This is a genomic window from Achromobacter sp. K91 (assembly GCF_003576205.1).
GTDB classification, from domain to species: Bacteria; Pseudomonadota; Gammaproteobacteria; order Burkholderiales; family Burkholderiaceae_B; genus Achromobacter; species Achromobacter aegrifaciens.
Map to the genome: position 1 here is coordinate 1 of NZ_QWFB01000065.1, position 55607 is coordinate 55607.

Consider the following 55607-nt stretch of genomic DNA (forward strand, 5'->3'; position numbering starts at 1 on the left):
CTCGGAGATGTGTATAAGAGACAGTCTTCTTGTTGCGCGATCAGCTTGTCCAGTTCCGCCGCCACTGCCGTGGACTTGCCCGTCCTGGCCCAATCGGCCGGGGTCTGGCCCTTGGTATCGCGCGACCCCACGTCCGCCCCCGCCTTGAGCAGCAGGTCCACCATGGGCTTGCGGCCCGACAGTGCCGCCATCATCAGCGGCGTTTCGCCATTGGGCGCGGGCGCGTTGACCATGGCCTTGTGCGCCAGCAGCAGGCGCGCCATTTCCAGCTGGCCCTTCGAGGCCGCGTAATGCAGCGGCGTCCAGCCCAGGCGGTTGACCTGGGCGCCGCGCGCGATCAGCTTCTTGGCGCGTTCGGTCTGGCCGGCGATGGCCAGGTACATCAGCGGCGTCTCGCCCGCCGGGTTCTCGGCGTTGACGTCGGTGCGCTTGTCGGCGGCGATTACGTCGAACACCTTCCAGGCGCCGTCCACCACCGCGCGCATCAGCGCGGGCTGGCCATTCTTGTAGCGCACGTTGGGATCTTCGCCGCGCGCCAGCAGTTCCTTGATGTCGTCCGGGTAGTCATTGGCGACGTAGACCCACCAATCGCCGGGATTGGCGGCCTGCGCCGCAGCGGGAACCGCCATGCCCACGGCCAGCGCCAGCAGCGCTCCACGGCAACACGACAAGAAGGCGTTCTGGACGGAAGCGTTGCGGGCAGCCATGGATTTCCTATAAATCACTTTAAATAAATTAGATTAGATTATTTCTTTATCTTATTGAAAAGACGGAAGAAATTTTCGGTTGATGCACGCGCCACTTCGGCCACGGGTATGCCCCTGAGATCCGCGATCTTCTCGGCCACGTGGATCACCTTGGACGGATCGTTCAGCTTGCCGCGGTACGGCACCGGCGCCAGATACGGCGAATCGGTTTCGATCAGCAAACGGTCCAGCGGCACCTTGGCGGCCACTTCATGCACGATCTGCGCATTCTTGAAGGTCACGATGCCGGACAGGGAAATATAGAAGTTCTGGTCCAGCGCAGCCTGTGCCACTTCCCAATTTTCGGTAAAGCAATGCATCACGCCGCCGACCTCGGCCGCGCGCTCTTCCCGCAGCATGCGCACGGTGTCCTCGGCGGACGAGCGCGTGTGCACGATCAGGGGCAGGCCCGTGTCGCGGGCGGCGCGAATGTGGCGGCGAAAACGCTCGCGCTGCCAGTCCAGCGGTTCGGACAGGCGGTAGTAGTCCAGCCCGGTCTCGCCGATGGCCACCACCTTGGGATGCTCGGACAGGCGCGCCAGCTCTTCGGGCGTGGGGTCCGGAGTGTCTTCGTAATCGGGATGCACGCCGACCGAGGCCCACAGATTGGCCTGCGGTTCGACCAGCGACATCAAGCCCGGCCATTCCGGCATGTTGACGCTGACGACCAGCGCGTGGGTGACCTGGTTGGCGGCCATCCGGTCAAGAATGGCCGGCAGGTCGGCCGCCAGTTCCGGGAAGTTCAAATGGCAGTGGGAATCGACGTACATGATGAGTCTGGATACAAGTGCCGCGGCGCTGCGCCCTTTGCCGGACGAAGCGCCGCCGGATCAAGGGCTTACGCCAGGCAGGATAGCACCACGCGCTGCAGGGTCGCGTGGGCGAAGAGCTTGGCGTTCAAAGGATGGGTGGCCAGCGCGCGCTGGCGCGTCAGCCAGCGCGCGGCCTCGGCGACCTTGGCCGGATTCATGCGCGCGGCAACCTGCGCGACCGCGCTGCCCAGGGCCGGGAAGTAGCGCGACGGCGCCCCCGCGCTGGCCAGCATCAGGTCGGTGTACAGGCGCTGCAAGGCGTCGATCCACTCAGTGGCCGCCACCTTTTCCAGGGCCTCGGCCAGCGTGCCCACGTCGGGCGACTGGCCCTTGGACAGCGGCCCGACCAGCTGGGTCAGCCAGGGCGGACAAGCGGCCTCGTTAGACTGGGCAAGCCTCAACGCCGCCAGCGGCGCGCCGCCGGCGGCCGCCAGCCATTCGCGGGCCGGTTCCACGTTTTGCTCGCGCAGCCATTGCAGCGCGGTGTCCGGGTCGGGCGCCGGCAGCGGCAGGCGGCGACAGCGCGACACCAGCGTGGGCAAAAGGCGGTCCGGCGCGTCCGCGACCAGCAGGAACACCGTGTGCGGCGGCGGTTCTTCCAGCACCTTGAGCAAGGCGTTGGACGACACCACGTTCAGCGCATGGGCCGGGTACAGCAGCGCCACGCGCCAGCCGCCGCGGTGCGTTGCGGTGTTGAACCAGGACTCCAGGGAGCGGATCTGGTCTATGCGTATTTCCTTGGACGGCGCGCGCTTGGCTGCGCCCGTGGCAGGTTCGGCGTCCTCAGAGGGCTCGGCGGCGTCCGCCCCCTCTTCCACCGCCACGGCTTCGGGCCGGATGCGGCGCAAGTCGGGATGATTGCCGCTGGCGAACCAGGCACAGGCGGCGCAACGGCCGCAGGCCAGGCCGTTGTCCGGGGTTTCGCACAGCAGGCTGGCCGCCGCGGCGACCGCGAAGTCCAGCTTGCCGATGCCGGCCAACCCATGGATCAGCCAGGCGTGGGCGAAGCGGTCGCGGTTGCCCAGCCAGTTGCGCGCCGTCTCGGCCTGCCAGGGCAGGAACTGCGGCGCGTTGGAAGCCGTGGCGTCCTCATCTTTGGCGGCGCGGGTCGCGTTCATGCCGCCTGCCCCAGCAATTCACGCAGTCCCGCCTCCAGGCCGGTGCGGATCTGGGCAATGGATTGGGTGGAATCGACAATGCGGATGCGCTTCGGATCAGCCTCGGCGCGGGCGTGGTAGGCCTCGCGGGTGCGCTCGAAAAAGGCCGCGCCCTCGCGCTCGAAGCGGTCCGGCTCGCGCGCGTCGGCCAACCGGGCGCGCGCCACTTCCAGCGGCACGTCGAAGAGCCAGGTGCGGTCGGGCTGGCCCGCCTGCATCCAGGCTTCCAGCGCGGCCACGCGCGCCGCGCCCAGGCCGCGCCCGCCGCCCTGGTAGGCATAGGTGGCATCGGTGTAGCGGTCGCAGACCACCCAGGCGCCGCGCGCCAGCGCGGGTTCGATGACCTGGTGCAGATGTTCGCAGCGTGCGGCGAACATCAGGAGCGTCTCGGTGTCCAGCCCCATGGGGTCGGTCAGCAGCAAGGCGCGCAACTTCTCGCCCAAGGGCGTGCCGCCGGGTTCGCGGGTGGACACCACGTCCAGCCCCTGCGCGCGCAGGAAATCGGCGATCCAGACGGTGTGCGTGCTCTTGCCCGCGCCGTCCACGCCTTCCAGCGTGATAAAGCGTCCGCGCGTGGTCATTGGTCTTGTCCTTGTACTTGTGCCTGTCCCTGATCCGGCTCGGGCGCGGCGTCCGGCGCCGGGCTGGTGCTGGGCGCGGCTGCGGGCGTGCCGTTGGCCTGGTTGCCATTCGCTGCGCCGCGGCTCGAAGCCGGGCCGGGCGCGGCATTCTGGCTTTGGCCCAGGATATAGCGGGAAACGTTGCGGTTGTGCTCGTTCAGGTTGACCGAGAACTCGCTGGTGCCGTTGCCGCGGGAAACGAAAAAGAGGAACTTGTGCTGCTCCGGCTGCACCGCGGCCAACAGCGCCGCGCGGCCAGGCGCCGCGATCGGCGTGGGCGGCAGGCCCGGACGCGTATAGGTGTTCCAGGGCGTGTCGGTCTGCAGGTCGCGCTTGCGGATGCGCCCCTGGTACGCGTCGCCCATGCCGTAGATCACGGTGGGATCGGTCTGCAGCAGCATGCCGATCTTGAGCCGGTTGGTGAATACGCCGGCCACGCGGCGGCGGTCCGGGCCGTGGCCGGTTTCCTTTTCAACGATCGATGCGAGCACCAGGGCCTCGTAGGGCGTGGTCACCGGCAGGTCCGGCTGGCGCTTGGCCCAGGTGTCCTGCAGGATGCGCTGGCCTTCCTGGTAGGCGCGGCGCAGCAGGTCGTAATCGGTGCTGCCGGGCGTGAAGATGTAGGTGTCCGGGAAGAACAGCCCTTCCGGCTGCTTGATTTCCGAGCCCAGGCGTTCCATCAGTTCTTCATCGGTGGTTTCGCCCAGCGTCTGCTTGACGTCGGGATTCGCGCGCAGCGCCTGGCGGATCTGGCGGTAGGTCCAGCCCTCCAGGAAGGTGATCTGCCGCTGCGTCATGTCGCCGCGCGCCAGGCGTTCCAGCAACTTCCAGGGCGAGTCGCCGTTGATGGCCTGGTAGCCGCCCGCCTTCATCTGCTTGTCGAGCTCGGACAAGCGCGCCATCCAGATGAAGCCAGGCTCCCAGACCGGCACGCCGGCATCGTTGAGCACCCGCGCCACCGTGCGCGGGCTGCTGCCCGGATCCACCACGAAATCTATCCTGTCGGCCCTCAGCTGCATGGGCTTGTGCGCCCAATACCAGGCGCCGCCCACGGCTGCGGCGGCAGCCAGCGCGATCAACAGGAAAAACCACAGGACGAAAAAAAAGAGTCGCTTCTTCATAAGTGTCGGAAGTTTAATTGATCGCGCGGACCTGTTGCGGCTAAAGAGGGGCGGAACGTAGCGCGCGGCCCTGCGCGCCGCGGGGACATGGCCCAGCCCGGAGGGGAACACGGCTATCATCAGCACTTTGATGACGCGATAACACCGCCTCCATGCACGCTTTCCATTCTTCGATTCCCGTCCGCGCGGAAGGTTGCGCGCAAATTGCGCCGCTGGACGACTTCCTGGTCTTTGCCGCATCCGGCGCGGACGCCCTCGGCTTCCTGCACGGCCAGCTCACGCAGGACGTCACCGGCCTGCCCCGGGACGCCGCCCGCCTGGCCGGCTACTGCACCGCCAAGGGCCGCCTGCTGGCCACCCTGGTGATGTGGCGCGCCGCCCCCGGCGCGGACGACGCGCCCCAGCTCTATGGCCTGGTGCGCCAGGATCTGGCGCAGGCGCTGCTCAAGCGCCTGTCGATGTTCGTGCTGCGCGCCAAGGCCAAGCTCGCCGCCACGCCGCTGCATGTGGCGGGCGTGACGGCTTCGGCCACGGACGTGGCCGCGCTGGAAGCCGCCGCCGGCGCGCTGCCGCGCGAACCCTGGCAGCGCGCCGACCTGCCGTCCGGCACCTGGATCGCCGCGCCGTCCGCCGACGCGCGCCTGCGCTGGTGGTGGATCGCGTCCGACGAACAACTGGAACAGTCCGCCGCGCTGGCAGGCGCGCTAGGCCTGGCGCCGGCCGCGCAATGGCACGCCGCCGACCTGGCCGCAGGCATCCCGTGGATCACTGCGGCCACGCAGGACGTCTTCATCCCGCAAACGGTCAATCTGGACCTGATCCAGGGCGTCAGTTTCACCAAAGGTTGTTATCCGGGCCAGGAAGTGGTGGCGCGCAGCCACTACCGCGGCACGGTCAAGCGGCGCATGGCATACGGCACCATTGCCGACGCCGCAATCCAAGGCCAGGCGCTGGCCGGCATGGATGTCTATGACGCCAGCCAGCCCGGCGAACCCACCGGACGGATCGTGGACGCGGCCAGCGCGCAAGGCGCTGTCTCGGTGCTATTTGAAACCACGCTGGCGGCCTTGCCGGAAGGCGACCTGCGGCTGGGCGCCGCGGACGGTCCGCGCATTGCGGCCGCTGCGCTGCCCTACTCCATCACGCCGTAAACCAAAGGCCGCCGCGCCTGAGCCGGCGCGGTTGCGCCGGGCCGGACGCTCCCAAGCCGGCCCTTACACCGCCACGCCGAACAGCGCGCCCACCCCCGCCGTCACCGCCATCGCCAGGCCGCCCAGGATCGTCACCCGCAACGCGGCCGGCCCCTTGGGCGCGCCGCCTGCGCCCGCAGCCAGAGCGCCCAGGCCGGCCAGACAGGCGACCGATGCGCCGATGACCCACACAATCAATTGCGGCAAAGGCGCTGTCGCCGCCACGGCCAGCGGCAAGGCCGCGCCGCCCGCAAACGAGGCCGCAGACGCCACCGCGGCCTGCACCGGACGGGCGCGGTTATGGATGGAGATACCCAGCTCGTCGCGGGCATGCGCGTCCAGCGCATCGTGGCTGGTCAATTGCCGCGCCACCTGCTCGGCCAGGTCGCGGGTCAGGCCGCGCGCCACATAGATGTCGATCAGTTCGGCCAGTTCCTCGCCGGAATTGCGCTTGAGCGAGCGCTGCTCCATGCGCAGGTCGGCGGCCTCGGTATCGGCCTGCGACCGCACCGACACGTATTCGCCCGCCGCCATCGACAGCGCCCCCGCCACCAGTCCAGCCACGCCCGAGGTCAGGATGGCGTCATGCGTGACCTGGGCCGCTGCCACGCCGGTAATAAGGCTGGCGGTGGACACGATACCGTCGTTGGCGCCCAGGACGGCCGCGCGCAGCCAGTTGCTGCGGAAAATCCGATGATGTTCTTTTGAAGGCATTGCCAGAAACCCATGCGCCGCGCGATGAACGCGTGGCGGGTCCGGCTTGCGCAGGACCCGCCACGCGCGGGATTCAGCGCGGCGTCACGCGCACCGCGGTAAGCAAGCCTATCACGCAAAGCGTGGCTTGCTCGCCGTCGTACGCATGCACCTCGACCTGGCAGACGGACAGGCGCTTGCCCGGCTTGACCACGCGGCCGCTGGCCACGTAGCGGCTACCCTTGGCGGGCGCCAGGAAGTTCATCTTGAACTCCGAGGTCAGCACGTCCTCGCCAGGCCCAAACAGCGTGTAGGCGGCATAGCCGCCGGCGCTGTCGGCGATGGTCGTGGAAATGCCGGCGTGCAGAAAGCCGTTCTGCTGGCACAGGTCGGCTCGGTAAGGCAGCACGATGTCCACCCTGCCCGGCTCGACCACGTCCAGTTGCGCACCCAGCAATGTCATGATGCTTTGCCGGGCGAAGCTCTCCTGGACCCTGGCGGCCGGGTCCAGCGGCGCTTGCGATGACGCCATGTCAGTCCTGCTCGCGCTTGACCAGGTTGACGATGCTGGAGAAGTCCAGCTTGCCCGAACCGCCGGAGCTATGCAGCGAATACAGGTTGCGCGCCAGCTCCCCCAGCGGGATCGAGGCGCGCGCCGACAGGGCGGCCTCGGCCGCCAGGCCCAGGTCCTTGAGCATCAGGTCCACGCCGAAGCCGCCGGCGTAGCCCTTGGAGGCCGGCGCGTGCTCCATCACGCCGGGCCAGGGGTTGTAGAGTTCCGTGGCCCAGTTGCGCCCGGAGCTCTTGGCGATGATGTCCGACAGCACCTTGGGATCCAGCCCGTTGGCCACGCCCAGGGCCAGGGCTTCGGAGGTGCCCGCCATCAGGATGCCCAACAGCATGTTGTTGCAGATCTTGGCCACCTGGCCGGCGCCGGCCGGGCCTGCGTGGAAAATGTTCTTGCCCATTTTTTCCAGCACCGGACGGGCGCGCTCCAGCGCCGCGGCCTGGCCGCCGACGATGAAGGTCAGCGTGCCGGCTGCTGCGCCACCCGTGCCGCCGGACACCGGCGCGTCGATCATGGCGATGCCGCGCACCTCGGCCGCCTGCGCCACCTTGCGCGCCGAGTCCGGCGCGATGGTGCTGCATTCGATGACCAGCGCGCTGGACGGGATCTTGCCCAGCAGGTCCTCGCCCAGGTACAGCCCTTCGACGTGCTTGCTGGCGGGCAGCATCGAAACCACCACCTCGGCGCCCTTGACGGCTTCCGAAGCGGACGCGGCGGCGCGGGCGCCGGCGTCCGTCAGGGTCTTCACCGCTGCCGGCACCAGATCGAAAACCGTCACGCTATGTCCGGCCTTGACCAGATTCAATGCCATGGGCGCGCCCATATTGCCCAAACCGATAAACGCGATGCTGCTCATGATGTCTTGTCTCCTGTTGCTATTGCTATAGGTGTGAAACCATCGTGGTACTAGCGTTGCCGCGCCGGCGGGCGGCGGCCGGTCCGCCGCCGCGTCGCGCCTAGCGGCCTTCCTGGCCCAGGTCCGCCAACGGGTGGGGCTCGCCCTCGGGCCAGGGTTCGTCAAAGAATTTCTGCACCCAGGCGTCGGTCGCCATGTCGATGACGGCGGGATTCCAGCGCGGCTTCTTGTCCTTGTCGATCAGCAAGGCGCGGATGCCCTCGGCGAAATCGCCATGGGCGGTGCAGGCCAGCGCCGCGATGTACTCGGCACGGAAAACGTCGTCCAGCGAGCGCAGGCGCAGCCGCTGCTGCAGCGCGAACGACAGGCGCACCGATCCGGGCGAGCCGGCCAGCATCGTCTGCGCCGCGCGCGCCAGCCACGGATCCTCGTGGTCCTTCAGCGCGGCCAGTTCTTCGTAGATGTCGTCCAGGCGATTGCCGCTGCACAGGCTGTTGATCAGGAACGAGTGCTGCCGCAAGTTGCCCGGCGCCAGCGGCGTCTTGGGCTCCAGCGCCGTCAGGGCGCGGCGCAGCAGGCCGTCGTTGATCGCGCGCGGAGGAATGGCATCCTCCGCCACGCCGGCCGCCTGGCCGGCCCAGGGCTGCTCTTCCAGCGAAGCCAGCAGCTTGGGCCAATCCGCGTGATCCAGGCGGAAGTCCGCCAGGCCCGCGAAGAAAGCGTCCGACGTGCCCAGCTGCGCGCCGGTCAAGGCCAGGAACAGTCCGATCCTGCCTGACATGCGGTTCAGCAGCCAGCTGCCGCCCACGTCCGGGAACAGGCCGATCGTGACCTCCGGCATCGCCAGGCGCGAGGTCTCGCTGACCACGCGGTGGCTGGCGCCCATCATCAGGCCGATGCCGCCGCCCATGACGATGCCATGGCCCCAGCACAGCACCGGCTTGGGATAGGTGTGGATGCGGTAGTCCAGCCGGTACTCGTGCTCGAAGAAGCGGCGCGCGTAGGCGTTGTTCCAGCCCGGCTTGCCGGCGTTTTCCGTCATGCTGCGGTACAGGCCATGCAGGTCTCCGCCCGCGCAGAAGGCCTTGTCGCCCGCACCCTGCAGGACCACCAGGGCCACGCCGGGATCGCGGGCCCAGGCGTCCAGCCGTTCGGCCAGCAGGTCCACCATTTCCAGCGACAGGCCGTTCAGGGTCTGCGGCGAATTCAGCGTCGCGATCCCGAACCGTACTCCATTGGCAGCGGTTTTTTCTTCGAACAGCACCGGTGCATTCATCTTATGTCGGCTCCTTTTTCCAACAATTGGCGGGCGATGATCACGCGCATGATCTCGTTGGTCCCCTCCAGAATCTGATGAACGCGAGTATCGCGCACCAGACGCTCCAAGGGATAGTCCCGCAGGTATCCGTAGCCGCCGTGGATCTGTTGCGCGTCCAGGCAGATCTGGAAACCCATGTCGGTGGCGAAGCGCTTGGCCATGGCGCAGTAGGTCGCCGCGTCCGGCGCCCCCGCATCCAGCTTGCAGGCCGCCAGGCGCACCATCTGGCGCGCCGCCACCAGGTGCGTCGCCATGTCGGCCAGCTTGAATTGCAGCGCCTGGAACTCGGCCAGGCGGCGGTTGAACTGGCGCCGTTCGTCCATGTAGCGCCGGGCGGCATCGAGCGCGCCTTGCGCCGCGCCGACCGAGCAGGTGCCGATGTTGATGCGTCCGCCGTCCAGGCCCTTCATGGCGATCTTGAAGCCCTCGCCCTCCTGGCCCAGCATGTTGGCCGCCGGCACGCGCACGTTCTCGAAGGTGATGGGGCGCGTGGACTGGCTGTTCCAGCCCATCTTCTCTTCCTTGCGGCCGTAGCCTATGCCCTCGCTGTCGGCCGGAATGGCGAACGCGCTGATGCCGCCCGCGCCCTCGCCGCCGGTGCGCGCCATGACCACCAGCAGGTCTGTGTCGCCGCCGCCCGAAATGAAGGCCTTGGCGCCGTTGACGATGTAGTCATCGCCCTGGCGCTGCGCCCGGGTCGACAGCGATGCGGCGTCCGAACCGGCGCCCGGCTCGGTCAGGCAATAGGACGCCAACTTCTGGCCGCTGGCCAGCAACGGCCCCCAGGCTTCGCGCAGCGCGGGCTGGCCCCACTTGCCGACCATCCAGGTGGCCATGTTGTGGATCGTGAGAAAGGCCGTGGTCGACGGGTCGACCGCCGCCATTTCCTCGAACACCAGGGTGGCATCCAGGCGCGGCAGGCCCAGCCCGCCAATGTCCTCGCTGGCATAGATGGCGCAAAAACCCATTTCGCCCGCACGGGCGAAGGCCTCGCGCGGGAAGATGCCTTCGGCGTCCCAGCGCGCCGCGTTGGGCGCCAGTTCGCCCTCGGCGTAGTCGCGCGCCGCCTGCGCAAAAGCGCGTTGCTCGTCGGTCAGTTCCAAGTCCACAGCCTGTCTCCTGTTGTACTGAGTATTGTCTGTTGGCGTTGCTGCCGTCTCGTGAACGCCAGCTCGTCGATTTTGACATGACGTTGACGTAAACGTAAATGCGTGACGGTGCCTATGTTACGCCGGAAGCGGCAAAGGAATTTGTCCTATTTGCGACATTGTGCGGGGCGGCGCGCCACCCCTCGGAGCGCTTCCCTACAGCAGCCCGGCCGGGCGCACCCTGCCGTTCTTGGCCGTCTTGGCGCGGCGGTGTTCGGCGCGGCGGCGCCGCGATTCCTTGGGATCGAAACTCAGGCCGCGGTAGATTTCCACCCGGTCGCCATCGGCCAGCCTGGCCTGCGGCTCGGTGGCGCGTCCGAAAATACCCACGCCCCGGCTCCAGGGCTGCACCACCGGAAAAGCCTGGGCAAAGCCGCTGGCCGCGAGCGCGTCGGCCACCGTGGCGCCGTCGGGCAGGCGCAATTCACGCAGCCAGACATGGCCCGGCAGGGCATAACAAACGCTGACGCCGATCTGCGCCGCGGACGGCTCATTCGCCATACTTGGCCTGCGCGCGCTTGGTGAAGGAATCGATGAAGCTGGTGGCGATGCGGTTGAACACCGGGCCCACCACCATTTCCAGCGCGCGGTTGGAAAACGCGTACTCCATGGTGAACAGGACCTTGCAGGCGTCCTCGGCCAGCGGCTGGAACTCCCAGTGCCCGACCAGGCTGGAGAACGGGCCGTCGACCAGTTCCAGGTCGATCCGGTCGGGATAGGCATGGGTATTGCGGGTGGTGAAGCGCTGCTTCATGCCCGCGAAGCTGATCAGGATGGAGGCCTGCATGCCGTGCTCGTCGCGGGTCTGCACCTCGGCGCCGCCGCACCAGGGCATGAACTCGGGGTACTTCTCCACGTCGGCGACCAGATCGAACATCTGGGCGGCGCTGTAAGGCACCAGGACGGATCGTTGTACTTTGTGCATCGACTATCGCAAATGGCTAGAATGGCACGATTTTACCGGCACAACACGACCTGGGGCCAAAATACGCCTAGCGCGGGCCCGCGGCACCCAGGCACAAGGGCTTTATGAGCATTATCGACAATCGCAAGGCCACGCACGACTATTTCATCGAAGACCGCTACGAGGCCGGCCTGGTGCTGCAAGGCTGGGAAGTCAAGGCGATCCGCGATGGCCGCGTGCAGCTCAAGGAAAGCTACGTCATCGTGCGCGACGGCGAGCTCTACCTGCTGGGCATGCACGTCAGCCCCCTGCCCACGGCCTCCACCCATATCCACCCCGACGCCATGCGTACGCGCAAGCTGCTGCTCAAGGCCGAGGAAATCAGCAAGCTCATCGGCAAGGTCGAGCAACGCGGCTACACGCTGGTGCCGCTCAACCTGCACTACAAGAACGGGCGCATCAAGCTGGACTTCGCGCTGGGCCGCGGCAAGAAGCTGTTCGACAAGCGCGATACCGCGCGCGAGAAAGACTGGCAGCGCGAGAAAGAGCGCATGATGAAGCACGACACCCGCGCCCCGCGCAAGGGCAAGGACGACTGATCAGGCGGCCTCGGGCAGCGTCTGGCGCTCGGCCTCCTGCCCCGGTCCCGTGATGCGGTTGCGCCCGGCCGACTTGGACGCATACAGCTTGCGGTCGGCCCGCTCGAAAAACGCCTGCAGGCTCTCTCCGGGCATCCAGTCCGCGACTCCGGCGCTGAACGTATAGGAAATGGTGCTGCCGCCGTGCGCACAGGGCGTGCGCCGCACCGAATCCAGCAGCCGCTCCGCCACATCCATCACTGCATCGCTGCGCATGTCCGGAAACAGCACCGCGAACTCCTCGCCGCCGACGCGCCCGACGTGGTCGCCAGTGCGCAGCGTGGCGGTCGCCAGCAGGCCGAAATGGCGCAGCACCGCATCCCCGGCCGCGTGGCCATGGGTATCGTTGATGCGCTTGAAATAGTCGATATCCAGCAACAGCAGCGTCAGCGGCCGCCGCGTGCGCAGCGCCTGGGCGCAATAGCGCTCGGCCTGCAGCCACCACGCCTTGCGCGACATCAGGCCCGTCAGGAAGTCGGTGCTGGCCTCCTGTTCGCGGTCGGCCAGCATGCGGTCGTGGATGATCATGATCGTGCCCAGGGTCAGGCATGGCATCGTCAGCACGCCCAGCGTCATGAACGCGACGTTCCATGCCGTGGGCAGCAGCAGGGCCTGCGCGATGGCGATGTCGAACATGTAGACGACGGCCCGCGTTGCGCACACCAGCGCGGAGATCAGGGCCACCACGCGCACGAAATGGTAGCTGTAGCGCGACCGGTTCATCGGCATGCCGCGCTTGACCGTCATGGCAATGGCCACCATGAACCCGAACATCAGCCAGGACATGACCACCATGCGCGGCCCGACCTGGGGATCGATATAGGTGTAGTACGCCAGCGCCAGCAGCGCCGTACAGGAAGCCAGCGCCATGAGACGCTTGGGCACGGTCAGGCCGACCAGCCGGCGCAATCCCGTGTAGTAGGCGCAAAGCGCCAGGGCAACGGCGGTGTTCGCCGCCATCACCGACACCCACAGCGGCGCCTCGGTGACCTGGAAGGCGTAAAGCCCGAAAGCCGCCAGCGTCAGCAGGTTGGCGCGTATCGCCTCCTTGATGCCCGCCATGCCGCTGCGGGCCAGCGACCCCAGCACGCACAGCGCAAGCACTCCCGCCAATGCTGCTATCAAAAGCAAGTTAACGGGAGCGATCATCGTCAGGCGCCGCCAGGCGCGGTTATCAGCTGTTGCGGGTGGACTTCACGATGGTCATGGCGGAGGCGATCATGCCGCCCACGTCCGCCAGGTTCGCCGGCAGGATCAAGGTGTTGCCTTCCTTGGCGACATTGCCGAAGGCCTCGACGTAGCGCTCGGCCACCTTCAGGTTCACCGCTTCCATGCCGCCCGGCTGGCGCACGGAGTCCGCCACCTGGGTGATGGCCTTGGCGGTGGCCTCGGCGATCGCCAGCACCGCGGCGGCCTCGCCCTGGGCCTGGTTGATCTGGGCCTGCTTCTCGCCTTCGGAACGGGCGATGGCGGCTTCGCGCTCGCCGGTGGCGATATTGATCTGTTCCTGGCGGCGGCCTTCCGAGGCCGCGATCAGCGCGCGCTTTTCACGTTCGGCGGTGATCTGCGCCTGCATCGCGCGCAGGATCTCGTTGGGCGGCGTCAAGTCCTTGATCTCGTAGCGCAGCACCTTCACGCCCCAGTTCAGCGCCGCCTCGTCCAGCGAAGAGACGATGTTGCTGTTGATGGAGTCGCGCTCTTCGAAGGTGCGGTCCAGTTCCATCTTGCCGATGACCGAACGCAGGGTCGTCTGCGCCAGCTGGGTGATGGCCGAGATGTAGTTCGACGAGCCATACGACGCGCGCATCGGATCGGTCACCTGGAAGTACAGCACGCCGTCGACCTGCAGCTGCGTGTTGTCGCGCGTGATGCAGACCTGGCTGGGCACGTCCAGCGGAATTTCCTTGAGCGAGTGCTTGTACGACACGCGCTCGATGAACGGAATGACGAAGCCCGCGCCGGGCGACAGGACCCGGTCGAACTTGCCCAGGCGCTCGACCACCCAGGCGTGCTGCTGAGGCACGATGGCGATCGCCTTGATGACTATCAGTATCGCCAGCGCGACGATGACGAGCAGGACGATGGTGGATGTATCGATCATCATGATTCGGAGCCTCTCCTTCTGGTAAATACATATGCGGGAAACGTCCGGACCTTGCGGACGCCCGCAGCCGGTCCCGCCCGCGGCGGGATGGCCTTCGTCAGACCGAACCCGGCACGCCCCTGGGGGCCAGCACCAGGATCGAGCCGCGCATTTCGATGATGGTTTGTTCTCCGGCCACGGGCGGCTGGCCCTGGGCCAGCTCCGCCTGCCAGTGCGCGCCGCGGTACCAGACGCGCGCGGTGCCCTGGTCGGACCAGGCTTCTACCGACACCGTCTGGCCGATGTCCAGGTTGACGTCGGCATTGCGGGCGGAATCGACCTCGCGCTTTTTCAGCACGCGGGTCTTGCGCAGCACCAGCAAACCCAGCAGCAGCACGATGCCGCAGCCTACCAGTTGCCATTCCAGGCCTGCGCCGAACCATGCGGCCACGCCCCCGGCTGCCAGCCCCAGGGCCACCAGCAGCAGATAGAAAGTGCCGGTCGCCAATTCCCCGATCAGGGCCAGCGCAGCCAATCCCAGCCAAATCCACATAGTCTTCGTTCGCCCGAAAGGATGAGTCTCTGAGCGGAATTGTACGTATTTCCGGGACGGAACGGAAAAGCGCCTTTCATCACGGATCGGAGGGCTGGATTATGATGTGCGCTGGCGGTGGATCTCCCCCTGGAACCCGGCGCCCGCATCCTTTACGCACAAGCCCCCAATGACCGCTGCAATACCCACCGCTCTCCCCGTCCTGATCCTGCACACCGGCGATCCGGACGACACGCTCAAAAGCCAGTTCGGCGGCTATGCCGAACAACTCGCGCAGGCCGCCGGCCTGACCGCCGAGGCCATGGAAATCGTGCCCGTCCATGAAGGCAAGCGGCCGCAGGCTCCCGCCCATTATCGCGCCGCGCTGATCACGGGTTCGCCCGCCATGGTGACCGACAAGGAACCCTGGAGCGAGGACACCGCCGCCTGGCTGCGCGAAGCCGCCGCAGCCGGCCTGCCCATGTTCGGCGTCTGCTACGGCCATCAGTTGCTGGCCTACGCGCTGGGCGGCAAGGTCGGCTACAACCCCGCCGGGCGCGAAGTCGGCACCCAGACCGTGGAACTGCTGCCGCCCGCGGCCGGCGACAAGCTGCTGGCCGGACTGCCGTCCACCTTCCCCGCCCAGATGCTGCATGCGCAGACCGTGCTGCAGCCGCCGCCTGGCGCCGCCGTGCTGGCGCGCTCGGACCTGGACGAACACCAGATGATCCGCATCGGCCGCAACGTGTTCTCGACCCAGTTCCATCCCGAATTCGGCCCTGACTTCATCCGCGCCCATCTGGAACGCTTCGGCCGCCGCTATGCGGCTGAAAATCTCGACGTCCCGGGGCTGTCCGCCAATGTCCGCGCCACGCCCGTCGCGGGCGGCCTCCTGCGGCGCTTTCTGGACGCCTACGCACCCGCGTAGCGCCCCGCGCGGCCACCGCGCAATATACGGAGTGCGGCGGCGGAAGGCTTTTGAGACGATGGGTCCAAGCGCGCGAATCCACGCGCAACAGGAGCTTTTTCATGGACCAAGCCGCCGCCCTGAGCAAACAGCACGCCGCCGCCATCGAGCGCGCCTGCCGCGCCCTGGAAGCCGAGCAGCCGCCGGATCTGTCCACCCTGGCCGAACAGGCCGGCATGAGCCGCTTCCATTTCCACCGCGTCTTCAAGGCGGCCACCGGCATCACCCCCAAGGCCTACGCCGACGCCCTGCGCGCCAGCCGCGCCCGCCAGCATCTGAAGCAGAGCGCGAGCGTCACGGACGCCATGTACGACGCCGGCTTCAATTCCAGCGGCCGCTTCTACGAAGCCGCTCCCGCCATCCTGGGCATGACGCCCACCGCCTTTCGCAAGAGTGGCGAGGGCGTGGATATCCGCTTCGCGGTGGCGCAATGCTCCCTGGGCGCGCTGCTGGTGGCGGCAAGCGATACCGGCATCTGCGAAATCGCGCTGCACGAAGACCCGGAACAATTGGTGCGCAACCTGCAGGACCGCTTCAAGGCCGCCCGCCTGATCGGCGCGGACGCGCAATTCGAAGGCTGGGTGGCGGCCGTGGTGGGCTTCGTCGAAGACCCCTCTCGCGGCCTGGACCTGCCCCTGGATGTGCGCGGCACGGCCTTCCAGCGCCAGGTATGGCAAGCCCTGCGCGAGATCCCCGTGGGTGAAACCGCCACCTATACCGACATCGCCGAACGCATCGGCTCCCCACGCGCCGTGCGCGCCGTGGCCCGCGCCTGCGCCACCAACAACATCGCGCTGGCCATTCCCTGCCACCGGGTGGTGCGCACGGATGGCTCGCTGGCTGGCTACCGCTGGGGCATAGACCGCAAGCGCGAACTGATTGCGCGCGAAGCGCTGGCGGCGTAGCCCTTTCCCGCCTGCACGCATAAAAAAACCCCGCGCCCTTGCAGGCGCGGGGTTTTCACATCGGCAAACCGATCAGCTCTTGGCCAGGCGCTGCCAGGTATCGACAACGGTGTCCGGGTTGAGCGACATCGACAGGATGCCCTCTTCCTTCAGCCATTGCGCGAAGTCCGGGTGATCGCTGGGGCCTTGGCCGCAGATGCCCACGTACTTGTTGGCGGCCAGGCAAGCCTTGATCGCGCGGCGCAGCATGAACTTCACGGCCTCGTCGCGTTCGTCAAAGTCGGCGGCCAGCAGCTCCATGCCCGAATCGCGATCCAGGCCCAGCGTCAGCTGGGTCATGTCGTTCGAACCGATCGAGAAGCCGTCGAAGTACTGCAGGAATTCGTCGGCCAGGATGGCGTTGGACGGCACTTCGCACATCATGATGAGCTTCAGGCCGTTTTCGCCGCGCGCCAGGCCGTGCTTGGCCAGCAGGTCCACGACCTTGGCCGCCTGGCCCAGGGTGCGGACGAAGGGCACCATGATCTCGACGTTGGTCAGGCCCATTTCATCGCGCACCTTCTTGAGCGCTTCGCATTCCATGCGGAAGCACTCGGCGAAGTCCTCGGCGATGTAGCGCGACGCGCCGCGGAAGCCCAGCATGGGGTTTTCTTCCTCGGGCTCGTAGCGCGAACCGCCGACCAGCTTGCGGTACTCGTTGGACTTGAAGTCCGACATGCGCACGATGACAGGCTTGGGGTAGAAGGCGGCGGCGATGGTCGCCACGCCTTCGGCCATCTTCTCGACGAAGAAGGCGCGCGGGCTGGCATGGCCGCGGGCGGCCGATTCCACGGCCTTCTTCAGTTCGCCATCAACGTTCGGGTAGTCCAGCACCGCCTTGGGGTGGATGCCGATGTTGTTGTTGATGATGAATTCCAGGCGGGCCAGGCCCACGCCGCCGTTGGGGATCTGCGCGAAGTCGAAAGCCAGCTGCGGGTTGCCCACGTTCATCATGATCTTCAGATCGATGGGGGGCATGTCGCCGCGACGCACTTCTTCCACTTCGGTTTCGATCAGGCCGTCATAGATGCGGCCTTCGTCGCCCTCGGCGCAAGACACGGTCACGGCTTGGCCTTCCTTGAGCAGGTCGGTCGCGTTGCCGCAGCCCACGACTGCCGGAATGCCCAGCTCGCGCGCGATGATCGCCGCGTGGCAGGTGCGGCCGCCGCGGTTGGTGACGATGGCCGAGGCGCGCTTCATCACGGGCTCCCAGTTGGGATCCGTCATGTCGGTGACCAGAACGTCGCCGGGCTGGACCTTGTCCATGTCGGAGATGTCGCCGACCACGCGCACCGGACCCGCGCCGATCTTCTGGCCGATCGCGCGGCCGGTGATCAGGACCTGGCCGGTGGCCTTCAGGCGGTAGCGCTGCTGCACGTCGTTGGCGCCCTGCTGCGACTTCACCGTTTCCGGACGCGCCTGCAGGATGTAGATCTTGCCGTCGATGCCGTCGCGGCCCCACTCGATGTCCATCGGGCGGCCGTAGTGCTTTTCAATGATGACGGCGTAGCGAGCCAGCTCGTTGACCTCGTCGTCGGTCAGCGAATAGCGGTTGCGCTCGGACACCGGCACGTCGACCGTGCGCACGGCGCGGCCTTCGGGACGCTCGGGATCGAACTCCATCTTGATCAGCTTGGAGCCGATGCGACGGCCCACGATCGGGTAGTGGCCCTGGGCCAGCGTCGGCTTGAAGACGTAGAACTCGTCGGGGTTGACCGCGCCCTGCACCACGGTTTCGCCCAGGCCGTAGGACGAGGTGATGAAGACCACGTCCTGGAAGCCCGATTCCGTGTCGATGGTGAACATGACGCCGGCGCTGCCCTTGTCGGAACGCACCATGCGCTGGATGCCGGCCGACAGCGCGACGTCGGCGTGGGCGTAGCCCTTGTGCACGCGATAGGAAATGGCGCGGTCGTTGTACAGCGACGCGAACACGTGGCGGATCTTGTCCAGCACGTCGTCGATGCCGACGACGTTCAGGAAGGTTTCCTGCTGGCCGGCGAACGAAGCGTCGGGCAGGTCTTCGGCGGTGGCGGAGGAGCGCACGGCGAACGAGCCCTTGCCATCAGCGTCGAGCTTGGCAAAGGCGGTACGGATCTGCGATTCGAACTCGGGCGAGAACGGCGCGTCGATGATCCATTGACGGATCTGCGAGCCGGCGTTGGCCAGTTCGCGCACGTCTTCGGGGTTCAGCGTGGTCAGGCGTTCGGCGATGCGCTTGTCCAGGCCGGAGGCCTTGAGGAAGTCGCGGAAAGCATCAGCGGTCGTGGCAAAGCCGCCCGGCACGCGGACACCCGCGCCAGACAGCTGGCTGATCATTTCACCTAGTGATGCGTTCTTGCCTCCTACCGAGTCCACGTCCGTCATGCGGAGCTGCTCGAACAAAACAACGTACGACATTGAAGTCACCTTTTACAATGGAATGAAAGCGAGTTTGGTCAATGCGTCGGAAAGCTGGATCACAGCCCCGATTTACGCGCTGACCAAACTGGCCTTGGACCGCCCTTGGGGTGACTTATAGGGGCCTGATTGTACTCGGTGGAGTGCGTCCGGCCATCTGCCTGGTTGGAATTTTTTACACATGACATCTACCCCGATCGTACGCACGGTATACATCGTTTCCGACAGTACCGGCATCACCGCAGAAACCTTCAGCCAGTCAGTGCTTTCGCAGTTTGAAGAGGTCAATTTCAAGCCTGTCCGCCTGCCCTTTGTCGACACGCTGGAAAAGGCCGCGGAAGTGGCCATGCGCATCGATCGCAGCGCCCAGGAGGCCGGTGTTCCCCCGATCGTGTTCAGCACCCTGGTCAATCCGGACATCCTGGCACGCGTTCGGCAGGCGAACGGCGTTTTCCTGGACCTGTTTGGCACTTTCGTCAGCCACATCGAGCAGGCGCTGGGCCTGAAGTCCAGCCATTCCATCGGCCGCTCGCACATGCAGGCCAATTCGGAAAAATACCGCAACCGCATCGACGCCATCAACTTCAGCCTGGCGCATGACGACGGCCAGTTCGTCAACCAGCTGGACCAGGCGGACGTGATCCTGGTTGGCGTATCGCGCTGCGGCAAGACGCCCACCAGCCTGTACCTGGCCATGCAATACGCCATCAAGGCGGCCAACTTCCCGCTGACGCCGGACGATTTCGAGCGCGGCACCCTGCCTTCGACCATCGCCCCGCACCGCGGCAAGCTGTTCGGCCTGTCGATCCAGCCCGAGCGCCTGGCCGAAGTCCGCAACGAGCGCCGCCCCAACAGCCGCTACGCGCAGCTGGAGCAATGCCGCTACGAAGTGGCCGAGGCCGAACGCATGATGCGCCGCGAGGGCATTTCCTGGCTGTCCAGCACCACCAAATCGATCGAGGAGATCGCCACGACGGTGCTGCAGGAAGTCGGCCTGGACCGGGGCTGAAAACGACAAGGGCGCGCCCATGGCGCGCCCTTTCCTGCAACGTGCTCCGGATCAGGGACGCAGCTTGACGCGTTCGCGCGAGCCCGCGCCCCAGTACTTCAGCGGTCCCATTTCCTGTTGGGCGGTCGCCTCCGAGTCTTCCAGGCGCATGTCCTGGCGACCCATATTGGACGAATTGCCGCTCACGCCTTCGATGCTCAAGCGCACGTAACGGGTCTGGCCCGGGGCCAGCGTGAACGACAGTTGTTCGTCGTCGCGCAAGGTGTCGACCACGTACTGGCCGGCAGGCCGGTTCACGTAAAAGAAGCTGCCCGGCTTGGAACGGCCGACCTTGACGCCGTTCACGCGCAGGTATGGCTGGGCCGACACCACGCCAACCGGCGCCGGCGGCTGGTAGAAGTAGATCCGCCCCGTTTCCGGCACCATCATGGGGATGGTGCTGGCGACGTCCTTGTACCGGGGTCCGCCGCAACCTGCCAACAAGGCCGCGCCCAGCACGGCGGCAGCCACCATCTTGAACCTGCGCTTCATTCCGTCTTCTCCGATTTGCCGATCCCGCTGGCCACCCAACATGATTGGTCCAGGCGCGAAAGTATGTGAATGAATTTAAACACTACATATTGTAATTTTACTCATAGCGCAGCGGCTCGCGCTCGCGGCGTCCCGCACCCCAATAGCGCAGGTCAGACATCGCCTGCACGGCTACGTCAGCGGAGCCCTCCAACCTCAGGACCTGCCTGCCGCCCGCAATATCGACGCGCACGTATTGGGTCTGCCCGGCGGCCAGCGGAACCTTGAGCGCGTCCTTGCGCTCCTTGCGGTCTGTGGCGGTGATCACTTCCACCTCGCCGGGCGCGCGGTCCACGAAGAAGAAACGACCGGATTTGGAGCGACCGACCTTGCGGCCGTCGACCAGGATCGCGGGCTGCGCGACCTTGTCGCCGTTGGACGTCACGGGCTGGTAGAAGTAAATCCGGCCTTCCGCAGCCTCCAGCGCCGGGATGCGGTCCGCCACATCGCCATACCGGGGACCGGCGCACGCAGAAAGCAACACCGCCGCGCCCAGCGCGGCAAGACTCGATTTGATCCAGCTTTTCATGTCCCGTCCTTGATCGGATCCCGGCCGCCAGACGCGGCTCAGGACCGCTCCGGCTCGGGCAAACGGGGCAGTATAAACAGGGGACGGTGCCCGCAATCCGCGGAAAAGCGGCGAAACGAAGGGCAGATCGGCGTTCAGTCCGGCTTGCCGCGCAAAGCCTGGCGCCGCTGCTCGAAAAGGCAGATCGCGGCTGCGGCGCCCACATTGAGCGATTCCATCGCCACCATGTCGTGCGGAATACGCACCTTGAGGCTGGCGGCGGCAATCAGCTCCGCTGCCACGCCCTGGCCTTCGTGGCCGAACACCCAGGCGCAACGTTCCGGCAACAAGCCTTCGTACAGATCGCGCGCGCCGTCCAGCGCGGTCGCCACCATCGGCACCTTCAGCCGCGGCAGCAAGGCAGCCAGATCCACGTGTTCGTGGATGGCCAAGGCGAAATGGGCGCCCTGGCCGCTGCGCAGCACCTTGGGAGACCAGGCCGCGGCCGTGCCCGTGGCCAGGAAGACGCGCTTCACTCCCGCTGCGGCGCAGGTGCGCAGCAACGTGCCGACATTGCCGGGATCCTGGATGCGGTCGAACAGCACGCAGTTCTCGTCCACAGCATCGGGCAAGTCCAGAACCGGCGGCGTCACCTGAAAGGCCACGCCCTGCCCGCTTTCCACGGCTGCCAGGGACTGCATCAAGCGCGCGTCCAGGGCCAGGCAGTCGCGGTCCGGCACAGCGGCCGCAAGCGCCGCTATGTCGGGCTGGGACAAGCGCTCCACATCGAAGATGGCCTGATCGGGCGCGCCGTGATGCTGCAGCCAGGCCTGGCACAGGTGGACGCCATCCAGCAGCACCGGCGCGCCGCGCTTGCCCGCCGTGCCGGCCAGCTTGGCCAGCGCCTTGACTGCGGGATTGTCGCGAGAACTGATGTGCTTCATGAAGTCAGGCCGAAGGCCTTGATGGGGGCGAAGCTGCGCCGATGTTCGGCGCAGGGGCCGTGCTCGCGCAGCATCTCCAGATGCAGCGGGGTGCCATAACCCTTGTGCTGATCGAAGGCATATTGGGGATAGAGGGCATGCAGGCGCAGCAGGTCTGCATCGCGCGCGGTCTTGGCAAGAATGGAAGCCGCGGAAATCGCGGGCACCAGGGCGTCGCCCTTGATGACGGTCTGCACGGTGCAGCCGAGCTTGGGAGCCTGGTTGCCATCCACCAGCGCCAGCTGCGGCAAGGTGGACAAGCCCTGCACCGCGCGCTGCATCGCCAGCATCGTGGCGCGCAGGATGTTCATGCTGTCGATCTCGGCCACGCTGGCGCTGGCGATGCACCAGGCCACGGCAAATTCCTGGATCTCGAGCGCCAGCGCCTCGCGCGTGGCGGCCTTGAGCACCTTGGAATCCGCCAGGCCCGCGATGGGCCGGGCCGGATCCAGAATGACCGCCGCCGCGTACACGGCGCCCGCCAGCGGGCCGCGGCCCGCCTCGTCCACGCCTGCCGTGATCATGACGGGCTGTTCAGGAGCCGCGAACAAGTCAGGCTGCTCCACCGGCCACCTCCAGGATCGCCTGCGCAGCCAGCGCGGGCGTGTCGCGCAGCAGCTCCTGATGCAGGGCGGTAAAGCGGGCTTCGATGCGCGCCCTGCCCGCGTCGTCGGTCAGGGACGTCCAGGTCGCCTCCGCGAGTTTCTCGGGCGTGGCGTCGTCCTGCAGCAGCTCCGGCACGGCAAAATCGCGCAGCAGTACGTTCGGCAACCCCACCCAGGGCAGGTAGGGACGCTGCTGGCCGGACTTCCAGGCCATGATGCGGCGCATCCAGGGCGACAGCACGTAGGAAATCACCATGGGCCGCTTGTACAGCGCCGTTTCCAGGGTGGCGGTGCCGCTGGCCACCAGCACTGCCGTGGCCGCTTCCATGACGGACCAGGCCACGGGCGCCTGGCGCTCTCCGCCCTCGCCGTGCAGATCGTTCGCCGTGACGCAGCGCAGTCCAGGCACGGGGTGTTGGGCCAGGATGGCCTGGAACTCCGCGCGCCGCTGGTCGTTGACCATGGGGACGACGCATTGCAGGGCCGGATCCTTCTTCTGCAGGATCTGCGCGGCTTGCAGGAAGCGCGGCGCCAGCAGACGGATCTCGGACGAGCGGCTACCCGGCAGGATCGCCAGCACGCGCGCATTCTGGTCGATGCCCAGACGCTCGCGCGCCGCGGCGCGGTCGGGCTGCATGGGCACGGCGCCAGCCAGCGGATGGCCCACATAGGTGACCGGAATGCCTTCCTTGCGGTAGATCTCTTCCTCGAACGGGAACAGCACCAGCATGTGCGACACCGACTCGCGGATCTTATGGATCCGCTCATAGCGCCAGGCCCAGATCGACGGTCCGACGAAATGCACGGTGGGCGTGCCCGCCTGGCGCAACTGGTGTTCCAGCCGCAGATTGAAGTCCGGCGCATCGATACCGACGAACACGGCGGGCGGCTGCGCCAACCAGCGCCGCTTGACGTCGCGATAGGTGCCAAGCAGGCTGGGCAGGCGCTTGAGCGCGTCGACATAGCCGAACACGGTCAAGGCATGCATGGGGTGCCAGGTATCGAAGCCGCGGGCCTGCATTTGCGGCCCGCCGATACCCTCGCAGCGCACGCCGGCGTCGCGCGCTTGCAGACCGGCAATGATGCGACCGGCCAGCAGGTCGCCCGAAGGCTCGCCGGCCACCATGCCGATCCGAGCGTTCATGGACGGATGATGCCGCGGCTCGCGACGTCCAGGAAGTCGAGCATGGTCTGCAGGTGCGGGGCGACCTCGGGCTCCGCCTGCTGGCGGGCGCGCAGTTCGGCCCGCGCCGTGTCCAGGGACAGGCCCCGGCGGTAGAGGATCTTGTAGGCGTCGCGCAGCGCCGCAATGTCGGCCGCCGTAAAGCCGCGGCGCTTCAGTCCTTCGACGTTGACGCCCACCGGACGGCACGGATTGCCCGCAGCCAGCACGAACGGCGGCGTGTCCTGCATCAGGGAGCTGTTGCCGCCCGTCATGCTGTGCGCGCCGATGCGCGAAAACTGGTGCACGCCGGTCAGGCCGCCCACGATGGCCCAATCGCCTACGTGGACGTGGCCGCCCAGCTGCACCGAATTGGCCAGGATGGTGTTGCTGCCGATGTGGCAATCGTGTGCAACGTGCACGTACGCCATGACCCAGTTGTCGTCGGCAATCGTCGTAACGCCGCCGTCCTGCACGGTGCCCGTGTTGAGCGTGACGAATTCCCGGAACGTATTGCGGTCGCCGATTTCCAGGCGGGTAGGCTCGCCCTGGTACTTCTTGTCCTGCGGCATGCCGCCAATCGAGCAGTACCGGTAGAAACGGTTGTCGCGCCCGATGGTCGTCACCCCGTCCACCATGCAGTACGGGCCGATCTCGGTGCCCGCGCCTATGGTCACGTTGGGACCGATGGTCGCGAACGGACCGACCACGACGGTCGGGTCGAGCTTTGCCGCCGGATCAACGACGGCGGTGGGGTGAATGTTTCCTGCCATTTACTCTTCCAGGCTGCGAATCGCGCACATCAGCTTGGCCGAAGCGACTTCCTGGCCATCCACCGTCGCGCGCGCTTGATACTTACAGATGCTGCGGCTCAGGCGTTCGGCTTCGACCTCGATGCGCAACTGGTCGCCCGGCACCACGGGGCGGCGGAAACGCGCGCCGTCGATGCCAACCAGGTAATACGCGGTCTTGGAACCTTCGCACTTCAGGCCGCCATTCTCGTCGGTGAACGAGAACAGGGCGGAGGCCTGAGCCATGGCTTCCACGATGAGCACGCCCGGCATCACCGGGTGGTGCGGGAAATGGCCGTTGAAAAACGGTTCATTGATCGAGACGTTCTTGATGGCCACGATGGACTTGCCAGGCACCATTTCGACGACGCGGTCAATCAGCAGCATCGGATAACGATGCGGCAGCCTCTCCATGATCCCCTTGATGTCGAGTTCCATTTTTCTATGCTTTCCTGCGAAGTAAAGTAATTGTGCGGCGCGGACGCGCCAGGGGCGGCGATGCGCCGCCCTAGTCTTTTTCCAGCGTCCGCACGCGCCGGCGCAATTGCGCCAACTGTTGTATCACGGCGGCGTTGCGCTGCCATTCGCCATGTTCCGCGTACGGGAAGACCCCGGTGTAGCGGCCAGGCTTCGAGATGCTGGACGTCACCGCGGTGCCGCCGGAGACATGCACATCGTCGCCCAGCGTGAGGTGCCCGGACAGCATGGCCGCTCCGCCTATGGTGCAGCGCTCGCCGATGGTGGTCGAGCCAGCCACGCCCACGCAGGCCGCAATCGCGGTATGCGCGCCGATCCGGCAGTTGTGGGCCACCATGATCTGGTTGTCCAGCTTGACGCCATCGGCCAGGACGGTGTCTTCCAGCGCGCCCCGGTCGACGGTGGTGTTGGCGCCGATTTCGACGTCGTCACCGACCGTCACGCCGCCGAGCTGGGGAATCTTGCCCCAGGCGCCCTTGCCCAGCGTGGGATCCGGCGCGAAACCGAAACCATCCGCGCCCAGCACAGCGCCGCTATGAATGATGGCGCGTGCGCCCACCTTGACGCCGTCGTACAGCGTGACGTGGGCGTACAGCCGGCTGCCAGGGCCGACGGACGAGCCTGCGCCAATGACGCAGCCAGGTCCGAGCACGGTATCGCGGCCGATGCGGGCGCCGGATTCGACGACGCAATTCGGGCCGATGCGCACGCCTTCTTCGATGATGGCGTCAGCGGCGACCACCGCGGAAGGATGCGTGGACGCGGGCAGCTCGGGCCGTCTCGCGGCATCGAACCATTGCGCCACGCGGGCGTAAAGCAGATAGGGATGCTGACAGACGACCAGCGCGAACGGCGGCCGGGCGTTGCCCTCGGCCTCCAGAGCCTGCGCCACGTCCGGCGAGACGATGACGGCGCCAGCCTGCGTGGCGCCTAGCTGGCTCTGGTAGCGGGGGTTGGCCAGGAAAGCGATTTCCTGCCGACCCGCCGATGACAGGGTTCCGATGCCGCAGACCCGCATGGGGCCCGCGCCGGGAACCGCGCTGATGCGCCAGTCCATCCCCTGGGTGTTGGCGGCGCTCAACAGTGTTTCCAGCGTTGGCGCGCGGGCAAGATCCAGTAGAACCGGCATAACGTGACGGGTGCTGCTTACTTGCCCAGGCTCTGGATCACCTTGTCGGTGATGTCGATGCGCGGGTTGACGGTCACTGCGTCCTGGATGATCAGGTCGTAGTTTTCCTGCTCGGCGATGCGCTTGATAGCGTCGTTGGCCTTCGTCACGATGCCCGAGAATTCTTCGTTGCGGCGGCGGTTGAAGTCTTCCTGGAACTCGCGGCGCTTGCGCTGCAGGTCGGTATCCAGGTTGGACAGTTCACGCTGGCGCTTGACGCGATCGGACTCCGACAGGACAGGCGCGTCCTTGTCGAACTTCTCGGCTTGCGAACGCAGGCTGTTGTTCAGGCGCTGAAGCTCGTCGTCGCGCTTCTTGAATTCAGCTTCGATCTTGCTTTGCGCTGCCTTGGCCGGACCCGACTCGCGCAGGATCCGCTCGGTATTGACGAAACCGATCTTCGTGCCTTGGGCCTGCGCGGGAATCGCAGCAGCCGAACCGAGAATGAGCGCACCTACCAGGGCAATGGAGCCGCCCAGTTTGCCGCGGCGCGTGGTGCGCAGCGATTTCGAGGTTTTAAGTGCGGAATCAGACATCATGAAAATCTCACCTTCCAGTAAGGCAAAGCCAAAGTGTGTATTGTGCCACTAAACAGCAAGGGAGCCGGCCGTGCGCCCTTCTCCCTTGTTTTCAAGCGTAACGGCGCGCTTAGAAACCAGTCCCGATCTGGAACTGGAAGCTCTGCTTGTCGTCGCCCGACTTCGAATTGAGCGGACGGGCATAGGACAGCTGCAGCGGTCCCATCGGCGACTGCCACGACAGACCGATACCGGCCGAGAAGCGCCAGCCGCACGGATCCTCGACCTCGCTGCCAGGCTTGCCGCCGGTGCAGCTCTGGCCGCTGCCGGCCGAAACCTGGCCCGCGTCCGAGAAAATGAACCAGCGCAGGGTGCGGTCCTTCGACGCGCCCGGGAACGGCAGATAGAGCTGCGCGTTCGCGATGACGCGCCGCGTGCCGCCCAGGTAGTCGCCCGTCTTGGTATCGCGCGGGCCCAGCGACGAGCCCTCGTAGCCGCGTACCGTGCCGATACCGCCGGCATAGACGTTCTTGATGATCGGGTAATCCTTGCTGCCGTAGCCCTGCCCCCAGTCCACCATGCCGTTCAAGGCCAGGGTGTAGGAGCCGCCCAGCGGCACGAAATACTGCTGCTGGGCCGTCAGCATCGTGTACTGCAGATCGATGGTCGACAGGTCGGCCTTCAGGCGGGTGTACCCGCCCTTGGTCGGCGCCAGGCCGCTGTCGCGGGTGTCCTTGGTCCAGCCGGTGGTGAAGATCACCGAGTTGGTCGCGTCGCCATAGTCCTTGACGAACTTCTCGTAGGCCGCCGGCGAGTTGTTGAAAAGGTCGATCTGGTTACGTTCGACGTTCGCGCCCAGCATGATCCGGTCGTATTCCGAGATCGGCACGCCGAAGTTCATGCCCAGGCCCATGGCCTTGACGCGGTAGTCGCCGTCGTTGTTGTTCCAGGGCTCGGTCACGCGATAGTAGGCGGACGTGGTGCGGCTGATGCCGTCCTTGGTCCAGTACGGATCGGTATGCGACAGCACGATGGCGCGGTTGGTCTTGCTGGTGTTCAGTTGCAGGGTCAGGTTGGTACCGCTGCCAAAGACGTTGTCTTCGCTGATACCGGCAGACAGAATGGCCTTTTCGGACGAGCCGTAACCCACGCCCAGGTTGATCATGCCGGTTGGCTTTTCCTTGACGTCGACGTTGACGTCGACCTGGTCGGGTGAACCCGGAACCGGATCGGTCTTGACGTTGACGTCGCTGAAATAGCCCAGGCGGTCGACACGGTCGCGCGAGTCCTTGATGTCCTTGGCGTCGTACCAGGCGGCTTCCTGCTGGCGCATTTCGCGGCGCACGACTTCGTCGCGCGTGCGGGTATTGCCGCCGATCTGGATGCGGCGGACGTACACGCGGCGGCTGGGATCGACGTAGAACGTCAGGTCGGCCTCATGCTTGGCGCGGTCCAGCTGCGGGTTCGGGTTGACGTTGGCAAACGCGTAGCCCAGTTCACCCAGGTAGTCGGTGATGGCCTTGGCCGAACCGTTGGCCTTGGCGGCCGAGAACGTTTCGTCCGGCTTGATTTCCACCAGCGCGTTGATTTCCTTGTCCAGGCCCAGCAGGTTGCCGGCCAGCTTCACGCTGCGCACCTTGTAGGGCTCGCCTTCGTGCACGGTAATCGTGATGCGGATGTCCTTGCGGTCGGGCGAAATCGTGACCTGGGGCGGCTCGACCGAGAATTCGAGGTAGCCCTGGTCCAGGTAGAAGGAGCGCAGGCGCTCCAGGTCGCCCTCGAGCTTTTCGCGCGAGTACTTGTCGGTATCGGTATACCAGGTCAACCAGCCCGGCGTGGTCAGCTTGAATTCGTCGAGCAGGTCGCTCTCCGAGAAAGCCTTGTTGCCCACGAAGCGGATTTCCTGGATGCGCGCGACCGAGCCTTCGAACACGTCGAAGCTCACGCCCACGCGGTTGCGCGGCAGCGGGGTCACGGTGGAGGTCACTTCGATGCCGTACTTGCCCTTGGACAGGTACTGCTGCTTCAGTTCGTATTCGGCGCGCTCGAGCATGGAGCGGTCGAAGATGCGGCCTTCGGCGAAGCCCACTTGGGCCAGCGACGTGGTGATGGCCTTGGAGTCGAACTCGCGCATGCCGTTGAAGTTCACCGACGCGATCGTGGGGCGTTCCTGCACGACCACCACGACGACGTTGTTGTCCGTCTGGATCTGTACGTCGGTGAAGAAGCCGGTGCCGTACAAGCGGCGGATGGCTTCAGTGGCTTCTTCTTCGGTGAACTTTTCGCCCACTTTGACGGGGAGATAGCCGAAGACGGTGCCGGCGTCAGTTCTTTGAATACCCTCTACGCGGATATCCCGCACGACAAAAGGGTCGAAGGCGTGGGCGATGGCCGGAACCAGCAGTGCGGCGATCAAACCCGGCAGTACACCCTTTTTGTGATGAAACATCCGGCGAAAAGACATCCTTGAGTATCCTCGGTCGTGCAAATGGCGGGGGATTTTATGCTAAATCGCGTTCAAGTGAACAAACGCGTGAAATCATTGAACAGCGCAAGCCCCATCAGGCTTGCCAATAAACCTATGCCGGCGCGCTGTCCGATATCGATCCACCTTGCTGGCGGCGGGCTACCCCGCACAATTTCGACGAGATAGTACAGCAGATGGCCACCGTCCAGCATGGGAATAGGCAGCAAATTTAGTACACCCAGGCTGATGCTGATCAAGGCGATATAAGCGATATACGCAACAATTCCGATTCTGGCGGTCTGGCCGGCGTAGTCCGCGATGGTCACGGGACCGCTGACATTGCGCCAGGAAACGTCGCCCGTGATCATGCGCCCCATCATGCGCAGCGAGAACCAGGCGGTATCCCAGGTGCGCACGGCGCCCTTCCACAGGCTTTCGAATACGCCATAGCGCACGGTCACCATGGGAACGTCGCCACCCAGCTGGACGCCCAGGCGGCCGATCACCTGGCCGTTGACGGTCTCGGCGCGGGGCGTGGCGTTCAGGGAGATATTGGCGCCGTCGCGCGCCAGCGTAAGCGCCAGGGTCTTGCCGGCGCTTTCTTGAATCTGCCGCACCAGCGCGCCGGTATCCGGGGTGGGAACGCCGTTCACGGCCAGGATGAGGTCGCCCGTCCGCAGGCCGGCCGCCTGCCCTTCGCCGCCGTCATTGACGACACGCACTGCGGGCTTGGGCTGAGCCAGGCGCACGCCGGCCGCGGCCAGCGGGTCGCCGCCGGCCGGATCCATGGTGTTGGACGGCAGGACCAGTTCACGCTGCTGGACGGCGCCCGCAGGGGTCTTGACCTCGATCCTGGCGCTGCCGCCAGTAGCCATGACGTCCATCAGGCGCCAGCGCGCGTCGGACCAGGAAGCGACCTCTTCGCCGTCGATGGCCAGGATGCGGTCGCCAGAGAGCAGGCCGGCGCGCGCGGCAGGCGTGTCCGCCGCGGGCTGGGCGATGACAGCCACGGGCTCCTCGGTGCCGGCCATGTTCAGGCCGGCATAGAGGAAGACCGCGAGTATCAGGTTGAAAATGGGGCCAGCGGCAACGATGGCGATACGCTGGCCGACGGGCTTGCTATTGAAGGCCCCTGCCACTTCCGCCGGGCTCGCGCCGGCGGGGGGATCGTCCTGCATCTTGACGTAGCCGCCCAGCGGCAGCGCCGAGACCGCCCATTCCGTGCCGTGGCGGTCGGTGCGCCGCAGGATGACCTTGCCGAACCCCACCGAGAAGCGCAGCACTTTCACGCCACACAGGCGGGCCACCCAATAGTGCCCCAGTTCATGGAAGATGATCAGGGTGCCAAGCGCAACCGCAAAGGCCAGCAGGGTGAAAAGCATCGGAATCGAAGAAATCTAGGAAATCAGAGGCCGGCGGACGGGCGACCGAGCCCGCATCAGGCCAGGCCCAGGTTGCCAGCGAAGACGCGCGCGTCAGAATCCAGAGCGAGCACGTCGTCAAGACTGTTGAGCGTAACAGATGCTTGCCGTGCCTGCCACTCCAGGGAAGCCTCGATTACCCGCGGAATCCAGGTATAGGGCAGCCGGCCGCTCAGGAAGGCCTCCACGGCGATCTCGTTGGCGGCATTCAATGCCACGCAGGCCCCCTGCCCGGCTCGCAGCGCCGCAAACGACAAGGCCAGGCACGGAAAACGCGCCAGATCGGGCTTCTCGAAGTCCAGACGCCCCAGCCGCGTCAGATCCAGCGGGCCGACGCCGCTGTCCAGGCGTTCGGGAAAGCCCAGGCCATAGGCAATGGGCGTGCGCATGTCGGGCTGACCGAGCTGCGCCAGCACGGAGCCGTCGTCGTACTCGACCATGGAGTGCACCACGCTCTGGGGGTGCACCACCACCTCGATGCGATCAGCAGGCATGGCGAACAGCCAATGCGCCTCGATCACCTCGAGCCCCTTGTTGAGCATGGTGGCGGAATCGACCGAAATCTTGCGGCCCATGCTCCAGTTCGGGTGGGCGCAAGCCTGGGCCGGCGTCACGTCGTGCAGGTCTTCCAGGTCGCGCCCGCGGAACGGACCGCCGGAAGCGGTCAACAGCAGCCGGCGCACGCCGGGTGCGGGGCTATCCGGCGCGACGGCTCGTCCGCCGTGAGGCAGACATTGGAAAATGGCGTTATGTTCACTGTCGATAGGCAGCAGTTCGGCGCCGTTGTCGCGTATGGCCTGCATGAAAAGCGAGCCGGCCGCAACCAGCGCTTCCTTGTTGGCCAGCAAGACGCGCTTGCCGCTGCGGGCAGCCGCCAGGGCGGCGGGCAGGCCCGCGGCCCCCACGATGGCCGCCATGACGGAGTCGCATTGGGGATCGGCGGCGGTATCGGCCAGCGCCTGGGCGCCGACGCGGATTTCCGGCATGGTCTGGCCGCCAGCCCATGCGGCAATGAATTTCTCGCGCGCCGCAGAGTCGGGCACCACCACGACCGCGGCGCGGCAGGCCTGTGCCTGCTCCGCCAGGCGCGTCATCTGGCTGTACGCCGATAGCGCATAAACCGCCAGGCGCTCGGGGTGGCGGGCGATCACATCCAGCGTGCTTTCACCGATCGAACCGGTCGATCCCAGCACGACGACGCGTTGAAAAGCCGTCAAAACAACACTCCAGACAAAAGTAGCGCAAACGGCGCGACCGGGAGAATCGCGTCGATGCGGTCATAGACCCCGCCGTGGCCAGGCAGCAGCGTGCTGGAATCCTTGCGTCCGGCGCGCCGCTTGAGCAGCGATTCGAACAGGTCGCCCATGATCGACAGCACGCCAAGCACGGCGGCAATGGGCAGCGCCAGCCAGAAGGTCCAGCGTTCGACCAGCGCGTGGCCGTACGTGCCTTCCCACAGGCTGGAAAGACCGATCCAGACCACCGCCCCCAGGACGCCAGCGACCGCGCCTGCGATCGTTTTGCCCGGGCTGACCCGCGGGGCCAGTTTACGCTTGCCGAAGGCTCTGCCGGCAAAATAAGCGGCAATATCGGCGGCCCAGACCAGCGCCAGCAGCGACACTACGAAACCGGCGCCATGCGCCACGAACATCTGCGCCAGCACGGCCCAGGCGGCAAACGCCGCGGGCACGGAGAAAATCGACCAGCCCACACTGGCGGGAGGCGCATCGGAACGCCCGCGCACCACCGCCGTCAGGCCGCCGAACAGCCAGACCGCGGCCACCGCCGGCACTACGTAGCGCAGCACCCAGACGGGATCTGTGATTCCGGCATTCTGTCCCGCGAGCCATGCGGAGGCCAACGCCAGCATGCCCGCGAACAGCAGGACGGCAACGCCGACGGCAATGAGAGGGGAAGGCGGTTGCGGCAAGGTCAGGCGGAGCCACTCCCAATTGGCGCAGGCGGCCGCCAGAGCCAGAAGCGCAACGAACCACCACGGGTTCGCGCTGATCATCGCGGCAGCCAGAACGGCCAACAGAACGACTGCGGTAACGATACGCTGGCCCAACATATGACGGTCTCCTCGTGTACAGCCCTGGAAAGACGCGCTAGTCGCCGTCCGTTTTATTTCGCGCCGTTTTCGCTGAGTTGCGCGCTGGTACGGCCGAAACGGCGTTCGCGCGTGCGGTACCAGTCAAAGGCGGCCGCGAGCTCGGCGGCGCCGAAATCCGGCCAGTAGCGGTCCGTGAAGTAGAACTCCGCGTAAGCCATCTGCCAGATCAGAAAATTGGAAATGCGCTGTTCGCCGCCGGTGCGGATGAACAGGTCGGGTTCTGGCGCCCAGGCCATGGACAGATGGCGCGCCAGGCGCTCCTCGTCCACCAACTGGGGCTGCGTGGCCAGTGCGGGCTCGGCGGCCAGCATGGCGCGGGTGGCCTGAAGGATGTCCCAGCGTCCGCCATAGTTGGCGGCAACCGTCAGGTGCAGGCGGTCGTTGTGGGCCGTGCGCTCCTGCGCCGCGAAGATCAGCTCTTGCAAACGGGGCTCGAAGGCCGACAGGTCGCCGATGACGTGCAGACGCACGCCCTGCTCTTCCAGCTTGCCGATCTCGCGCTCCAGCGCCTGCACGAACAGGCGCATGAGCAGCGACACTTCCTCGGCCGGGCGGCGCCAGTTCTCGGAACTGAAGGCGAACAGCGTCAGATAGCGCACGCCGGCGCGCCCGCACGCCTCGACCACGCGCCGCACCGCCTGCACGCCCTTGGCATGGCCCGCAGTGCGCGGAAGCAGCCGCCTCGTCGCCCACCGGCCATTGCCATCCATGATGATGGCGACGTGCTCGGGAATGTCGCGGGTAGCGGGAACCGCCTGGGTCGAACTGGTTGCCATTGGTCTGGGGTTGCGCGCGGTGAAACGGCGAAAACGGAACTACGTGAAGAAAAGCCTGCGCCGTCGTTCCACCGCTAAGCAGCAATGCTGCGAACCAATGGACAGGACGGCGCTCAGGCAGGATATCCTGGTCGCCAGGGGGATACGGACTAGCCTATCACCCTGACGGCATCCAGGAATTATACGGTCATGATTTCCGCTTCTTTCTGCGTAACCATCTTGTCGATTTCGGCCACGCTGCGATCGGTCAGTTTCTGGACGTCGTCCTGCGAACGGCGTTCGTCGTCCTCGGAGATTTCCTTGTCCTTGACCAGCTTCTTCAGCGCTTCGTTGGCTTCGCGGCGCAGGTTGCGCACGGCCACCTTGGCGTCCTCGCCTTCGCTGCGGACAACCTTGGTCAGGTCGCGGCGGCGCTCTTCGGTCAGCGCGGGCATCGGCACGCGGATGGTGTCGCCCATCGACATGGGGTTCAGGCCCAGGTCCGATTCGCGGATCGCCTTTTCGATCGCGGAGGCCATGCTCTTCTCGTAGGGCTGCACGCTGATGGTGCGGGCGTCCACGAGGTTCACGTTGCCAACCTGGCTGATCGGCACGGGCGAGCCGTAGTACTCGACCTGCACGTGGTCCAGGATGCCGGTATGGGCGCGGCCCGTGCGGATCTTGGCCAGGTTGGTCTTGAGCGTGTCAAGCGACTTGGCCATCCTGGCTTCGGCGGATTTGCGGATTTCTGCGACGCTCATGGAATTTCCTTTTCTTTAGACGTGTACCAAGGTGCCTTCGTCTTCGCCGCTGACGACCCGCTTGAGGGCGCCGGACTTATTGATCGAAAACACTTTGATCGGCAGCTTCTGGTCACGGCACAGCGCAAAGGCGGTGGCGTCCATGACTTCCAGCCGGCGGACGATCGCTTCGTCGAAGCTGATGCGCGAGTAACGCGTGGCGGTGGGATCCTTGTTGGGATCCGCGCTGTAGATGCCGTCGACCTTGGTGGCCTTCAGCACGATCTCCGCCCCGATCTCGGCGCCGCGCAACGCAGCGGCCGTGTCCGTGGTGAAGAAGGGGTTGCCGGTACCTGCCGCGAAGATGACGACCTTGCCCTCTTCGAGGTAGCGCAGCGCCTTCGGGCGGATGTACGGCTCGACGACCTGATCGATGTTCAAGGCCGATTGCACGCGGGTGTCGACACCCTTGTGCTTGAGCGCGTCTTGCAGCGCAAGCGCGTTCATGATGGTGGCCATCATGCCCATGTAGTCGGCGGTTGCGCGGTCCATGCCCTGCGCGCCCGGGGCGACGCCACGGAAAATATTGCCCCCGCCGATGACGATGGCCAGCTCGACGCCCGTGGCGGCGACTTCAGCGACCTCATCGGTCATGCGGACGATGGTGGAGCGGTTGATGCCAAATGCATCGTCGCCCATCAGCGCCTCGCCGGAAAGTTTGAGAAGAACCCGTTTGTATGCTCTGCTGCTCATAGGTGATATCCCGAAGAACAATCCGACGAAAGTGTAAGACAAGAAATAGGCCGGACTAGAATTTAATCTAGCGCCGGCCCTTAAGCACTACCCTGGGTCAGGCGCGGCCGGCGGCGGCAGCGGCGACCTCAGCGGCGAAATCGCTGGTCTTCTTCTCGATACCTTCGCCGACAACGAACAGCACGAATTTGCTGATCGAAGCGCCCTTTTCCTTGAGCATCTGCTCAACGCTGTGCTTGTCGCTCTTGACGAACGGCTGCGACAGCAGGGTGACTTCCTTCAGGAACTTGGCGACCGAGCCTTCGACCATCTTGGCGACGATGTCAGCCGGCTTGCCCGATTCGGCAGCCTTCTGTTCGGCGACCGAGCGTTCGGCGGCGATGTCGGCGGGGTTCACGCCGTCGGCGTTCAGGGCCTTGGGCTTGGTGGCGGCGATGTGCATCGCCAGGTCCTTGCCCACTTCTTCCGCGCCGGTGTATTCGACCAGCACGCCGATCTTGCCGCCGTGCACGTAGCTGGCCAGCGAGTTCGGGGTCTCGATGCGCTCGAAGCGGCGGATCGAGATGTTTTCGCCGATCTTGCCGATCAGGGCGGTACGGGTGCTTTCGACCGTGCCGTCGCCGTAGGGCAGCGCCGACAGGGCTTCCACGGTGGCGGGGTTCTGCGTGGCGACCAGCTCGGCCAGCTTGTTCACGAAGCCGACGAAGTCGTCGTTCTTGGCGACGAAGTCGGTTTCGCAGTTGATTTCGATGACGGCGCCCTTCTTGGCGTCGGCGGAGATGAACAGACCGATCAGGCCTTCAGCGGTGACGCGGGCGGCAGCCTTGCTGGCCTTGTTGCCCAGCTTGACGCGCAGGATTTCCTCGGCGCGGGCCAGGTCACCCTCGGCTTCCGTCAAGGCCTTCTTGCACTCCATCATGGGCGCGTCGGTCTTTTCGCGCAGTTCCTTGACCAGGGCAGCGGTAATTTCAGCCATGTTTGCTCCAATTTGCTAGAACATGCCCCGGGAAACCGGGACAGTGGTTTGATTCGATGGGACATCCGCGACTAGCGGATCAGGAAGATGGGAGCCCACCTTCGCATTGCCGGCGAGGCGGGAGCGGACCGATTTCGGCACCGCTCCCAGACGCTAACCGCCGGACATGACAACAGGCTTAGGCCTGGTTGTCCTGCACTTCGACGAACTCTTCCTGGCCTTCGCCCAGTTCTTCGACCAGACCGTTCAGGTTCTGTTCGCGGCCTTCCAGCACGGCGTCGGCGATGCCCTTGGCGTACAGCGCGATGGCCTTGGCCGAGTCGTCGTTGCCGGGGATGACGTAGTCGATGCCTTCGGGCGAGTGGTTGGTGTCAACCACGGCGACCACGGGGATACCCAGGGTCTTGGCTTCGGCGATGGCGATCTTGTGGTAGCCGACGTCGATCACGAAAATGGCGTCAGGCAGACCGTTCATGTCCTTGATGCCGCCGATCGACTTGTTCAGCTTTTCCAGTTCGCGCTGGAACAGCAGGCCTTCCTTCTTGATCATGCGCTCAGCGCCGCCTTCGGCGACCACGGCTTCCATGTCCTTCAGGCGCTTGACCGAGGTCTTGACCGTCTTGAAGTTGGTCAGCATGCCGCCGAGCCAGCGGGCGTCGACGAAGGGCATGCCGCAACGGGAGGCTTCAGCGGCGACCAGCTCGCGAGCAGCGCGCTTGGTGCCGACGAACAGGATGTTGCCGCCGCGAGCAGCCAGCTGCTTCACGAACTTGGTGGCTTCCTGGTACTTATCAACCGTCTTTTCCAGGTTGATGATGTGAATCTTGTTGCGATGGCCGAAGATGAAGGGGGCCATCTTGGGGTTCCAGTAGCGGGTCTGGTGACCAAAGTGGACACCCGCTTCCAGCATTTCGCGCATCAAAGACATAACTTTCTCCAAGGGTTGATTTCTTGCGCCACACCTGCATCAGCCTCTGGCTGACACCCTGGGTGGTGTTGCGCGCGATTTCCCGCAAATGCGGGATGACAAAATTTTAACCGGGCCGACCGATCACTGCCGCAATAACTGCGACGCCCTGGGGCGCCTTCTACTACGCTGCCGCGATAAACCCAGACGGCCGCCACGACCAAGAGCCTTGCACCGCATGCTTGCAGGCGCTTTTCCAGACCCACCAGGAATTTCCTGGAAGTTTCCGGCGGTTTCCCGAAAGCGCACCCGGACCTGTTTTGTTGGCGGCGAAATCCAGCTCTGGAAAATCCAGCTCTTCGCGTTCAAGCGCGGGGTTGTCACACCCTGGCTTCAGTTCGACCGCGCATCAGACCATCGGGGCATTTCTTAAGAAAACGCGAACGTTTTCAAGAACTTAAGCCGACATCCATACCGAGTCCAAACCCTGAGCCTGCATCGCCGCTCTAAAACATGACCGGGCTTACAAGCACGCCGCATCCCCAGCCTGGCGCCTGCATCGAATTTGCCGCCGCTCCGCCCGCCCGACTGGTTTCCTGCCTGCGTGCCCACCCACGGAACCAACGACCTGCCCGATTTCGCTCCACAACCTTCGCTTGCGGTGAAACTTCAGGGCGCGCCGCCGATCACTATGAAAGGACCTGCTGCCAGACTACCTGCCGGGTTTGCGTGACATCGGTTCCGCTGCCTGCACCCGCCGGGTTCGGCCTTTGCCGTAACCCGATTGCTCCCCAAAATTTTAGGGAAGCCTATAATTCTACTATTCTTTCAAGCAGACATTCAAGCGAGACATCGCCAAGCTATTCCATGGGCACTATCACCAATCAAGCCGACCTGGCCAAGATGCGCGCCGCCTGCCAGGATGCGGCCAAAGTCCTCGATTTCATCACGCCGCACGTCAAGCCTGGGGTCACCACCGGAGAGCTGGACCGCCTCTGCCTGGAGTACCTGACCGATGAGCTGGGCGTGAAATCGGCCACGGTGGGCTATGCGCCCCCGGGCTACCCGCCCTTCCCCGGCGCCATCTGTACCTCGGTCAACCACCAGGTCTGCCATGGCATCCCGGGCGACAAGGTGTTGAAAAACGGCGATTCGCTGAATATCGACGTCACCATCATCAAGGATGGCTGGTTCGGCGACACCAGCCGCATGTACGCAGTGGGCGAACAATCCATATTGTCGCGCCGCCTGACCGAGATCACCTTCGAGTGCATGTGGAAGGGCATCCAGCAGGTGAAAAACGGGGCCACGTTGGGCGACATCGGCAACGCGATCCAGAAGCACGCCGAGGCCAACGGCTTTTCAGTGGTGCGCGAGTTCTGCGGCCACGGCATTGGCCAGCGCTTCCACGAAGACCCGCAGGTGCTGCACTATGGCAAGCCGGGTACGGGCGTGAAGCTGACGACGGGCATGCTGTTCACCATTGAACCGATGATCAATGCGGGCCGCCGCGAGATCCGCCAGCTGTCCGACGGCTGGACGGTTGTCACCCGCGACCACAGCCTGTCGGCCCAATGGGAGCATGCTGTCTGTGTCACCGAGACCGGCTACGAAGTGTTGACCCTGTCGCCGGGGATGCCCAAGCCGCCCGCCTTCGTCACCGAACCCCTGGTCATCCCAGCCGTCTGACACACAACCTTAGCCGCCATGACCGCCGCCATTCTCAGCGCCCTGCGCGAACGCATCCAGGAAGCCCGGCGGACCGCGGTGGCGCAATTCCGCACGCACCTGCGACCAGACACCCTGCTGTCCGAGCTGCGCCGCATCGTCGACGCCGCGCTGCGCGACCTGATCAAGCATTGCCCCCTGCCCGCCGGCGCCACGCTGGCGGCCGTGGGCGGCTATGGCCGGGGCGAGCTTTACCCGCACTCCGACGTGGACCTGCTGATCCTGCTGCCGCACGCTCCCACGCCCGAGGACGAGTCGGCCATCGAAAAGCTGGTGGCCTCGCTGTGGGACCTGGGCCTGGAGCCGGGCCATAGCGTGCGCACCATCGAGGACTGCGAACGCGAGGCGGACGCCGATATCACCGTGGAAACGGCTTTGCTGGAATCCCGCTGGCTGGCGGGCAGCCGCACGCTGATGAAGGCCTTCGAAGCCGCGACCAAGTCGCGCCTGGACCCGCGCGCGTTCTTTCGCGCCAAGCGCGTCGAAATGCAGCAGCGCCACGCGCGCTACCAGGACACGCCCTATGCGCTGGAGCCGAACTGCAAGGAGTCGCCGGGCGGACTGCGCGACCTGCAGGTCATCCTGTGGATGGCCCGGGCAGCCGGCTTTGGCAACAGCTGGCGCTCCGTGGCGCAAGCCGGCCTGCTGACCTCGTCCGAGGCGCGCGACCTGCGCAAAGCAGAACAAGCCTTCAAGCGCCTGCGCATCGAATTGCACCTGCTGGCGAACCGGCGCGAAGACCGCGTGCTGTTCGACCTGCAGCCCGCCCTGGCCGAAGTCTATGGCATCCACGCCACCGCCACCCGCCGCGGCAGCGAGCTGCTGATGCAGCGCTACTACTGGGCGGCGCGGCTGGTGACCCAGCTGAACGGCATCCTGGTGCAGAACATCGAGGAACGGCTGTTCCCGCGTCCGGACAGCGACGCGCGCGACATCGACGACGACTTCCGCAATCTGCGCGACCGCCTGGACATCATTCGCGACGACGGTTTCGAGCGCAATCCCACCCTGCTGCTGCGGGCCTTCCTGGTGATGCAACAGCATCCGGAACTGACCGGGATGTCGGCGCGCACGCTGCGCGCCATCTGGCATTCGCGCCACCGCATCGACGCGCAATTCCGCCGCAACCCGGTCAACCGCAAGCTGTTCCTGCAGATCCTGCAGCAGCCGCGCGGCATCGTGCATGAACTGCGGCGCATGACCATGCTGAACATCCTGCCGCGCTATCTGCCGGTATTCCGCCGCATCGTCGGCCAGATGCAGCATGACCTGTTCCACGCCTATACGGTGGATCAGCACACGCTGGCGGTGGTGCGCAACCTGCGCCGCTTCACCATGCCGGAACATGCCCAGGAGTATCCGCTGGCCAGCCAGCTGATCGCCGGCCTGGACCGGCACTGGCTGCTGTATGTGGCCGCGCTGTTCCACGACATTGCCAAGGGCCGCGGCGGCGACCATTCCGAACTGGGCGCGCGCGAAGTGCGCAAGTTCGCCCAAGACCACGGCATGGAGCCCGAGGACGCCAAGCTGGTCGAATTCCTGGTCCGCCAGCACCTGCTGATGTCGGCCGTGGCGCAGAAGCGCGACCTGTCCGATCCGGCCGTGGTGCAGGACTTCGCCGCCACCGTGAAGGACGAACGCCACCTGACCGCCCTGTACCTGCTGACGGTGGCCGATATCCGCGGCACCAGCCCCAAGGTCTGGAATGCCTGGAAAGGCAAGTTGCTGGAAGACCTGTACAAGCTGACGCTGGCCGCCCTGGGCGGCGCCCACGCCGACGCCCACACCGTCCTGGCCGAGCGCAAGGAAGAAGCCGCCCGCCTGACCCGACTGGCGGGCCTGCGCGACGATGCCCGGGAAGCCTTCTGGAACCAGCTCGACGTGGCGTATTTCCTGCGCCACGACGCCTCGGACATCGCCTGGCACACGCGCCATCTTTATCATCAGGTCGCGCCAGCGCAGGCAGTGGTCAAGGCCCGCCCCACCGAACATGGCGAAGGCCTGCAGATCATGGTGTACACCCGCGATGCGCCCGACCTGTTCGTGGCGATCTGCGGCTATTTCGACGCCAAATCGCTTTCCATTCAGGATGCGCGCATCCACACCACGCGCCACGGCTGGGCGCTGGACAGCTTCATCGTGCTGTTGCCGGAAGGCGCCAGCGACCTGCGCGCCCAGGCCACCCTGGTCGAACATGAATTGGCCGAACGCCTCAAGGACCCGCACGCCGCCGCCTTGCAACAGCCCGCGCGCGGCGGCTACTACGGCCGCGGCCGGCAGTCCCGCGTGTCACGGGTGTTCCCGGTCATGCCGCAGGCCGAACTGCAGCCCGACGAGCGCAGCACCTCCTGGCGCCTGTCGGTAACCGCGACCGACCGCCCCGGCCTGCTGCACGCGCTGGCGCGCGTCTTCGCCGGGCACGAAGTGAACCTGCTGATGGCCAAGATCATGACGCTGGGGGACCGGGTCGAGGACGTATTCATCGTCGACGGTTCGGCGCTGACACGCCCGCGCAGCCAGATGCAGTTCGAACGCGACGTCCTGGACGCCCTGGCGGGCGAGGAAGCCCAGCAGCGCGCCGCCTGATCACGGGTGCCTGGCATCGCCAGCGCCGCCGGGACCGCATACAATCCCGGTTTTCGGCCAGGCGATACCCTCCCCATGGAGCTAAACGATTATCTGCGCGTTTTCGGCACCAGCTTCTTTTTCGCGCTGGCCACCCTGCTGCCCTTTCTGAACCCGCCCGCGATCGCGCCGATCTTCCTGTCGCTGACCGAGGGCGCGTCATCATCCACCCGGATGGTGCTGGCCAAGCGCGTGGCCATCAATGTCTGCCTCATGTTGATCGTCGCCATGGTCGCGGGCAACGTGCTGCTTAGTTTCTTCGGCATTTCGCTGTCCATCGTGCGGGTCGGCGGCGGCATGCTCGTGATCGCCAGCGCCTGGCGGCTGGTGAATTCGCCCGACGCCGATACCGAGCGCGTGGCGCGCATGGCCGAGTCCTTCACCCCGGAGATGGCCAAGGCCCGCGCGTTCTATCCGCTGACCTTCCCCATCAGTTGCGGTCCCGGATCCATCGCCGCGGCCATCACCGTGGGGGTGTCGCTGCGCGATCAGAACCACGTGCTGAGCCTGGTGCGGCTGGGTGGATCCATTCCGGGCATCATCGTCGTATCGGTCACGCTCTACATCTGCCTGCGCTTTGCCGCGCAAATGCTGCACCGCCTGGGCGACAATGGCACCGCTGTGTTCATGCGCCTCTCGGCCTTCATCATGCTGTGCCTCGGCGTACAGATCTTCTGGGAAGGCTCGCGCGAACTGCTGCTGGGCGTGTTGCAGCAAGTGATGCAACCAATTCCGATTCCCAAGGCCTAAGCCTGGCTCGGGGCCGCTTCCGGCCCCTTTTCCAACCCTTGCAAAGCAACAATGACCTCTCGCTCAGAACGCCTGCTCCGCCTGATCGCCCTCTTCTGCTTCGGCGCCGTCGGCCTTGCCCTCGTTTCCCAGCACGTCTTCGACATGCCGCCCTGCGCCTGGTGCGTCATGCAGCGCCTGATCTACCTGGTGATCGGCGTGATTGCGCTGGTGGGCGGATTCGGCGGCGGACGCGCCCTGACGCGCCTGTGCGGCGCGCTCACCGCGCTATTGTCCCTGGGCGGTATCGCCGCGGCCTGGTATCAGTACAGCGTAGCGGCCAACATGCTGTCCTGCGACCAGACCTTCGCCGACCGCTTCATGACCGGCATCGGCCTGGAAAGCGCCGTGCCGTGGCTGTTCGGCATCTATGCCACTTGCATGGACGCCAAAGTGCCGGTGCTGGGCATCGAATATGCACTGTGGAGCCTGGCGCTCTTCGTCATCATTCTCTTCATGGCGCTGCCGGTCGTGTTCCGGCGCGGCGGATCGCAGTAACAGCCCTTCCTGACGCCGCCCGCAGGATCGCGGGCGGCGCCCAAACGCGGGGAAGCCTGGTCTCGCTCCGGCGCCGTCCCCGCCTTGATCATGTCCAATCTGAAATACCTGACCGGATACCCGGAATCCCTGCTCGCCCAGGCCCAAAAGCTGCTCGACCAAGGCAAGCTGGGCGCGGCGCTGCTGGCGCGCTACCCTGCCGGCCCCCACGACGTGCGCACCGACCGGGCGCTCTACCAATACGTGACGGACCTGAAGAACAGCTACATGCGCAACGGCGACCAGATCAACAAGGTCGCCTTCGACAGCAAGATCCATGTGATCCAGCACGCGCTGGGACAACACACTTATATCTCGCGCGTGCAGGGCGGCAAGCTGAAGGCCAAGCACGAAATCCGGGTGGCCACATTGTTCAAGACCGTGCCGGCGGAATTCCTGAAAATGATCACGGTGCATGAACTGGCCCACCTGAAGGAAAAGGACCATAACAAGGCCTTCTACAACCTGTGCCTGCGCATGGAGCCGCAGTACCACCAGTATGAGTTCGACTTGCGGCTGTATCTGACGCACCTGGAGGCGACACGCGAAAACTTGTGGAAGGCCGCGGCCTGATATCGCAGTGCAGGCGCCCAGTACCCCGCAATAAAAAATGCCGTCCCGAAGGACGGCATTTTTCTTGCCACCAGGCAAACGCGTCAGGCGTCGCTGGCGGCGTAGCCCATGTTGAACTGCAGGCCGCTGGCCCCGCCTTCCTCGCCCGGTTCGCCACGGGACTGGCCCAGGCGAGCCAAGTATTCAGGGGTGATGTCGCCCGTGACGTACTGGCCGTCAAAGCACGAAGCCTCGAAGCGCGACAGCTTGGGGTTGATGTCCCGCACCGCCTGCTGCATGTCGTGCAGGTCCTGGTAGACCAGCGAGTCGGCGCCGATGGCGCGGGCGATTTCCTCGTCGCTGCGGCCGGTGGCGATGAGTTCGCTCTGCGTAGGCATGTCGATGCCGTAGACGTTCGGGAAACGCACCGGGGGAGCAGCCGAGGCGAAGTAGACCTTGTTGGCGCCTGCGGCGCGAGCCATATCCACGATCTCGCGGCTGGTCGTGCCGCGCACGATGGAGTCGTCCACCAGCAGCACGTTCTTGCCCTTGAATTCCATGCCGATGGCATTGAGTTTCTGGCGCACGGACTTACGGCGCACGGCCTGGCCCGGCATGATGAAGGTGCGGCCCACGTAGCGGTTCTTGATCAGGCCTTCGCGGTAGTCCAGGTTCAGGCGGGCGGCCAACTGCATAGCTGCGGGACGCGAGGAGTCCGGAATCGGCATGACCACGTCGATATCGCCCAGGCGCATGTTGCGCGCGACCTTGTCGGCCAGGTACTCGCCCATGCGCAGACGGGCGTCATACACCGACACGCCGTCGATCAGGGAGTCCGGACGCGCGAAGTACACGTACTCGAAAATGCAGGGCACCAGTTGCGGATTGTCGGCGCACTGGCGGCTGACGAAGCGGCCGTCCAGGTCGATGAACACGGCTTCGCCGGGCTCGACGTCGCGCACGAAGGCAAAGCCGCTGCCTTCCAGCGCCACCGATTCCGACGCGACCATCCACTCCACGCCCTCTTCGGTTTCCTGGCGACCGATGCACAGCGGACGGATGCCGTTGGGATCACGGAAGGCCAGCAGGCCGTAACCAGAAATCTGCGCCACCACGGCATAGGCGCCGCGCACGCGCTTGTGCAGGGCCGATACGGCGCGGAAGATGGCGTCGTCGTCCAGCGACACGCCGCTGGCCGCCGATTGCAGCTCGTGCGCCAGCACGTTCAGCAGGACTTCGGAATCGGAGTTGGTGTTGATGTGGCGGCGGTCGACGCGGTAGAGCGATTCGCGCAGTTCGCGCCAGTTGGTCAGGTTGCCGTTGTGGGACAACATGATGCCGAACGGCGCGTTGACGTAGAACGGCTGGGCCTCTTCCTCGCTGGCGCTGGAGCCCGCGGTGGGATAGCGGACCTGGCCGACGCCCGACGTACCCGGCAGCGCGCGCATGTTGCGCGTGCGGAAGACGTCGCGCACCAGGCCGTGAGCCTTGTACATATTGAATTGGTTACCTTGCGATGTCGCGATGCCCGCGGCGTCCTGCCCGCGATGCTGCAACAGCAGCAAGCTGTCATAGAGCAGCTGGTTGACCGGCCCGCGCCCGATGACCCCTACGATTCCACACATGGTGAGATTTCCTGGTTGATTTAAAGCTAATCAATACGGCAGCCACGTCGCCAGGGACGGCGGCAGCCACGTCTTGATATGTTTGATGGCCTCGATGGCCGAATGCGAAAACATGGCGTCCTTCCACCACGGCTCCTGCGGCAGCGGCGTGTAGCCTGCGGCGGCGACCAGCGCCAGCACGATCAACAGGCCACGGGCCAGCCCGAACATCCCGCCCAGGCCGTGGTCGGCGGGACTCAGTCCGGTGCTGCGGATCAGGGCGGCAAGCGTCATGTTGACCAAGCCCACGCCGAGCAGCACGATGATGAACACCGCGGCGTACGAGACTCCCATGCGCAGCAGCGTCGTTTCAATATAGGGCTCCAGCCAGGCATAGACCGTGGGCCCCCACCATATCGCCGCCACGAAGGCCAGCAGATAGGCGACCAGCGACAGCACCTCTTTGAGCAGGCCGCGCACCAGGCCCAGCACACCCGAAACCACCAGGATGGCCAGCACGACGAAGTCGAAGCCGGTCACTATTGGGCGGCGATGAAACCATTGTCATAGCCCAGGGTGCGCAACCGCGCCTGGGCCGCCTGCGCCGCCTCGCGCGAGGGGAACGGCCCCACCCGCAGACGGTACTGCTGTTTGCCATTGATGGTGGCTTGTTCCACGAATGCGTTGGTGACGCCGGCCTGGTGCAGCTTGCCGCGCCGCGACTGGGCGTCCTCGGCGGTCGTATAGGCGGCGATCTGCAACACGAAATTGCCCTTGGCGGCGGGCTTGGGCGCGGGCGCCGAAGCCGCTGGCGCCGAACGCCCTTCCAGCAAGGCCAGCGCGCGCGCGCCGTCATCCGATCGGTTATCGGGCTTGGCCGGCGTCGCGGGCTTGGGGTCCGGCTTGGGCGGCGTAGCCGGCTTGGGCTCGGGCTTGGGCGGCGTGACGGCCGCCGTCGCGGGCGGCGTCGCAGGTTGCGCGGCCGGAGGCGTCGTCGTCGCCGGCGGCTGCACGGACGTCACGGGAGGCGGCGTCGGGATGGCCGAAGGATCCGTCGGCGCAGCACTGCCCGGCGCGGGCGTCTGCGGCGCGGCGACTTGCGGTTCGGTCACTTGCGGCTGGAACGGCGTATTGCGCTCCGGCACCCTGATGGGAATGTTGTCGTCCACAGGCGTGGGCTGCGAATCGAGCACCATGGGAAGGATGATGACGGCTGCCAGCACCAGCGCGACAGCGCCTGCCAGCCTGCGCCGCGCGCGACCGCGCAGCTCCGCAGCCTGCACCTCGCTGGGCACAGCCGCCCGCTTGGAGGACTGCGCCTGGTCGGCAGGATCTTTGCGTTTGAAAAAACCCATGGAGGAGAATTCCTTGCGGCGATATGGCGGCGGGCCGCCGGACGCGACTGACCCGCTGCTGCCTATGCCTTGCGACCCAGAGCCTGCAAAACCGAGGCTACGGTGAGAAACGAGCCGAACACCACGATTCTATCATTCTCCCCTGCCCGTTCGCGCGCTGCCGCAAAGGCCTGGGCGGGATCCGGGTAAGCGGAGATACCTGGTTTTTCGCCATCCGCCGGCGCAGGCGGCAGCGCGGCGGCGACCTGCTCCGCCAGCGCGTCTCCAGAGGTACCGCGCGGCCCCGGCAAGCCGGCGCAGTACCAGTTGTCGATGCGCGTGCCGAGCTTGGCGATGACGCCGGCCAGATCCTTGTCGTTGAGCATGCCGAACACCGCGTGGGTGTAGGGATGAAAGCCCATGTTGTCCAGGTTCTGCGCCAGCACCGCCGCGGCATGCGGATTGTGCGCCACGTCCAGGATGACCGCGGGCTGGCCCGGCAGGATCTGGAAACGGCCCGGCAGGGACGCCTGCAGCAAGCCCAGGCGCACGGCCTGTTGCGGCACCGGCAGGCGGTCGCGCACCGATTCCAGCGTGGCCAGCGCGGCCGACGCGTTCAGCAGCTGGTTGGCGCCGCGCAGCGCCGGATAGGCCAGCGAGTTGCGCCGCTGTTCGCGGCCGCCATAGGCCCATTGCTGGCGGTCGCCGGAATAGTTGAAGTCGCGTCCGAACAGCCACAGGTCCGCGCCGATTTCCTGGACGTGGTCCAGCAGCGATTGCGGCGGCATGGGATCGCTGCAGATCGCCGGCCGGCCGCTGCGGTAGATGTGGGCTTTCTCGAAGCCGATCTTCTCGCGCGTATCGCCCAGCCAGTCGGTGTGGTCCAGGTCCACGCTGGTGACGACGGAGCAATCCGCATCGACGATATTGACGGCGTCCAGCCGTCCGCCCAGGCCGACTTCCAGCACCACGGCGTCCAGTTTCGACTGCGAGAACAGTCGCAGGATTGCCAGCGTGGTGAACTCGAAGTACGTCAGCGACACGTCGCCGCGCGCGGCTTCGACCGCCTGGAACTGGGCAATCAAGGCCTCGTCCGTGGCGATCTGGCCATTGATGCGGGCGCGTTCGTTGAAATTGATCAGGTGCGGGGACGTGTACAGCCCGACCTTGTAGCCGGCTGCAAGCAGGATTGCCTCCAGCATGGCACAGGTGGAACCCTTGCCGTTGGTGCCGCCGACGACGAACTTCACGCCGGACAGCTCCAGCCCCAGGCGCCCCGCCACCTCACGCACCCGGTCCAGACCCATGTCGATGGCGGTGGCGTGGATCGATTCCAGGTACTGCAGCCAATCGGACAGGGTGGCGGAAACGTCGGGCGTGCGGGCAGAAGACATGACAAAGCCGGTAGTGAGATCAGCCTTCGATTTTAGCAGTCCGCGCCCGGTGTTTTCCCTAATCCCCCAGGGAGCGGCAAGGTATCCGCAGCGAAAAACTGCTTGCCACTATTTTTCTCATACATAAAAATAATTTCACGTATGAAAATTTAAACGGATCAACCATGACGCAAAGCAAGACTCCCGCCTGGCTGGTGCGCGAGGCCGACGTGCCCGGCTACCACCCCGCCAATCACACCGGCACCCTGAACCGGCGCCTGATCGGCCCGGACACCGTCGGCTCCCGGGGCGTGGAAGTGCTGCTGGGCGTGATCGACAAGGGCAAGGGCGCCCTGCCGCACGCCCACCCCGGCATCGAGCAGGTCTGCTATCTGCTGTCCGGAACGGCGCGCGCGCAGGTGCAGGACGAATGGGCCGACATGGGACCCGGCGACTGCTGCTATTTCCCCCCGGACATTCCGCACGTCTTCACCGTCACCAGCGACGAGCCCGCCCGCCTGCTGGTGATCTATACGCCCCCTTATGAAGAATCCCCAGACCGCGTGATACGCGGCTTTCCGGCGCCATCCCCAGCCGCTTGACGCGGCGCAGCCCCGGGCAGCGGACGCAGAAGCCGCGCCTGGACCCGAAGCACACAGGAGACAAACCATGAGACCCCTAAGCCTGCTGGGCGCCGCCCTCATCGGCGGCGCAGCGCTGTTCGCCGGCCCCGCCGCCCACGCCGCCGACTATCCCGCGAAACCCATCACCCTGATCGTCCCCTTTCCCGCCGGATCCGGCACCGACGCCGTGGGCCGCATCTTCGGCGCCGAGCTGGGCAACATCCTCGGCCAACAGGTCGTGGTGGAGAACAAGCCCGGAGCCAACGCCACCATCGCCGCCAACTACGTGGCGCGCGCCAAGCCCGACGGCTACACGCTCTTCGTCACCACCAACACCTCGCATTCGGCCGCGCCCTGGCTGATGAAGAACGTGCCCTACGATCCGGTCAAGGACTTCACTCCCATCGCCCGCGGCGGCAACCTTCCCTTCATCCTGGTCGTGAACCCGAAACGCCCGTGGAAGACCGTGGGCGAACTGGTGGCCGACGCGCGCCAGCATCCCGGCCGCATCACCTACGCCAGCGGCAACAGCACGGGAATCGTCGCCGGCGCCACGCTGGCCAACCGCGCCAAGATCGACATCCTGCACGTACCTTATAAAGGCACGCCGCAAGGGCTGACCGATGTGGTCGGCGGGCAGGTCGATTTCATGTTCACCGACCTGGCTTCCGGCCTGCCCTTCGTGCAATCGGGCCAGTTGCGCGCGCTGGCCGTGTCGACCGCCGAACGCAGCGCCATCGTCCCGGACCTGCCGTCCATGGCCGAATCCGGCGTGCAGGACTTCGACCTGAACTCCTGGAACGGCTACTTCGGCCCGGCGGGCATGCCCCCGGAGATCGTGGCCAAGCTGAATGCCGCGATCAATCAGGTGGTCGCCAAGCCTGACGTGCAAAAGCGCTTGGCCGGCCTGGGTTTCGACGCCTTTTCCAGCACGCCCGAGGCCTTTTCCCAGTTCGTCGGCTCGCAGCTGGACCTGTGGGGCAAACTGATCCGCGACGCGGGAATCGAGCAGCAATGAGCGACCGGCCGCAATCCGAAATTCCCGGCGGCCCGCTGGCGGGCGTACGCATCCTGGACCTGAGCACCGTCGTGATGGGGCCCTATGCCACCCAGGTCCTGGCCGACCTGGGGGCGGACGTCATCAAGGTCGAGCCGCCGGCAGGCGACAACATGCGGGCCGTCGGCCCCATGCGCAACCCCGGCATGGGCCATATCTATCTGCACCTGAACCGCAACAAGCGTTCGGTGGTGCTGGACCTGAAGACGCCGGAGGGGCTTGAGGCCTGCCTGAAACTGGCCGAAAGCTGCGACGCCCTGCTCTACAACATCCGCCCGCAGGCGATGGCCCGACTGGGCTTGTCCTACGAAACGGTTGCGGCGCGCAATCCGCGCATCGTCTACCTGGGCGCCTACGGCTATGGCGAGGCCGGCCCGTACGCCGGACGTCCCGCCTATGACGACCTGATCCAGGGCCAGACCGGCATCGCCGCCCTCTCCGCCCTGCAGAGCGGAGATGTGCCGCGCTACGCGCCGCTGACCCTGGCCGACCGCGCGGTCGGACTGCACGTCGGCATCGCGCTCGTCTCCGCGGTGCTGCACGCCCGCAGCACGGGACAAGGCCAGCAGGTGGAAATCCCCATGTTCGAGGGCATGGCCCACCTCGTGCTGGGGGACCATCTCGGCGGCGCCACCTTCGATCCTCCGCTCGGCCCCACGGGTTACGCGCGCCTGTTGGCGCCGCATCGCCGCCCTTACGCCACGGCCGACGGCTATATCAGCCTGCTGATCTATAACGACAAACACTGGCGCAACTTCTTTGACCTGATCGGCCGCCCCGAATTGTCGCGGGATCCGCGCTTCAGCACCCACGGCGCGCGCGCCGCCCATATCGGCGAGGTCTACGCCTTTGTCGCCGACGTCATCGCCACCCGGAGCAGCCAGGAGTGGCTGGAAGGCTTGGCGCGGGCAGACATTCCCGCCTCGCCGCTCTATTCCGTGGACGATTTGCTGCAGGACGAGCACCTGGCCACGACCGGCTTCATCCGGCCCATGGACCACCCCAGCGAAGGCCGGATCCGCACGACCGCGCCGCTGGGCAGATACGAAAACACCCCCACCTCGATACGCCGCCCCGCCCCCAGGCTGGGCCAGCACAGCCGCGAGGTGCTGGCCGAAGCCGGCTATGACCCTGCCCGGATCGACGCCATGACGGCCCGCGGCATCACCCTGGATGGAAACGACTGATGGACTTTGAATTCACCCCCGACCAGTTGGCCCTGCGGGACGCCGTGTCCCGCATCTGCGAACGCTATCCGGACGAATACTGGCTGGAACGCGACCGCGAAGGCGGCTTTCCGGAACCCCTGCATGCCGATCTGGCGCGCGACGGCTGGCTGGGCATCGCCATGCCGCAGGAGTATGGCGGCGCGGGTCTGGGCATGACCGAAGCGGCGCTGATGATGCAGACCATCGCGGCTTCCGGCGCGGGCTTCACCGGCGCCTCGGCGGTCCACATGAATATCTTCGGCCTGAACCCGGTAGTGGTATTCGGCAGCGACGAGCAGCGCCAGCGCTGGCTTGCACCCCTGATCGCGGGCCGCGAAAAGGCCTGCTTCGCCGTCACCGAACCCGATGCCGGACTGGACACCACCAAGCTCAGCACCCGCGCGGTGCGCCAGGGCGACGAGTACGTGGTGCATGGCCGCAAGATCTGGATCTCGACCGCCCAGGTCGCCCACAAGATGCTGCTGCTGGCCCGCACCACCCCGCTGTCAGACGTCGAAAAGCCCACGCAGGGCCTGTCGCTCTTCTATACAGACCTGGACCGCAGCAAGATAGAAGTGCGCGAAATCGAGAAAATGGGCCGCAAGGCGGTGGACTCGAACATGCTGTTCATCGACGGCCTGCGCATCCCCGTGGCCGACCGCATCGGCGAGGAAGGCCGGGGTTTCGAGTACATCCTGCACGGCCTGAACCCCGAGCGCATCCTGATCGCGGCCGAGGCGGTGGGCATCGGCCGAGCCGCCCTGGACCGGGCGGTGAAATACGCCGGAGAACGCACCGTATTCGGACGTCCCATCGGCCAGAACCAAGGCATCCAGCACCCCCTGGCCCAGGCCTGGATGCAGCTCGAAGCCGCCGACCTTATGGTATTCAAGGCCGCCAGCCTCTATGACGCGGGCAAGCCCTGCGGCCCCTACGCGAACTCGGCCAAATACCTGGCGGCCGAGGCCGGCTATAACGCCTGCCAGACCGCGGTCATGACCCTGGGCGGCATGGGGTACGCCAAGGAATACCATGTGGAGCGCCTGCTGCGCGAAAGCTTCATTCCGCGCATCGCGCCGGTCAGTCCGCAGTTGATCATGTGCTTCATCGCGGAGAAAGTGCTGGGACTGCCCAAGTCCTACTGAGCGACGGCGTTCGATAGGCGCCCAGGCCTGCCCGTCAGGCCTGCTGCTCCAGCGCGGTGCAGGCCGAGCGCAGGATGCGCGCGTAGGCCTCCTGCTGCGGCTCGATCCGGTAGATCGGCCCGCCCACCGAAATCGCGTAGTGTTCGCCGGACAGCGTAACGGGCCAGGCGATGGCGCCCACGTCCGCAATGGACTCGCCGCTGTTCATGAACCAGCCGCGCTGTCGCGACAGCTCCAGGTCCGCCAGCAGCGCCTCGCGCGTCACCAGGGTGCGCTCGTTGTGGCGGGTCATGGTCATGTCCGCGAGCATGGCGTCGCGGGCCGGTGTGTCCAACAGGGACAGCAGCGCCTTTCCGAGCGAATTTGCGTGAACGTCCTTAAACTCACCCGCAACCGGTGCATATCTGATGGTATGCGGAGAATCCAGCACATCCAGGTAGACCACCCGGCCGTCCTGGCTCAACTTGGCGAAAACAATCGTTTCGCGGGTGGCGTCCCTTAATTCGGTAAGGCTGGGATAGACCCGGTCCAGCACCGGATCGGCGCGGGCGATGCGCTGCGCCATGGCCAATAGCCTGCCGGTCGGGTAGTAGCCCTGGCGCCGGCCGGTTTCATACAGGTAACCCAGGCCGGTCAGGGTGCGGATCAGGGCCAGGCAGCTGGACACCGGCACATCCAGCAGCCGGGCCAGTTCCGATAGCGGCAGCGCGCGCTTTTCGCGGGCATAGGTTTCGATGATTTCGATAACTCGCAGCGCCGTCTTGACACTCATTGCCTGGTCCGAACTGTTTAGCACGTGAAACATCTGGCTCGCCGGCGGCTAAAGTTCCCTGCGGGCCTGCCGTAATGGTAGCTGAGAATTCCCTGAAAACAGCGCGTTCCTCCGAGACGCCCACATCGCCGTTGGAGTGATCATGGCCGTAACCCCCCTAGCCCCCGCATCGTTTGCACCAGCGCCGGTCGCGGCCGCGCCGGTTGCGCCGGACCCATCCGTGAGTGTGGCGCCCGCAGCTGCCGCAACGAACAGCGGAGCTTCAGACAGCGCGACATCGGATCAATCCGATTCGCAAAAGCTTCCCCTGGACAAGGCTCTGGACGAAATCAACGACCAGATGAAGGCTTGGTCTACTCAGCTCCAGTTCGAGATCGACCCCAACGTGCACCAGGTAGTGGTATCGGTGATAGACGCGGAATCGGGCGACGTCATACGTACGATCCCCAGCGAAACCCTGCTGAAAATCGCCAAAATGATCGTGAACATGCAAGGAAACGGCATCAAAACCACAGCCTGATTCGACCCCGATTTCAAGCGCCGGCCACCGCCATCAAGCGGGCCAGCCATGGAAGCGTCGAATTAGGCCCGCCTAATGCCCTTACCCGGCCAATCGCCGCCACCGTATTTTTGACAGAATCGCATCGCTAGGAAGGAATTTCACATGGCCTCTATCACCAACCTCGGCTCGACCACCGGCTTGCCCCTCGAAAAGATCCTGACCGATCTCCAGGCGGCCGAGGACAAGAAGCTCAGCCTGTACACGAATCGCCAAGCCAGTTACGAGGCCCGTGTAAGCGCCTTTGGCCAGATTCAAAGCGCGGTTGAAGCCCTGCAGAAAGCAGCAGCGGCATTGGGTAAGTCGTCCACGCTGGACGCCGTGAAACCCAATGTGATCGGCGACGGAGTAACCGCGACCATCGGCGAAGACGGCGCCACGATGGGCGAGTACGCCATCAATGTGAAGAACCTGGCGACGGCCCAGACCTTGCAATCGGGCATGGTTGCGGATCGCAAAGCTTCCAATGGCGCTTCCGGCTCATTTGAAATTGAACTCACCAATGGTGAAAAGCACACGATCGACCTGAGCGACACGTCGCTGAATGGCATCGCAAAGGCAATCAATAGCGATGACAAGGCGCCCGTGCGCGCGACGATCATCACCAATGACTCCGGCAGTTACCTCATGCTCAGCGCAAAGGATACTGGCGTGCAGGCATCGGTAAAGACCATCACTGTTACCGGCACTCCCGAACTGGAAAACATCCTGAGCTACAACTCGGGCTCCGGCACCCAGCTGACGCAGCAAACCGCTGCCGGCGACGCTGAGCTCGAGGTCAACGGCATCACGATCAAGAGCGGCAGTAACAATATTTCCGGCGCAATTGACGGCGTTACGCTGAACTTGACCGCAAAGACGGAAGCCAACAAGGTCGTCACCTTGAAGCTGCAAAGCGACACCAGCGTCGCGAGCAAGGCGGTGCAAGATTTCGTCAGTGCTTACAACGCGGTGCAAAGCACGATTTCGAAACTGACTGCCTTCGATATCACTGCCCAAACGAATCAAGCCCTGACCGGCGACAGCACAACCCGTGGCATCCAGTCTGCAATGTCTAGCGCCTTGCAGGTTTTCACGCAGGGCGGCGCGGTGAGCTCGCTGGCCGATCTCGGTATCAGCATGGATCCCAAGACCGGTCAACTGAAGCTCGACCAAAAGGAACTGGACACGGCGTTGGCTGCCAATCCCGCAGACGTCAAACGCCTCATGACCTCGGCCGACGGTCTTGCTGCCAAGTTCGACGTCGCCACCAAAGCCGCCCTGGGCAGCAACGGCTCGATCAAGCTCAGCCAAGATGGCCTGAACGAGTCGATTAAAGACGTAAAAGACCAATTGGCGCGAGCCAAGGCCTCCAGCACTGCGTCCATGGCCGCCATGCGCGCCCAATTCGTAGCTTTGGACAAGTTCGTATCGCAACAGACGGTCACGGCCAACTACCTGACGCAGCAGTTCGCGGCCATGAGCAAATCTAAGTAATTTATAGAAGATGTATTGATGACCTACGCTGCCCGCCGCCCCACCGGATCTTATTCCGTGCGTTCCTACGCAGAAATCGGCCTGGAAACACAGATCCTGGGCGCCAGCCCCGAAAGGCTTATTTCCCTGCTTTACATGGGCGCCCGGGCGGCAATCGGACAGGCACGCCTGCACCTTCAAGAGGGCAGAATCACGGAACGGGGGGCGGCCATTTCGAAGGCCATCAAGATCGTCGATGAAGGCCTGAAAACCGGACTGAACATGGAGGCGGGCGGCGAAATCGCCGCAAACCTCGCGCGCCTGTACGACTACATCGTCCGCACGCTGTTGATGGCTAACCTTAAAGCAGACGCGGAAGCGCTCGAAACGGCAGACCGCCTCTTGGCCGATCTGGCCGAGGCCTGGCAAACATCCATTGATCGCCCTGCCGGGGGCGTGCAGCCTTGACGGCATCGCATAAGCCCCAGCCAGCCATCGAACGCCCGAGATTTCCATGACGTCCACGACCCAGTACACCTCCCCCATCCTGGAACACTACCAGGAGATCGCTCTCATCACGGGAGAAATGCTAGTGGCGGCGCAAGCCGGCGACTGGGACGGCGCCATGGTCCATGGACAGCAATATTGCGAACTGGTGGAACGACTGCGCCAGACCGAACATTCGGCGCCACTGGACGAAGCCGGCCGCGCCATGAAATACGACCTGCTCGTGCGCATCCTGGAAAACGACGCGCTCACCCGGGACCTGGCGCTGCCGCAGCTGGCCCGTCTGGGCGACCTTCTGGGACGCATGAAGCGCCAGCAGACCCTGCTGTCCGCCTACGGTTACCAGCAGGCGCCTGAAGAATGAGCGTAGGTCCCGCCGCACTCGGCAACGTCCTGGTGCAGCGGCTGGACGCCGTGCTGGGCACGACGATGTCCGCCGCCAGCGCCAACCAGGTATCCGGCGCCCGCCCCGACGCAGTCAGCCAGCCCGGCAGCCTGGAAAAGCCCGGCGCCTCGGATGGATCAACACGCGACCCGCGGCAAGGCATACAGCCCGGCGGCGCCCGCGGCGACCGTCCGAATACTGTCGTCGACCCCAAAACCGCTGCAGCGCTGGCGTTGGCCGCCCGCGGCCTGGTGACCAGCAGCGACACCACCGCCTCGGCCCCGACCACGCTGGGCACGACGGCGCGTACGATTCTTGCCTTGCTCGCCCAATTCCCAGAGGCCGCACCTGCGGTCCAGGGCCGTGCGCCCTTATGGACCGCGCATGCGCAGCCGGGCCAATCCGGCGGTGGCGCTAGCGCCAGCCCCATGCCGGCAGCGCAAGCAGGCCAACAAACGGCACAGGCCACTGCGCAAGCATCCCAGCCATTGCCTGGCCAAACGCCGGCACCGGCCCTTCCCCAGCAAGCCGGCGCGCTCGCGGCTTCGGCCGCGGCGGCGCTTGACGGCGACACTCCGGCAACCGGCGCAAAACAGGACCGGCCGGCCGGACCGGGCGTCAATCCCAGCGCCGCCAAAGGACCCGACGCTGCCGCGCATGCCGCCCTGGCGGCTGGCGGACCTTCGGCGCGCGCGCTGGGACAGGCTCTGCGTCAGGCGCTCCAAGGCAGCGGC

At 65.6% G+C, this 55607-nt stretch carries 58 protein-coding genes (1 of these 58 running past the window's edge); 19 read left to right on the forward strand and 39 right to left on the reverse strand.

Translation table 11 applies throughout. From position 1 onward, the window contains the following. The 5 genes from DXK93_RS29185 to mltG all read right to left on the reverse strand — a co-directional run. Nucleotides 1-707 (reverse strand): ankyrin repeat domain-containing protein (locus DXK93_RS29185; protein WP_147400294.1); only part of this gene is annotated, 707 nt, incomplete at its 3' end. Between the two features lie 38 nt (nucleotides 708-745). Further along, entirely contained in the window at nucleotides 746-1516 is a 771-nt protein-coding gene (locus DXK93_RS29190) for a TatD family hydrolase (protein WP_054456749.1), read from the reverse strand. A gap of 68 nt (nucleotides 1517-1584) precedes the next feature. Continuing rightward, on the reverse strand, nucleotides 1585-2676 hold the full coding sequence (holB, locus tag DXK93_RS29195) for a DNA polymerase III subunit delta' (RefSeq protein WP_054456748.1): 1092 nt from the start codon (nucleotides 2674-2676) through the stop codon (nucleotides 1585-1587). Next, a complete protein-coding gene (gene tmk, locus DXK93_RS29200; RefSeq protein WP_054456747.1) occupies nucleotides 2673-3296 on the reverse strand; it encodes a dTMP kinase in 624 nt (207 codons plus the stop codon). The genes holB and tmk overlap by 4 nt, the downstream gene beginning before the upstream one ends. Beyond that, nucleotides 3293-4456 (reverse strand): endolytic transglycosylase MltG, encoded by a 1164-nt coding sequence (mltG, locus tag DXK93_RS29205; protein WP_119451953.1) that lies wholly within the window; start codon nucleotides 4454-4456, stop codon nucleotides 3293-3295. The genes tmk and mltG overlap by 4 nt, the downstream gene beginning before the upstream one ends. 152 nt (nucleotides 4457-4608) lie before the next feature. Here mltG and DXK93_RS29210 point away from each other — a divergent pair, with 152 nt between their 5' ends. After that, complete coding sequence (locus tag DXK93_RS29210) at nucleotides 4609-5607, forward strand: folate-binding protein YgfZ (RefSeq protein ID WP_119451954.1); 999 nt, start codon at nucleotides 4609-4611, stop codon at nucleotides 5605-5607. Nucleotides 5608-5670: 63 nt separating this feature from the next. On the opposite strand, the gene DXK93_RS29215 is transcribed toward DXK93_RS29210, so the two are convergent. From DXK93_RS29215 to DXK93_RS29245, 7 genes are all read right to left on the reverse strand, one after another. Next, nucleotides 5671-6360, reverse strand: a complete 690-nt coding sequence (locus tag DXK93_RS29215) for a VIT family protein (protein ID WP_054456744.1) — start codon at nucleotides 6358-6360, stop codon at nucleotides 5671-5673. A 73-nt stretch (nucleotides 6361-6433) separates the two neighbouring features. Further along, the gene (locus DXK93_RS29220) at nucleotides 6434-6871 is read right to left on the reverse strand and encodes a PaaI family thioesterase (protein ID WP_054456743.1); all 438 of its coding nucleotides are present in this window, start codon (nucleotides 6869-6871) and stop codon (nucleotides 6434-6436) included. A gap of 1 nt (nucleotide 6872) precedes the next feature. After that, nucleotides 6873-7763 carry a 3-hydroxyisobutyrate dehydrogenase gene (gene mmsB, locus DXK93_RS29225; RefSeq protein WP_054456742.1) on the reverse strand — a complete coding sequence of 297 codons (891 nt, stop codon included), beginning with the start codon at nucleotides 7761-7763 and terminating at the stop codon, nucleotides 6873-6875. A 100-nt stretch (nucleotides 7764-7863) separates the two neighbouring features. Continuing rightward, a complete protein-coding gene (locus tag DXK93_RS29230) occupies nucleotides 7864-9039 on the reverse strand; it encodes an enoyl-CoA hydratase/isomerase family protein (protein WP_119451955.1) in 1176 nt (391 codons plus the stop codon). Beyond that, on the reverse strand, nucleotides 9036-10190 hold the full coding sequence (locus tag DXK93_RS29235) for an acyl-CoA dehydrogenase family protein (RefSeq protein ID WP_054456740.1): 1155 nt from the start codon (nucleotides 10188-10190) through the stop codon (nucleotides 9036-9038). Before DXK93_RS29235 ends, DXK93_RS29230 begins: the two co-directional genes overlap by 4 nt. Nucleotides 10191-10385: 195 nt before the next feature. After that, nucleotides 10386-10730, reverse strand: coding sequence for an RnfH family protein (locus tag DXK93_RS29240; protein WP_054456739.1), 345 nt, complete (start codon nucleotides 10728-10730; stop codon nucleotides 10386-10388). After that, nucleotides 10720-11154, reverse strand: coding sequence for a type II toxin-antitoxin system RatA family toxin (locus DXK93_RS29245; RefSeq protein WP_042793335.1), 435 nt, complete (start codon nucleotides 11152-11154; stop codon nucleotides 10720-10722). The genes DXK93_RS29240 and DXK93_RS29245 overlap by 11 nt, the downstream gene beginning before the upstream one ends. A 104-nt stretch (nucleotides 11155-11258) precedes the next feature. Between DXK93_RS29245 and smpB the strand changes: the two genes are divergently transcribed. Beyond that, nucleotides 11259-11732 (forward strand): SsrA-binding protein SmpB, encoded by a 474-nt coding sequence (smpB, locus tag DXK93_RS29250; protein ID WP_054456738.1) that lies wholly within the window; start codon nucleotides 11259-11261, stop codon nucleotides 11730-11732. Here the strand turns inward: smpB and DXK93_RS29255 are convergent, their stop codons facing one another. The 3 genes from DXK93_RS29255 to DXK93_RS29265 form a co-directional block, all read right to left on the reverse strand. After that, nucleotides 11733-12920, reverse strand: coding sequence for a GGDEF domain-containing protein (locus DXK93_RS29255; protein ID WP_054456737.1), 1188 nt, complete (start codon nucleotides 12918-12920; stop codon nucleotides 11733-11735). A gap of 25 nt (nucleotides 12921-12945) precedes the next feature. Continuing rightward, a complete protein-coding gene (locus tag DXK93_RS29260) occupies nucleotides 12946-13872 on the reverse strand; it encodes an SPFH domain-containing protein (protein WP_054456873.1) in 927 nt (308 codons plus the stop codon). Between the two features lie 100 nt (nucleotides 13873-13972). Continuing rightward, entirely contained in the window at nucleotides 13973-14407 is a 435-nt protein-coding gene (locus DXK93_RS29265; RefSeq protein ID WP_054456736.1) for an NfeD family protein, read from the reverse strand. A gap of 169 nt (nucleotides 14408-14576) precedes the next feature. Between DXK93_RS29265 and DXK93_RS29270 the strand changes: the two genes are divergently transcribed. Together DXK93_RS29270 and DXK93_RS29275 are read left to right on the forward strand one after the other, a co-directional pair. Then, complete coding sequence (locus tag DXK93_RS29270) at nucleotides 14577-15314, forward strand: glutamine amidotransferase (protein WP_119451956.1); 738 nt, start codon at nucleotides 14577-14579, stop codon at nucleotides 15312-15314. A 101-nt stretch (nucleotides 15315-15415) separates the two neighbouring features. Then, nucleotides 15416-16258, forward strand: coding sequence for a bifunctional transcriptional activator/DNA repair enzyme AdaA (locus DXK93_RS29275; RefSeq protein WP_119451957.1), 843 nt, complete (start codon nucleotides 15416-15418; stop codon nucleotides 16256-16258). Between the two features lie 72 nt (nucleotides 16259-16330). Here DXK93_RS29275 and ppsA read toward each other — a convergent pair whose 3' ends face one another. Next, entirely contained in the window at nucleotides 16331-18697 is a 2367-nt protein-coding gene (gene ppsA, locus DXK93_RS29280) for a phosphoenolpyruvate synthase (RefSeq protein ID WP_054456733.1), read from the reverse strand. A 181-nt stretch (nucleotides 18698-18878) separates the two neighbouring features. Here ppsA and DXK93_RS29285 point away from each other — a divergent pair, with 181 nt between their 5' ends. After that, a complete protein-coding gene (locus DXK93_RS29285) occupies nucleotides 18879-19706 on the forward strand; it encodes a pyruvate, water dikinase regulatory protein (RefSeq protein ID WP_042793329.1) in 828 nt (275 codons plus the stop codon). A gap of 51 nt (nucleotides 19707-19757) precedes the next feature. Here DXK93_RS29285 and DXK93_RS29290 read toward each other — a convergent pair whose 3' ends face one another. The 18 genes from DXK93_RS29290 to rpsB form a co-directional block, all read right to left on the reverse strand. After that, nucleotides 19758-20237, reverse strand: a complete 480-nt coding sequence (locus DXK93_RS29290) for a DUF2846 domain-containing protein (RefSeq protein ID WP_054456732.1) — start codon at nucleotides 20235-20237, stop codon at nucleotides 19758-19760. Nucleotides 20238-20334: 97 nt separating this feature from the next. Beyond that, on the reverse strand, nucleotides 20335-20805 hold the full coding sequence (locus tag DXK93_RS29295; protein ID WP_054456731.1) for a DUF2846 domain-containing protein: 471 nt from the start codon (nucleotides 20803-20805) through the stop codon (nucleotides 20335-20337). Between the two features lie 134 nt (nucleotides 20806-20939). Continuing rightward, nucleotides 20940-21728: an RNA methyltransferase gene (locus DXK93_RS29300; protein ID WP_119451958.1), complete on the reverse strand. Its 789-nt coding sequence runs from the start codon at nucleotides 21726-21728 to the stop codon at nucleotides 20940-20942. Then, nucleotides 21725-22333 carry a ribonuclease HII gene (gene rnhB, locus DXK93_RS29305; RefSeq protein WP_370127902.1) on the reverse strand — a complete coding sequence of 203 codons (609 nt, stop codon included), beginning with the start codon at nucleotides 22331-22333 and terminating at the stop codon, nucleotides 21725-21727. Before rnhB ends, DXK93_RS29300 begins: the two co-directional genes overlap by 4 nt. Further along, nucleotides 22320-23516, reverse strand: a complete 1197-nt coding sequence (gene lpxB / locus DXK93_RS29310) for a lipid-A-disaccharide synthase (RefSeq protein WP_119451959.1) — start codon at nucleotides 23514-23516, stop codon at nucleotides 22320-22322. Before lpxB ends, rnhB begins: the two co-directional genes overlap by 14 nt. Next, the gene (gene lpxA / locus DXK93_RS29315; RefSeq protein ID WP_054456727.1) at nucleotides 23513-24307 is read right to left on the reverse strand and encodes an acyl-ACP--UDP-N-acetylglucosamine O-acyltransferase; all 795 of its coding nucleotides are present in this window, start codon (nucleotides 24305-24307) and stop codon (nucleotides 23513-23515) included. Before lpxA ends, lpxB begins: the two co-directional genes overlap by 4 nt. Beyond that, nucleotides 24308-24763 carry a 3-hydroxyacyl-ACP dehydratase FabZ gene (gene fabZ / locus DXK93_RS29320; RefSeq protein WP_008167730.1) on the reverse strand — a complete coding sequence of 152 codons (456 nt, stop codon included), beginning with the start codon at nucleotides 24761-24763 and terminating at the stop codon, nucleotides 24308-24310. Nucleotides 24764-24833: 70 nt separating this feature from the next. After that, nucleotides 24834-25931 carry a UDP-3-O-(3-hydroxymyristoyl)glucosamine N-acyltransferase gene (gene lpxD, locus DXK93_RS29325; RefSeq protein WP_119451960.1) on the reverse strand — a complete coding sequence of 366 codons (1098 nt, stop codon included), beginning with the start codon at nucleotides 25929-25931 and terminating at the stop codon, nucleotides 24834-24836. Nucleotides 25932-25948: 17 nt separating this feature from the next. Next, nucleotides 25949-26509, reverse strand: coding sequence for an OmpH family outer membrane protein (locus tag DXK93_RS29330; RefSeq protein ID WP_054456725.1), 561 nt, complete (start codon nucleotides 26507-26509; stop codon nucleotides 25949-25951). 109 nt (nucleotides 26510-26618) lie between these two features. Then, nucleotides 26619-28952: an outer membrane protein assembly factor BamA gene (gene bamA / locus DXK93_RS29335; RefSeq protein ID WP_054456724.1), complete on the reverse strand. Its 2334-nt coding sequence runs from the start codon at nucleotides 28950-28952 to the stop codon at nucleotides 26619-26621. Nucleotides 28953-29005: 53 nt separating this feature from the next. After that, nucleotides 29006-30337, reverse strand: a complete 1332-nt coding sequence (gene rseP, locus DXK93_RS29340; protein WP_054456723.1) for an RIP metalloprotease RseP — start codon at nucleotides 30335-30337, stop codon at nucleotides 29006-29008. A 56-nt stretch (nucleotides 30338-30393) separates the two neighbouring features. After that, nucleotides 30394-31593 (reverse strand): 1-deoxy-D-xylulose-5-phosphate reductoisomerase, encoded by a 1200-nt coding sequence (locus tag DXK93_RS29345; protein ID WP_119451961.1) that lies wholly within the window; start codon nucleotides 31591-31593, stop codon nucleotides 30394-30396. Then, nucleotides 31590-32447 (reverse strand): phosphatidate cytidylyltransferase, encoded by an 858-nt coding sequence (locus DXK93_RS29350; RefSeq protein WP_119451962.1) that lies wholly within the window; start codon nucleotides 32445-32447, stop codon nucleotides 31590-31592. Before DXK93_RS29350 ends, DXK93_RS29345 begins: the two co-directional genes overlap by 4 nt. A 53-nt stretch (nucleotides 32448-32500) precedes the next feature. After that, nucleotides 32501-33265: a polyprenyl diphosphate synthase gene (uppS, locus tag DXK93_RS29355; protein WP_054456720.1), complete on the reverse strand. Its 765-nt coding sequence runs from the start codon at nucleotides 33263-33265 to the stop codon at nucleotides 32501-32503. A 179-nt stretch (nucleotides 33266-33444) separates the two neighbouring features. Continuing rightward, on the reverse strand, nucleotides 33445-34005 hold the full coding sequence (gene frr, locus DXK93_RS29360; RefSeq protein WP_054456719.1) for a ribosome recycling factor: 561 nt from the start codon (nucleotides 34003-34005) through the stop codon (nucleotides 33445-33447). A 15-nt stretch (nucleotides 34006-34020) separates the two neighbouring features. Continuing rightward, complete coding sequence (pyrH, locus tag DXK93_RS29365) at nucleotides 34021-34737, reverse strand: UMP kinase (RefSeq protein WP_013393440.1); 717 nt, start codon at nucleotides 34735-34737, stop codon at nucleotides 34021-34023. A gap of 97 nt (nucleotides 34738-34834) precedes the next feature. After that, nucleotides 34835-35713, reverse strand: a complete 879-nt coding sequence (gene tsf, locus DXK93_RS29370; RefSeq protein WP_119451963.1) for a translation elongation factor Ts — start codon at nucleotides 35711-35713, stop codon at nucleotides 34835-34837. A gap of 178 nt (nucleotides 35714-35891) precedes the next feature. Further along, nucleotides 35892-36641, reverse strand: a complete 750-nt coding sequence (gene rpsB, locus DXK93_RS29375; protein WP_054456717.1) for a 30S ribosomal protein S2 — start codon at nucleotides 36639-36641, stop codon at nucleotides 35892-35894. A gap of 846 nt (nucleotides 36642-37487) precedes the next feature. Here rpsB and map point away from each other — a divergent pair. From map to DXK93_RS29400, 5 genes are all read left to right on the forward strand, one after another. Then, nucleotides 37488-38309 carry a type I methionyl aminopeptidase gene (gene map, locus DXK93_RS29380; protein ID WP_119451964.1) on the forward strand — a complete coding sequence of 274 codons (822 nt, stop codon included), beginning with the start codon at nucleotides 37488-37490 and terminating at the stop codon, nucleotides 38307-38309. A gap of 18 nt (nucleotides 38310-38327) precedes the next feature. Further along, nucleotides 38328-40934 (forward strand): [protein-PII] uridylyltransferase, encoded by a 2607-nt coding sequence (locus tag DXK93_RS29385; RefSeq protein WP_119451965.1) that lies wholly within the window; start codon nucleotides 38328-38330, stop codon nucleotides 40932-40934. A gap of 75 nt (nucleotides 40935-41009) precedes the next feature. Beyond that, nucleotides 41010-41723 (forward strand): MarC family protein, encoded by a 714-nt coding sequence (locus DXK93_RS29390; protein ID WP_013393435.1) that lies wholly within the window; start codon nucleotides 41010-41012, stop codon nucleotides 41721-41723. A 51-nt stretch (nucleotides 41724-41774) separates the two neighbouring features. After that, nucleotides 41775-42260: a disulfide bond formation protein B gene (locus DXK93_RS29395; protein WP_119451966.1), complete on the forward strand. Its 486-nt coding sequence runs from the start codon at nucleotides 41775-41777 to the stop codon at nucleotides 42258-42260. Nucleotides 42261-42350: 90 nt separating this feature from the next. Next, the gene (locus DXK93_RS29400; protein WP_119451976.1) at nucleotides 42351-42872 is read left to right on the forward strand and encodes a M48 family metallopeptidase; all 522 of its coding nucleotides are present in this window, start codon (nucleotides 42351-42353) and stop codon (nucleotides 42870-42872) included. A gap of 83 nt (nucleotides 42873-42955) precedes the next feature. Here the strand turns inward: DXK93_RS29400 and purF are convergent, their stop codons facing one another. The 4 genes from purF to folC form a co-directional block, all read right to left on the reverse strand. After that, a complete protein-coding gene (purF, locus tag DXK93_RS29405; RefSeq protein ID WP_054456711.1) occupies nucleotides 42956-44476 on the reverse strand; it encodes an amidophosphoribosyltransferase in 1521 nt (506 codons plus the stop codon). Between the two features lie 30 nt (nucleotides 44477-44506). Further along, nucleotides 44507-44995 carry a CvpA family protein gene (locus tag DXK93_RS29410; RefSeq protein WP_054456710.1) on the reverse strand — a complete coding sequence of 163 codons (489 nt, stop codon included), beginning with the start codon at nucleotides 44993-44995 and terminating at the stop codon, nucleotides 44507-44509. Next, the gene (locus tag DXK93_RS29415; RefSeq protein ID WP_119451967.1) at nucleotides 44995-45810 is read right to left on the reverse strand and encodes an SPOR domain-containing protein; all 816 of its coding nucleotides are present in this window, start codon (nucleotides 45808-45810) and stop codon (nucleotides 44995-44997) included. The genes DXK93_RS29410 and DXK93_RS29415 overlap by 1 nt, the downstream gene beginning before the upstream one ends. Before the next feature lie 62 nt (nucleotides 45811-45872). Further along, nucleotides 45873-47183, reverse strand: coding sequence for a bifunctional tetrahydrofolate synthase/dihydrofolate synthase (folC, locus tag DXK93_RS29420; RefSeq protein WP_119451968.1), 1311 nt, complete (start codon nucleotides 47181-47183; stop codon nucleotides 45873-45875). 164 nt (nucleotides 47184-47347) lie between these two features. On the opposite strand from folC, the gene DXK93_RS29425 reads away from it, so the two are divergent. The 4 genes from DXK93_RS29425 to DXK93_RS29440 all read left to right on the forward strand — a co-directional run bounded on the left by DXK93_RS29425 (nucleotide 47348) and on the right by DXK93_RS29440 (nucleotide 51195). Beyond that, nucleotides 47348-47764: a cupin domain-containing protein gene (locus DXK93_RS29425; protein ID WP_054456707.1), complete on the forward strand. Its 417-nt coding sequence runs from the start codon at nucleotides 47348-47350 to the stop codon at nucleotides 47762-47764. A 67-nt stretch (nucleotides 47765-47831) separates the two neighbouring features. Next, entirely contained in the window at nucleotides 47832-48803 is a 972-nt protein-coding gene (locus DXK93_RS29430; RefSeq protein ID WP_192327476.1) for a tripartite tricarboxylate transporter substrate binding protein, read from the forward strand. Beyond that, nucleotides 48800-50029 carry a CaiB/BaiF CoA-transferase family protein gene (locus tag DXK93_RS29435; protein WP_119451969.1) on the forward strand — a complete coding sequence of 410 codons (1230 nt, stop codon included), beginning with the start codon at nucleotides 48800-48802 and terminating at the stop codon, nucleotides 50027-50029. Before DXK93_RS29430 ends, DXK93_RS29435 begins: the two co-directional genes overlap by 4 nt. Further along, on the forward strand, nucleotides 50029-51195 hold the full coding sequence (locus DXK93_RS29440; RefSeq protein WP_054456705.1) for an acyl-CoA dehydrogenase family protein: 1167 nt from the start codon (nucleotides 50029-50031) through the stop codon (nucleotides 51193-51195). Before DXK93_RS29435 ends, DXK93_RS29440 begins: the two co-directional genes overlap by 1 nt. A gap of 34 nt (nucleotides 51196-51229) precedes the next feature. Here the strand turns inward: DXK93_RS29440 and DXK93_RS29445 are convergent, their stop codons facing one another. Beyond that, nucleotides 51230-51967: an IclR family transcriptional regulator gene (locus DXK93_RS29445; protein WP_054456704.1), complete on the reverse strand. Its 738-nt coding sequence runs from the start codon at nucleotides 51965-51967 to the stop codon at nucleotides 51230-51232. Nucleotides 51968-52109: 142 nt separating this feature from the next. Between DXK93_RS29445 and DXK93_RS29450 the strand changes: the two genes are divergently transcribed. The 5 genes from DXK93_RS29450 to DXK93_RS29470 all read left to right on the forward strand — a co-directional run. Beyond that, nucleotides 52110-52487: a flagellar protein FlaG gene (locus DXK93_RS29450; RefSeq protein ID WP_054456703.1), complete on the forward strand. Its 378-nt coding sequence runs from the start codon at nucleotides 52110-52112 to the stop codon at nucleotides 52485-52487. A 144-nt stretch (nucleotides 52488-52631) separates the two neighbouring features. Continuing rightward, complete coding sequence (gene fliD, locus DXK93_RS29455) at nucleotides 52632-54002, forward strand: flagellar filament capping protein FliD (protein ID WP_119451970.1); 1371 nt, start codon at nucleotides 52632-52634, stop codon at nucleotides 54000-54002. 18 nt (nucleotides 54003-54020) lie between these two features. Beyond that, nucleotides 54021-54449 (forward strand): flagellar export chaperone FliS, encoded by a 429-nt coding sequence (gene fliS, locus DXK93_RS29460; protein WP_119451971.1) that lies wholly within the window; start codon nucleotides 54021-54023, stop codon nucleotides 54447-54449. 46 nt (nucleotides 54450-54495) lie between these two features. Beyond that, the gene (locus tag DXK93_RS29465; protein WP_054456700.1) at nucleotides 54496-54852 is read left to right on the forward strand and encodes a flagellar protein FliT; all 357 of its coding nucleotides are present in this window, start codon (nucleotides 54496-54498) and stop codon (nucleotides 54850-54852) included. Further along, nucleotides 54849-55607, forward strand: the 5' portion of a protein-coding gene (locus DXK93_RS29470; RefSeq protein WP_119451972.1) for a flagellar hook-length control protein FliK. 624 nt of this gene lie beyond the right edge of the window; the window shows 759 of its 1383 coding nt (coding positions 1-759); the start codon lies at nucleotides 54849-54851; its stop codon lies beyond the right edge, outside the window. The genes DXK93_RS29465 and DXK93_RS29470 overlap by 4 nt, the downstream gene beginning before the upstream one ends.

Coding starts and splice junctions, on each gene's coding strand:
- DXK93_RS29190 (WP_054456749.1), bottom strand. CDS start 1,516: ATGTACGTCGATTCCCACTGCCATTTGAACTTCCCGGAACTGGCGGCC.
- holB (WP_054456748.1), bottom strand. CDS start 2,676: ATGAACGCGACCCGCGCCGCCAAAGATGAGGACGCCACGGCTTCCAAC.
- tmk (WP_054456747.1), bottom strand. CDS start 3,296: ATGACCACGCGCGGACGCTTTATCACGCTGGAAGGCGTGGACGGCGCG.
- mltG (WP_119451953.1), bottom strand. CDS start 4,456: ATGAAGAAGCGACTCTTTTTTTTCGTCCTGTGGTTTTTCCTGTTGATC.
- DXK93_RS29210 (WP_119451954.1), top strand. CDS start 4,609: ATGCACGCTTTCCATTCTTCGATTCCCGTCCGCGCGGAAGGTTGCGCG.
- DXK93_RS29215 (WP_054456744.1), bottom strand. CDS start 6,360: ATGCCTTCAAAAGAACATCATCGGATTTTCCGCAGCAACTGGCTGCGC.
- DXK93_RS29220 (WP_054456743.1), bottom strand. CDS start 6,871: ATGGCGTCATCGCAAGCGCCGCTGGACCCGGCCGCCAGGGTCCAGGAG.
- mmsB (WP_054456742.1), bottom strand. CDS start 7,763: ATGAGCAGCATCGCGTTTATCGGTTTGGGCAATATGGGCGCGCCCATG.
- DXK93_RS29230 (WP_119451955.1), bottom strand. CDS start 9,039: ATGAATGCACCGGTGCTGTTCGAAGAAAAAACCGCTGCCAATGGAGTA.
- DXK93_RS29240 (WP_054456739.1), bottom strand. CDS start 10,730: ATGGCGAATGAGCCGTCCGCGGCGCAGATCGGCGTCAGCGTTTGTTAT.
- DXK93_RS29245 (WP_042793335.1), bottom strand. CDS start 11,154: ATGCACAAAGTACAACGATCCGTCCTGGTGCCTTACAGCGCCGCCCAG.
- smpB (WP_054456738.1), top strand. CDS start 11,259: ATGAGCATTATCGACAATCGCAAGGCCACGCACGACTATTTCATCGAA.
- DXK93_RS29255 (WP_054456737.1), bottom strand. CDS start 12,920: ATGATCGCTCCCGTTAACTTGCTTTTGATAGCAGCATTGGCGGGAGTG.
- DXK93_RS29260 (WP_054456873.1), bottom strand. CDS start 13,872: ATGATCGATACATCCACCATCGTCCTGCTCGTCATCGTCGCGCTGGCG.
- DXK93_RS29265 (WP_054456736.1), bottom strand. CDS start 14,407: ATGTGGATTTGGCTGGGATTGGCTGCGCTGGCCCTGATCGGGGAATTG.
- DXK93_RS29270 (WP_119451956.1), top strand. CDS start 14,577: ATGACCGCTGCAATACCCACCGCTCTCCCCGTCCTGATCCTGCACACC.
- DXK93_RS29275 (WP_119451957.1), top strand. CDS start 15,416: ATGGACCAAGCCGCCGCCCTGAGCAAACAGCACGCCGCCGCCATCGAG.
- ppsA (WP_054456733.1), bottom strand. CDS start 18,697: ATGTCGTACGTTGTTTTGTTCGAGCAGCTCCGCATGACGGACGTGGAC.
- DXK93_RS29285 (WP_042793329.1), top strand. CDS start 18,879: ATGACATCTACCCCGATCGTACGCACGGTATACATCGTTTCCGACAGT.
- DXK93_RS29290 (WP_054456732.1), bottom strand. CDS start 20,237: ATGAAGCGCAGGTTCAAGATGGTGGCTGCCGCCGTGCTGGGCGCGGCC.
- DXK93_RS29295 (WP_054456731.1), bottom strand. CDS start 20,805: ATGAAAAGCTGGATCAAATCGAGTCTTGCCGCGCTGGGCGCGGCGGTG.
- DXK93_RS29300 (WP_119451958.1), bottom strand. CDS start 21,728: ATGAAGCACATCAGTTCTCGCGACAATCCCGCAGTCAAGGCGCTGGCC.
- lpxB (WP_119451959.1), bottom strand. CDS start 23,516: ATGAACGCTCGGATCGGCATGGTGGCCGGCGAGCCTTCGGGCGACCTG.
- lpxA (WP_054456727.1), bottom strand. CDS start 24,307: ATGGCAGGAAACATTCACCCCACCGCCGTCGTTGATCCGGCGGCAAAG.
- fabZ (WP_008167730.1), bottom strand. CDS start 24,763: ATGGAACTCGACATCAAGGGGATCATGGAGAGGCTGCCGCATCGTTAT.
- lpxD (WP_119451960.1), bottom strand. CDS start 25,931: ATGCCGGTTCTACTGGATCTTGCCCGCGCGCCAACGCTGGAAACACTG.
- DXK93_RS29330 (WP_054456725.1), bottom strand. CDS start 26,509: ATGATGTCTGATTCCGCACTTAAAACCTCGAAATCGCTGCGCACCACG.
- bamA (WP_054456724.1), bottom strand. CDS start 28,952: ATGTCTTTTCGCCGGATGTTTCATCACAAAAAGGGTGTACTGCCGGGT.
- rseP (WP_054456723.1), bottom strand. CDS start 30,337: ATGCTTTTCACCCTGCTGGCCTTTGCGGTTGCGCTTGGCACCCTGATC.
- DXK93_RS29350 (WP_119451962.1), bottom strand. CDS start 32,447: ATGTTGGGCCAGCGTATCGTTACCGCAGTCGTTCTGTTGGCCGTTCTG.
- uppS (WP_054456720.1), bottom strand. CDS start 33,265: ATGGCAACCAGTTCGACCCAGGCGGTTCCCGCTACCCGCGACATTCCC.
- frr (WP_054456719.1), bottom strand. CDS start 34,005: ATGAGCGTCGCAGAAATCCGCAAATCCGCCGAAGCCAGGATGGCCAAG.
- pyrH (WP_013393440.1), bottom strand. CDS start 34,737: ATGAGCAGCAGAGCATACAAACGGGTTCTTCTCAAACTTTCCGGCGAG.
- tsf (WP_119451963.1), bottom strand. CDS start 35,713: ATGGCTGAAATTACCGCTGCCCTGGTCAAGGAACTGCGCGAAAAGACC.
- rpsB (WP_054456717.1), bottom strand. CDS start 36,641: ATGTCTTTGATGCGCGAAATGCTGGAAGCGGGTGTCCACTTTGGTCAC.
- map (WP_119451964.1), top strand. CDS start 37,488: ATGGGCACTATCACCAATCAAGCCGACCTGGCCAAGATGCGCGCCGCC.
- DXK93_RS29385 (WP_119451965.1), top strand. CDS start 38,328: ATGACCGCCGCCATTCTCAGCGCCCTGCGCGAACGCATCCAGGAAGCC.
- DXK93_RS29390 (WP_013393435.1), top strand. CDS start 41,010: ATGGAGCTAAACGATTATCTGCGCGTTTTCGGCACCAGCTTCTTTTTC.
- DXK93_RS29395 (WP_119451966.1), top strand. CDS start 41,775: ATGACCTCTCGCTCAGAACGCCTGCTCCGCCTGATCGCCCTCTTCTGC.
- DXK93_RS29400 (WP_119451976.1), top strand. CDS start 42,351: ATGTCCAATCTGAAATACCTGACCGGATACCCGGAATCCCTGCTCGCC.
- purF (WP_054456711.1), bottom strand. CDS start 44,476: ATGTGTGGAATCGTAGGGGTCATCGGGCGCGGGCCGGTCAACCAGCTG.
- DXK93_RS29415 (WP_119451967.1), bottom strand. CDS start 45,810: ATGGGTTTTTTCAAACGCAAAGATCCTGCCGACCAGGCGCAGTCCTCC.
- folC (WP_119451968.1), bottom strand. CDS start 47,183: ATGTCTTCTGCCCGCACGCCCGACGTTTCCGCCACCCTGTCCGATTGG.
- DXK93_RS29425 (WP_054456707.1), top strand. CDS start 47,348: ATGACGCAAAGCAAGACTCCCGCCTGGCTGGTGCGCGAGGCCGACGTG.
- DXK93_RS29430 (WP_192327476.1), top strand. CDS start 47,832: ATGAGACCCCTAAGCCTGCTGGGCGCCGCCCTCATCGGCGGCGCAGCG.
- DXK93_RS29435 (WP_119451969.1), top strand. CDS start 48,800: ATGAGCGACCGGCCGCAATCCGAAATTCCCGGCGGCCCGCTGGCGGGC.
- DXK93_RS29440 (WP_054456705.1), top strand. CDS start 50,029: ATGGACTTTGAATTCACCCCCGACCAGTTGGCCCTGCGGGACGCCGTG.
- DXK93_RS29445 (WP_054456704.1), bottom strand. CDS start 51,967: ATGAGTGTCAAGACGGCGCTGCGAGTTATCGAAATCATCGAAACCTAT.
- DXK93_RS29450 (WP_054456703.1), top strand. CDS start 52,110: ATGGCCGTAACCCCCCTAGCCCCCGCATCGTTTGCACCAGCGCCGGTC.
- fliD (WP_119451970.1), top strand. CDS start 52,632: ATGGCCTCTATCACCAACCTCGGCTCGACCACCGGCTTGCCCCTCGAA.
- fliS (WP_119451971.1), top strand. CDS start 54,021: ATGACCTACGCTGCCCGCCGCCCCACCGGATCTTATTCCGTGCGTTCC.
- DXK93_RS29465 (WP_054456700.1), top strand. CDS start 54,496: ATGACGTCCACGACCCAGTACACCTCCCCCATCCTGGAACACTACCAG.